At 68.6% G+C, this 50329-nt stretch carries 30 protein-coding genes (1 of these 30 running past the window's edge); 12 read left to right on the top strand and 18 right to left on the bottom strand.

The genetic code is table 11. The annotated features are described in order from the left end of the window. Positions 1–83: 83 nt before the first annotated feature. Positions 84–2216 carry a S46 family peptidase gene (locus tag AX708_RS14495; protein WP_066525384.1) on the bottom strand — a complete coding sequence of 711 codons (2133 nt, stop codon included), beginning with the start codon at positions 2214–2216 and terminating at the stop codon, positions 84–86. 257 nt (positions 2217–2473) lie between these two features. On the opposite strand from AX708_RS14495, the gene AX708_RS14490 reads away from it, so the two are divergent. The 10 genes from AX708_RS14490 to AX708_RS14445 all read left to right on the top strand — a co-directional run bounded on the left by AX708_RS14490 (position 2474) and on the right by AX708_RS14445 (position 27931). After that, positions 2474–3343, top strand: coding sequence for a hypothetical protein (locus tag AX708_RS14490; protein WP_066525382.1), 870 nt, complete (start codon positions 2474–2476; stop codon positions 3341–3343). Between the two features lie 303 nt (positions 3344–3646). Next, positions 3647–5443: a ShlB/FhaC/HecB family hemolysin secretion/activation protein gene (locus AX708_RS14485; protein WP_197425851.1), complete on the top strand. Its 1797-nt coding sequence runs from the start codon at positions 3647–3649 to the stop codon at positions 5441–5443. A gap of 1 nt (position 5444) precedes the next feature. Then, positions 5445–12518 (top strand): MBG domain-containing protein, encoded by a 7074-nt coding sequence (locus AX708_RS20560; protein ID WP_067490290.1) that lies wholly within the window; start codon positions 5445–5447, stop codon positions 12516–12518. A gap of 1 nt (position 12519) precedes the next feature. Beyond that, on the top strand, positions 12520–15597 hold the full coding sequence (locus tag AX708_RS14475; RefSeq protein WP_066525380.1) for a CHAT domain-containing tetratricopeptide repeat protein: 3078 nt from the start codon (positions 12520–12522) through the stop codon (positions 15595–15597). 23 nt (positions 15598–15620) lie between these two features. Next, positions 15621–17684 carry an adenylate/guanylate cyclase domain-containing protein gene (locus AX708_RS14470; RefSeq protein WP_066525377.1) on the top strand — a complete coding sequence of 688 codons (2064 nt, stop codon included), beginning with the start codon at positions 15621–15623 and terminating at the stop codon, positions 17682–17684. Then, positions 17671–18417 carry a hypothetical protein gene (locus AX708_RS14465; RefSeq protein ID WP_066525373.1) on the top strand — a complete coding sequence of 249 codons (747 nt, stop codon included), beginning with the start codon at positions 17671–17673 and terminating at the stop codon, positions 18415–18417. The genes AX708_RS14470 and AX708_RS14465 overlap by 14 nt, the downstream gene beginning before the upstream one ends. A gap of 213 nt (positions 18418–18630) precedes the next feature. Then, entirely contained in the window at positions 18631–20028 is a 1398-nt protein-coding gene (locus tag AX708_RS14460) for a multiheme c-type cytochrome (RefSeq protein ID WP_197425850.1), read from the top strand. A gap of 2 nt (positions 20029–20030) precedes the next feature. Continuing rightward, positions 20031–21983 (top strand): heme-binding protein, encoded by a 1953-nt coding sequence (locus tag AX708_RS14455; RefSeq protein WP_066525372.1) that lies wholly within the window; start codon positions 20031–20033, stop codon positions 21981–21983. Between the two features lie 3 nt (positions 21984–21986). Continuing rightward, positions 21987–23834 carry a hypothetical protein gene (locus tag AX708_RS14450; RefSeq protein ID WP_066525368.1) on the top strand — a complete coding sequence of 616 codons (1848 nt, stop codon included), beginning with the start codon at positions 21987–21989 and terminating at the stop codon, positions 23832–23834. Continuing rightward, positions 23834–27931 carry an LVIVD repeat-containing protein gene (locus AX708_RS14445; RefSeq protein ID WP_066525366.1) on the top strand — a complete coding sequence of 1366 codons (4098 nt, stop codon included), beginning with the start codon at positions 23834–23836 and terminating at the stop codon, positions 27929–27931. The genes AX708_RS14450 and AX708_RS14445 overlap by 1 nt, the downstream gene beginning before the upstream one ends. A 125-nt stretch (positions 27932–28056) precedes the next feature. On the opposite strand, the gene AX708_RS14440 is transcribed toward AX708_RS14445, so the two are convergent. The 4 genes from AX708_RS14440 to AX708_RS14425 are packed head-to-tail and all read right to left on the bottom strand — an operon-like array spanning position 28057 to position 34163. Then, entirely contained in the window at positions 28057–28944 is an 888-nt protein-coding gene (locus AX708_RS14440) for a phosphodiesterase (RefSeq protein ID WP_197425849.1), read from the bottom strand. A 2-nt stretch (positions 28945–28946) separates the two neighbouring features. After that, complete coding sequence (locus AX708_RS14435) at positions 28947–30737, bottom strand: cytochrome c3 family protein (protein ID WP_066525365.1); 1791 nt, start codon at positions 30735–30737, stop codon at positions 28947–28949. A gap of 10 nt (positions 30738–30747) precedes the next feature. Then, a complete protein-coding gene (locus AX708_RS14430; RefSeq protein WP_066525363.1) occupies positions 30748–31626 on the bottom strand; it encodes a hypothetical protein in 879 nt (292 codons plus the stop codon). Continuing rightward, positions 31626–34163: a cyclic nucleotide-binding domain-containing protein gene (locus AX708_RS14425; RefSeq protein WP_066525354.1), complete on the bottom strand. Its 2538-nt coding sequence runs from the start codon at positions 34161–34163 to the stop codon at positions 31626–31628. The genes AX708_RS14430 and AX708_RS14425 overlap by 1 nt, the downstream gene beginning before the upstream one ends. A 110-nt stretch (positions 34164–34273) precedes the next feature. Between AX708_RS14425 and AX708_RS14420 the strand changes: the two genes are divergently transcribed. After that, the gene (locus AX708_RS14420; RefSeq protein WP_066525347.1) at positions 34274–35224 is read left to right on the top strand and encodes a tetratricopeptide repeat protein; all 951 of its coding nucleotides are present in this window, start codon (positions 34274–34276) and stop codon (positions 35222–35224) included. A 7-nt stretch (positions 35225–35231) separates the two neighbouring features. On the opposite strand, the gene AX708_RS14415 is transcribed toward AX708_RS14420, so the two are convergent. From AX708_RS14415 to AX708_RS14405, 3 genes are read right to left on the bottom strand one after another with little or no spacing between them, the layout of a single operon-like run. Beyond that, on the bottom strand, positions 35232–36143 hold the full coding sequence (locus tag AX708_RS14415) for a tyrosine-protein phosphatase (protein WP_066525345.1): 912 nt from the start codon (positions 36141–36143) through the stop codon (positions 35232–35234). Positions 36144–36146: 3 nt separating this feature from the next. After that, entirely contained in the window at positions 36147–37154 is a 1008-nt protein-coding gene (locus AX708_RS14410; protein WP_066525343.1) for a 5'/3'-nucleotidase SurE, read from the bottom strand. Between the two features lie 19 nt (positions 37155–37173). Continuing rightward, positions 37174–39765: a TonB-dependent receptor gene (locus AX708_RS14405; RefSeq protein ID WP_066525340.1), complete on the bottom strand. Its 2592-nt coding sequence runs from the start codon at positions 39763–39765 to the stop codon at positions 37174–37176. Between the two features lie 230 nt (positions 39766–39995). Between AX708_RS14405 and AX708_RS14400 the strand changes: the two genes are divergently transcribed. Further along, complete coding sequence (locus AX708_RS14400) at positions 39996–41108, top strand: TetR family transcriptional regulator (protein WP_197425847.1); 1113 nt, start codon at positions 39996–39998, stop codon at positions 41106–41108. Between the two features lie 52 nt (positions 41109–41160). On the opposite strand, the gene gdhA is transcribed toward AX708_RS14400, so the two are convergent. The 10 genes from gdhA to ccoO all read right to left on the bottom strand — a co-directional run. Further along, positions 41161–42516 (bottom strand): NADP-specific glutamate dehydrogenase, encoded by a 1356-nt coding sequence (gene gdhA / locus AX708_RS14395; protein ID WP_066525337.1) that lies wholly within the window; start codon positions 42514–42516, stop codon positions 41161–41163. A gap of 121 nt (positions 42517–42637) precedes the next feature. Continuing rightward, entirely contained in the window at positions 42638–43948 is a 1311-nt protein-coding gene (locus tag AX708_RS14390; protein ID WP_066525335.1) for a radical SAM protein, read from the bottom strand. A 44-nt stretch (positions 43949–43992) separates the two neighbouring features. Then, positions 43993–44220 carry a hypothetical protein gene (locus tag AX708_RS14385; RefSeq protein ID WP_197425846.1) on the bottom strand — a complete coding sequence of 76 codons (228 nt, stop codon included), beginning with the start codon at positions 44218–44220 and terminating at the stop codon, positions 43993–43995. Further along, positions 44217–44366: a cbb3-type cytochrome oxidase assembly protein CcoS gene (ccoS, locus tag AX708_RS14380; protein WP_066525333.1), complete on the bottom strand. Its 150-nt coding sequence runs from the start codon at positions 44364–44366 to the stop codon at positions 44217–44219. The genes AX708_RS14385 and ccoS overlap by 4 nt, the downstream gene beginning before the upstream one ends. Then, on the bottom strand, positions 44363–46516 hold the full coding sequence (locus AX708_RS14375) for a heavy metal translocating P-type ATPase (RefSeq protein ID WP_066525331.1): 2154 nt from the start codon (positions 46514–46516) through the stop codon (positions 44363–44365). Before AX708_RS14375 ends, ccoS begins: the two co-directional genes overlap by 4 nt. Continuing rightward, the gene (locus tag AX708_RS14370) at positions 46513–46968 is read right to left on the bottom strand and encodes a FixH family protein (RefSeq protein WP_066525328.1); all 456 of its coding nucleotides are present in this window, start codon (positions 46966–46968) and stop codon (positions 46513–46515) included. The genes AX708_RS14375 and AX708_RS14370 overlap by 4 nt, the downstream gene beginning before the upstream one ends. Beyond that, on the bottom strand, positions 46968–48422 hold the full coding sequence (gene ccoG / locus AX708_RS14365; RefSeq protein WP_066525386.1) for a cytochrome c oxidase accessory protein CcoG: 1455 nt from the start codon (positions 48420–48422) through the stop codon (positions 46968–46970). Before ccoG ends, AX708_RS14370 begins: the two co-directional genes overlap by 1 nt. A gap of 139 nt (positions 48423–48561) precedes the next feature. Next, the gene (gene ccoP / locus AX708_RS14360; RefSeq protein ID WP_066525325.1) at positions 48562–49464 is read right to left on the bottom strand and encodes a cytochrome-c oxidase, cbb3-type subunit III; all 903 of its coding nucleotides are present in this window, start codon (positions 49462–49464) and stop codon (positions 48562–48564) included. After that, positions 49457–49618, bottom strand: coding sequence for a CcoQ/FixQ family Cbb3-type cytochrome c oxidase assembly chaperone (locus tag AX708_RS14355; RefSeq protein ID WP_066525322.1), 162 nt, complete (start codon positions 49616–49618; stop codon positions 49457–49459). Before AX708_RS14355 ends, ccoP begins: the two co-directional genes overlap by 8 nt. Further along, positions 49615–50329 carry the 3' portion of a cytochrome-c oxidase, cbb3-type subunit II gene (ccoO, locus tag AX708_RS14350; RefSeq protein WP_066525319.1) on the bottom strand. 56 nt of this gene lie beyond the right edge of the window, so only the last 715 of its 771 coding nucleotides appear in the window; its start codon lies off the right edge, out of view; the stop codon is at positions 49615–49617. Before ccoO ends, AX708_RS14355 begins: the two co-directional genes overlap by 4 nt.

Raw genomic sequence — 50329 nt, 5'->3', positions numbered from 1 at the left:
GGGCATAATGGCGCGGGTGGGGGCTCCCCCGCCAGCGGCCACGTGCGCGAGGCCTTCCAGGCCTCGCGCGCCGGCTTGTCCGCCTACTTGACGCCCATCTCGGCAAGCAGACGGTCCGCGCCGTCGACCTTGTCCATGGTCCACAGCATGAAGCGGCTGTCGACGTGGATCGTGCGGTTGATCTTGGGATCGTACATCCAGTCGCTCACCACGCCCTCGATCGTGCCGTCGAAGGCAAGGCCGACGAACTCGCCGCGTGCGTTCAGCGTCGAGGAGCCCGAATTGCCGTTGGTGATGTCGACCGTCGACATAAAGTCGACCGGCAGCGTGCCGAGCGAAGGCGCGACATACTGGCCGTAGTCCTTGGCCTTGATCAATTCGATCATCTTGTCGGGCGCGTCGAACTCGCCGCGGCCGGTGTGCTTGGCGACGATGCCCTCGGCGGTGGTGAAGGGCGTCCACACCTGCCCGTCGACCGCCTTGCCGGTCACCTTGCCGTAGGTGAAGCGCAGCGAGCCGTTGGCGTCGGGGTAGAGCGTCTTGCCGAGCGAGGCGGCGTAGGCAAGGCGCGCTTCCATGACCTTGGACCGGGCCTTCTGCACGCGGCCCGAACGCTCCTTGTCGGCGGCTTCGGCGGCCATCGCCTCGTCATAGGTGGCAACCGCGAGCTGGATGAAGGGATCGCTCGAGGCCTTGAAGTCGGCGGGCGTCTTGCCCATCCATTCGAGCCGCTTGGCCGCCGTGCCAAGCTCGGTGCCGGCGTAGAACGAGCCAAGGTCCTTGCCGTCCATGAAGGCATCGAAGCTCTTGTTGCGCTGATCGGCGGGCAGAGTGCGGTATTCGGCGATGCCGTCCGCCCACAGCTGCTGGTCGATCGCCTGCACGTAGCGACGCTCGATCACCTGCATGCGCTGGGTCATGAAGGCCTTGTCGCGCGCCTGGAAGCCGGGCTCGCGGTCCTTGTCGGCCTTGGCCTGCTCGTTCGCCCAGCGATAGAGCGTGCGCGCCGCGCCATAGAGCTGGCCACGCCCGAGCATCCCGCGCTTGACCTCGGCGAGCGAGACGGCGTTGGCTTCGGCCACCAGCGTGTCGAGCTCGGCGAGCGCCGCGCCATATTGCGCCTCGCGGGCAGGATCGGCCTTGATCCAGGCGCGGAACTGCGCCTCTTCGGCCTGTTTCCTGGCGACCAGCGAGATCGCCTCCGCTCCGGCCAGCTGCCCGGCGATCTTCTTCTCGTAATTCTCGGTGCCCTGCAGGGTTGCGGCATAGGCGATCACGGCGGCCTGGTTGCCCGCGGTCAGCTCGTCGATGCGGTTGCCGTAATCGGTCAGCATCTTCTGCTGGTAGGGGTAGAGCTCCTCGTAATAGAAGCGCGCCTCGTCAGCGGTGCGCAGGCGCTCGGTGGTGCCGGGGAAGCCTGCGACCATCACGAAATCGCCTTCCTTGACGCCTTCCTTGGCGATTGGGAGCCAGGCCTTGGGCTTGAAGGGGACATTGTCCTTGCTGAACGGCGCCGAGGAGCCGTCCGGCGCCACGTAAGCGCGGTAGAAGGAGAAGTCTCCGGTGTGGCGCGGCCACATCCAGTTGTCCTTCTCGCCGCCGAAATTGCCGACCCCGCCTGCGGGTGCATAGACGAGGCGCACGTCCTGGATTTCGAGCTGCTGCTGGAGCCAGTATTGCGCGCCGCCGAAATAGGCGCGCACGTCGCAGCGGCGGTTGGCCTGCTTCTCGCACGCCGTGATCAGCGCGGCGCGGTTGGCCTGAAGCCGATCATACCGCGCGCGGCCATCGAGCTTGTCGGCGCCCTTGAGCATGTCGGCGGTGACGTTGCGCAGGTCCTCGATCACGTAGATGCGGCTGCCGGGCGCGGCGGGCAGTTCGTCGGCGAGGGTCTTCGCGAGGAAGCCGTTGGTGAGGTAGTCGTTCTCCGGCGAGGAATTGTACTGGAGCGATCCGGCGACGCAGTGGTGGTTGGTCGCGACCAGACCCTCGGGCGAAAGAAAGGCGGCCGAACAGCCGCCCAGCGAGGCGATGGCGGTGAGCGGCGGGCGCTGGAGATCGCCCAGAGTCTTGGCGTCAAGCTCGAGCCCTGCGGCCTTCATCTCCTCGGCGATGGCGCCGGTCTGGCTCGGCAGCCACATTCCTTCATCGGCGAGCGCCGCGGCGGGAAGGGCAAGCATCAGCGCGCTGGCACCGGCCAGCAGGATATTCTTCATGTTCGGCAAACCTCTCTCACGAAATGGGTGGCGCCCGCGCGGGCGCGAAGGCAGGCGTGTTAGGGCAAAGCGCGCGAGGGTGAAAAGGGGCATTGTGCTCCATCGACGAACCGCCATCCGCGCTCGGCGAGCGACATTGCGCGCCGCGGGGGGCTCGTCCTGGCGCGGATTACCGGCAAAACAGCTCTTGCGAATGATTATCATTCAAGCCATGAGGCGGGTCCGAATTCAGCTTTCCCGAAGGACGCATCCCCGCCATGAACAGCACGCTCAAACTCTGGACCCAGCTCGGCCTCGGCACGGCACTTGCCGGCGGGCTCCTGGCCGCGTGCGGGGGCGAGGCGGGCGGCGAGGGCGCCACCGGCGAGGCGGGGGCTGCCCAGTCGGCCGCAACTGCAGGCGAGGGTGAAGGCGGTGCGGGCGAGGGCGAGGGTGGCGGCGGCGCTGCCGCGACCCCTTCGGGCGGCGAGGGCGAAGGAGGCGTCGCGGTCGCCGATGCGGCCACGGACCCCGTCGCCTACGGGATCGCGCTCGCGGTCGCGGAAGCCCACGTCGCCGCCGCGCGCGATGCCTATGCGGCCGGGCAAAAGCAGGCCGCGGGCGAGCTGTTCGCCCATCCGGTGGGCGAGGTGCTGCTCGACATGGATCCGGTCTTCGCCAAGCTCGGGGTCAAGGACATGAAGCCGCTGTTCACCGCCGCTTCGGATGCCGCGCTCGCGGGAAAGCCGGTGGCCGAAGTGAACAAGGCCTATGACGCGATCATCGCCGCGCTGCGCGCCGCGGCGGGCAAGGCGCCGAAGTCGGACGCCAGCGCCGCGCGGGTCTCCGTGCTGGTGATCGCCGACATGATCGAACGCTCGGCGGTCATGTACCGCCAGCTCGCGACCAACAAGGCCGACGAACCCTATCTCGACGGCTACGGCTTCAGCCGTGTCGCGATGGGCGCCTTTGCCGCCTCGGGCGCCGGCATCAAGGCCGAGAACCCGGCGCTCCATGCCGGCATCTCCGAGGCGCTCGCGCTGCTCAAGCAGGCCTATCCCGGCGCGGCCCGTCCGGCCAAGCTCCCGGCCGAACCCGGTGCGCTGTCGGGCGCGTCTGCCAAGGTGATGCTCGCCGCCGGAGGCTGAGTCCGCCCGTCCGCTCCGCCCCTTGGAGCGGTGCAAACGCTTTTATCGTTGTCCAAACGCGACAATCGTGCAGCCACACCCCGCGATACGGGGCTGCGTGCTTGCCTTTGCTGTAAGCCGGAGTAGTTTTGCAGATAACGAGGGGTCGCCGGTTGCGGGTGTGACACGCGAGGGGTGTCGGGCCACGATTGCCTGTTGAGGGTCCGGATTTCGCGCAAGGTCGCCGCGCAGGCGAGCCGCGGGGAAAAGGGGCCGCAAATCTTGGGGGGGACCTTGCTGCAATCTCACACGAGCCGGACGCGCGTGCACCTGCGTTCCTGTGCCAGCCTTGCCGCATTGGCGGCCGCTGCGCTCGGCATGCTGCCTGCGCCCGCGCTGGCGCAGGCCGGCCCCGCAGCCGGCATCACGCCGCCCAACCGAAGCGATCTCGTTCCCCCAGCGCCAAACCCTGCCCAGCGCACAACGACGCTCACGGTCGACGGCGATTTCGAGCGCGCCCCCTGCGCGCTCGACCGGCCCGAATTTGCCGGGATCACCTTCACCGTGAAAGGGGCCGCCTTCGACGGTCTCGGCCGCGTCCCCGGCCTCTCGCTCGAGCGTGCCTATGCCGACTATGTCGGGCGCGAGCTGCCGGTTTCGGTGCTGTGCGACATCCGCGCCGAGGCCAACGCCATCCTGCGGCGCGACGGCTATCTCGCCACGGTCGAAATCCCCGAGCAGAGCCTTGCCGACGGCACCCCGGATTTCAAGGTCGTGTTCGGCCGCCTCACCTCGGTTCGCGTTCGGGGCGAGGCGGGGGCTTCCGAGCAGCTGGTGGCAAGCTACCTCGAAAAGCTCACCGCCGAGGACGTGTTCAACATCAACCGGGCCGAGCGCTACCTGCTGCTCGCCGACGACCTGCCCGGGCTGGATGTGCGCCTGTCGCTGCGCCCGGCGGCGGGCGGCGCGCCCGGCGATCTGGTCGGCGAGGTTGCGGTGCTGCGCCAGCGGGCGATGGTCGATCTCAACGTCCAGAACCTCGCCAGCCGCGCGATCGGCCGCTACGGCGGGGTGCTGCGGGCCGAGATCTACGACGTCACCGGGATGGGTGACCGCACCGCGCTGGCTGTGTTCTCGACGCTCGATTTCGAAGAGCAGCAGACGGTGCAGGTCGGCCACGATTTCCGGATCGGCGGCGAGGGGCTGCGCCTGGGCGGCCAGTTCACCTGGAGCACCACCAACCCGGCCACCGGCATCGCCGGGTTCAGCGTCGATTCCGAGACGATCTTCGCCAGCGCCTTTGCCAGCTACCCGTTGGTGCGCACCCGCGCGAGCAGCCTCTATGCCGATGCCGGGTTCGATTTTGTCGACCAGGACGTGTCCCTCAACGGCTTCGGGCTGACCCGTGACCGCGTGCGGATGGCCTATGTGCGGCTGTCGGGCGAAATGACCGACCAGGGCTCGCTCCAGCGCTCGGCCGGCTATTCGCCGTTCGAACCGCGGCTGCGCCTACGCTACGGGGCGGAGCTGCGGCAGGGCCTCGACGTGTTTTCGGCAAGCCCCGATTGCCGCCCCAACCTGCTGGCCTGCCTTGCCGGGGGTGCCGCCGCGCCGAGCCGGATCGAGGCCGATCCCACCCCGCTGCTGCTGCGCCTCGATGCCGATCTCGAATTCCGCCCGGCCCCGCAGTGGACCTTCGCCATCGGCACGCAGGCACAGATCACCGGCGATGCGCTGCCCGCCTTCGAGGAACTGGCCGCCGGCTCCTTCTCGATCGGGCGCGGCTATGATCCGGGTGCGGTGCTCGGCGATAGCGGCGTGCTGAGTTCCTTGGAGCTGCGCTACGGATCACTGAGCCCGGATACCGAGGGCGCCGTTGCCTGGCAGCCCTACGTCTTCACCGATGTCGCCTTCGTCTGGAACGAGGATCCCAGCCGCGTCGCCGGCAATCCCGACAAGCTGTGGTCGGCAGGCGGCGGCCTGCGCCTGTCGTGGGGCCGCGGGATCCAGAGCGATCTGTTCATCGCCGTCCCCCTCGAAACGCCCGATCTTGCCCAGCAAAGGGGCGATGTCCGGTTCCTGTTCTCGCTCACCGCCCGCCTGTTCCCGTGGAGATATTGAGATGAGCCAAGCCGTCGCAAAGCGCACATCCCTTTTGGTCGGCTGCGGCAGCGCGGCGCTGGCACTCGGCCTGCTGCTGGGCGGCGCGCCGGCGCAGGCGCAGGGCATCCAGGCGGGCGGCAACGTCACCTTCGGCGACGCCACCATCAATCAGGCGGTACCGGGCCAGACGAGGGTCAGGGTCAGGACGCCGACCACGGTGATCGACTGGACCCCGCAGGAAGATGCGGCGGGCAATGCGCTCGATTTCCTGCCCGCCAACGCCTTTGCCTATTACGAGAACGATTCCAGCGCCTCGTTCGTGGCCAATTTCGCGGTGCTGAACCGCATCCTGCCGGCCACCAACGGCAATGTCGCCGTGATCAACGGCAGCGTCATCTCGCGGATTGTCCAGTTCAGCGGCAGTTCTGCGCCCGGCGGGTTCGTCGCCTTCTATTCGCCCACCGGCATTCTGGTCGGCGGCAATGCCTTCTTCGATGTCGGGCAGCTGATGCTGACCACGCTCGATACGACGCCGGCCAGCTTCGACCAGTTCGCGCAGAACGGTTTCGGGCTCCAGCTGCAGGGCGCGCAAGGATCGACCGCAAGGATCCGGATCCAGCCCGGTGCACGGATCCAGGCGCTGCCGGAGAACGCCTTCTTCGCGGTCGTCGCCGCCGATGTCGAAATGCGCGGGATCGCCCGGGTCAACGGCAGCCACGCCTATGTCGCGGGCGAGGCGGTGAACCTCAGCCTGGACAATGGCTTGTTCACGATCCAGGTGCCGGTCGGCACCGCAGCAGCGGGCGAAGTCCTGACGCTAGACGGCACCATCGGCGGCCCTTCGAGCCAGGGCATCGGCGACAACCACCTGATCTACGCCGTCGCGCGCGCAGCGCAGGACCCGATCAGCATGCTGTTCCGGGGCAATCTCGGCTTCGATCCGGCGCAGAGCGCGGGCGTGATCAATGGCGAGATCATCATCTCGGCCAATCATAACGTGTTCGGCAGGACGGTCGACGGCGGTTCGATCAGCTTTGGCGCCGGCGCCGTTTTCGGCGCCAATTCGGCGCTGTCGGGCGTGCGCGCCGACATCGACATCACCGATGCGAACGTCACGGGCAGCATGCTCGCGATCGGCACGCACCGGGTGACTGCAGCGGCGGTCGGCGCCAACAGCAGTTTTCTCGGCAACCTGCTGTTGGTCGGCCGCGAGAGCGCCAACCTCGTCGCATCAGGCGGCAATAACATCACCATCGCGGGCGACGTGCTGGTTGACGCGCAGGATTACGGGGTGAGCGGTTCGGGCCTGCAATCGCTCGACGTCCTCAATGCGACCGCCGGCACCGCGCTGATCGAGGCCAATACCGGCAGCACGATTGCCGTGGCCGGTTCGGCCCTCGTCCTCGCCAATGCTTTCGCAGGGACCGAGACCATCGGCCGCATCACGGGCTCTGCCCGGGGCGGCAACGCGGCGATCAGCGGCAATGGCGGTCTCGTCGACATTGACGGGGCGGCGCTCATCAGCGCGCGGGCCCTTGGCAGCCCGTTCTTCGATATCAGCACCGGTGCGGAAGCCCGCGCTGGCACGGCCGAAGCCCGGGCGCGGGCGGGCGGGACCGTCTCCATCGGGCTGGGGCTCGATGTCCTCGCCGATGCCGTGGCGGCGCAGGGCTCGCTCGTGAACCCCGCGACCGTTTCGAATGCCTTTGGCGGCAATGCCCGTATCGCGGTGCTTGACGGCGGCGGGACGATCACGGTCGGCGCGGGCACGCTGCTCAATGCGAGTGCGTCCGGCGGATCGGCGAATGCGACGGGTGCGGGATCAATCGGCGATGCGGGCGAGGCGACGGTTTCGATCCTCGATAGCGGGCAGATCACGTTGGGCGGCGGACTGCAGCTTGCCGCGGTGGGCCTCGGCGGGGCCAATGCGGGCGGCACCGGCGGGCAGGGGTTCGGCGGCAGGGCGACTGTTGTCACCCAGAACGGCGGCACGATCGAGATCACCGGCGATTTCTCGGCCGATGCCTCGGGCGCGGGCGGCGCAGGGCAGACCGGGGGCAACGGCTTGGCGGGCCTTGCCGGAGCGCATGCACGCATCGGGCGCATCGGCATCGGCGGGAATGTGAACATCCTCGCGAACGGCCAGGGCGGGTCGGCCGAATTCGGCTTTGGCGGTGACGGCGGCGTCGGGCGCGGGGGCCGTATCTTCCTCCAGGCCGAAGGCTCGGCGACGCAGACGGCCACGCTCGCGATAACCGGTTCGGCGACCCTGTTCGCCGACGGGTTCGGCGGCACGGGCGGCGGCAGCGACGGTCAGGCGTTCGGGCCCGGGCGCGGCGGGAACGGGTTTGGCGCCGAGGGGGGCGCGCCCAACCAGGCCGATCCTAACCTCAATGACGGCATCTACGTACTGGCGGGCGGTGACAACGGCACACTGACCGTGAACGGGGTGACGGCCTCCGCCACCGGCACCGGCGGCCGCGGCGGCAGCGGTGCCGGCCTCTTCACGGGCGGCGCCGGCGGCAACGGGCTGGGCGGGCTGGCCGGGATCGGCCTTTCCCTGTTCGGACAGACCGGCGCGCTTGGGAACGGGCAGGCGAGCCTCGGCGCGGTCAACGTGACGGCCAACGGCGTTGGCGGACGCAGCGGCACCGATGGCAACGACAGATCAAACGGCATCGGCGGGAACGGCATCGGCGGTAATGTCGCGCTGACCCTGCGCGCGGGCGATGTCACCGCCACCACGATCAACCTGAATGCCAACGGCATCGGCGGCGAGGGCGCGGCCGCCGGGAACGGCACGGGCGGCGAGGCCGCCGTGCTCGGCAGTCTGGGTGGGGCGCTGGTCGCCAATGCCTTGACGATCAGTGCCAACGGCCTCGGCGGACAGGCCGACATCGGCACCGGCGGCGCCGGGACCGGCGGCCTCGGCAAGGTGGAAGTCGATGGCGCCCGGATTACCATCAACGGCGATCTCCTTATTGAGGCCAGTGGGACCGGGGGCCGTTCGGCCGATGGCGCAGCGGGCAACGGCCGTGGCGGCGAGGCCTTTATCGGACAGGTCCAGTCCGGCAGCGCGGGCGTTCTCAACGTCACCGGGCACACGGCGCTGTTCGCCAATGGCCGCGGCGGTGACAGCTTGACCGGCTTTGCCGCGGGCAACGGGCAGGGCGGACATGCGTGGATCCGTTCGGCTGCGGGCAGCAACAAGCGTTTCGGTTCGGTCCAGCTGCTCGCGATCGGTCGCGGCGGAGAGGCGAACACGCACCGGGGCGGCGAGGGTATCGGCGGGCTCGTCGAACTGATCTCCACCGGTGCCAACAGCCGCCTGACGGTGCTGCGCAACGTGCCGGCGGCTGCGGCGGCGAACTCGCCCGGCGGCTTCGCGATGCTCAACGCCGACGGGATCGGCGCGAGCGCCAATGGCGGCAACGGCATGGGCGGGCGCGGGCAGGGCGGGACGGTGCTCGTTTCGGCCGCGCAGCGCGGCACCGTGAACCTGCCGGTCAATATCCTCGCCGATCCCCTGCGCGCGGCGGATTCGCTGTTCATGACCGCGCGCGGCACGGGCGGCGACAGCAACGTGGATGGCGGCACCGGCGGTACGGCGCTTGGCGGCGCGGTCAACATGCTGGTCGATGGCGGAACGCTGGTCGCTGGCGCGGCGACGCTCATCGCCTTTGCACAAGGCGGCAACTCCGCCGACCCCGCGCTCGACGTCACCGGCGGCAGTGCCACCGGCGGCGCGCGCAGCATCCGCGTCGTCAACGGCGGAACGCTCACGCTCGACAACACCGGCGGCGGCGCGGGCGCGCAAGGCGGCAATGGTTCGGGCACCGGCGATGGCGGCAATGCCACCGGCGGCAATGTGCTGTTCGAGGTGCTCGGTTCGACCGCGAACCTTGCGGGGACCTTCGGCCTGTTCAACACCGCGAGCGGCGGCACGGGCCAGCGCGGCGGCAATGCCAATGGCGGCACGATCACCGTCAATGCCGCCAATGCCACCATCGCGCTTTCGACCAGCCCGACGGCCGGGCCCGCCTTCATGGTGCTCGACAGCGCGATGACCGGCGGCGAGGGCGCCGTGGCGGGCGGCGATGCGACAGGCAACACCGTCAACGTGACGCTCAACACCACAAGCCTCACCGGCGGCACGTTTTCGGTGGTGCAGACCACGGCGGGCGGCCGGGCGACTACGGCGAACGGCACCGGGGGCAACGCAACCGCACGCCAGGTCCAGGTCACCGCGGACGGATCGACCCTGTCGCTGGTCGGTCCGCTGACCGTCAGCGCATCGGCACAGGGCGGCGACGGCGGGGCAAATGCCGCCGGCGGCACGGCGCAAGGCGGAGAGGCGACGCTGTCGCTGACGAACACCGGACTCACGCTCACTGCCGGGGCGCAGGGCGCGCCCGCCAACATCGCGGTCCGCGCCGACGGCGATGGCGGCTTCGGCGGCACGGTCGGGGATGGCAGAGGCGGAGCGGCCTCGTTCGCCGCCAACGGCGGATCGGTCACCACCGGGCAATTGCTGGTCAGCGCGCAAGGCAGCGCGCTCGGCCTTCAGGGGCAGACCGGCGGCGCGGCGGCAGGCGGCCTCGCGTCGCTCAAGCTCGGAGGTGCGGCCACGCTGGGCGCGAGCACGATCACCCTCACCGGCAGCGCCAGCACCGGGATCGGCGGCACCACCAGCGGCGGAATCGCGCGGTTCGATGTCGACCCGGGCGCCAATGTCACCGTCAACGCCGCGACCCTGCTGATGTTCGGCGATGCGTTCGGGGCCGACCCTGCCGCTCTGGCGAACCGCTCGGGCGCGTTCATCATCAATATCGGCGGCGGCAACGTCAATCTCGGGCGGCTCGATGCGACCGCGATCGGCGACCGGCTGAGCCCCGACCCGGTGGCCTCGCAGATCGTCGCCGATGGCGGCAATCTCAATGTGACCGGTCAGCTCACCGGCTTTGCGTTCGGCGACATCGTGGTGCGCCACGGCGCGGACGGGATCATCGGCAGCACCGGCACGGGGCAGACCGCCACGCAGGTGCAGCTCGATTCGCGCAGGAACCTGACGATCGAGGGCGATGGCGGCGCGACCGGCGGGCTGGGCGGGCGCAATGTGCTGGCCAATGCCGGACGCTCGATCCTTGTCAGTGGCAGGATCAACGCGACCAATGTGGTCTCGCTGGTCGCCAACACCGGCGGCGGGCAGCCTCTTGCCCAGCCCGCGCCATCGGTCATCTCGATGGCTTCGGGCGGCAGCATCAATGCCGCTGGCGGTCTGGTGGCAATCTCGCTCAACAACGGCGGCAGCGATCCGCAGCGGCAGACCGGCGCGATCACGCTGGCGAACATCACCGCCCGCGAGATCCAGGTCAACCAGCGCGGATCGAGCGCGGGCAGCGACATCGTGATCCTGAGCGACGGCGTGCTGACCGCCTCGGGCACGGGCCGCGCGATCGATCTTGCCTCGTTCAATGGCGAGGTCATAAACAACCACGGCGATGCCGGGCTGATCCTGACCGGCGGCGGGCATTACGGCATCTGGGCCGCGACCCCCACCGGATCGACGATCGGCAGCTTCGCCAATTACGCGCGGCGCTACAACGTCCAGACCGAGCTCGCCTATGACGCGCTCAACCCCGGCGGCAACTTCGCGGCCTTCCGGATCACGCCGGTGCTGACCGTCACCGCCGACAACGTCGCCCGCTTCTACGGCAGCGCCAACCCCAACTTCACCGCCAGCTTCTCCGGCTTCCAGCCGGGCGACAGTATCGCCGATCTGACCGGAGCGCTCCAGTTCCTGACCGGCGCGACCGGCACCTCGCCGGTCGGGCAATATGCGCTCAATGTCGCGCAGGGCACGCTGGCGAGCGCACAGGGCTACCAGTTCGCCTTCGCGCCGGGCATTCTCAACGTGACCCCGCGCCCGATCACGATCACCGCGAGCAATCTCTCGCGGGTCTACGGCAACGCCAACCCGGCGCTGACCTTCACGGTCGGCGGGCAGGGCCTCGTCAACGGCGACCAGCTGACCGGCGCGCTGACGACCACGGCCGGGCTCACCACCGGGATCGGCAATTACGCGATCACGCAAGGCTCGTTGGCGGCGAGCAACAACTACGCGGTCACCTTCGTCGCCGGGCAGCTGACGATCACCCCGCGGCCGATCACGATCACCGCCGAGAGCTTCTCGCGCATCTACGGCAACGCCAACCCGGCGCTCACCTTCACCCTCGGCGGGCTCGGCCTCGTCAATGGCGACCAACTGACCGGCGCGCTGGCGACCTCCGCCGGGGTGACGACGGGGGTCGGCACAGCCGCGATCACTCAGGGGACGCTGACGGCGGGCGCGAATTACGCGGTGACCTTCAATCCGGGCGTGCTCACCATCACCCCGCGCCCGCTTTCGATCACCGCAGCCAGCCTCTCGCGGGTCTACGGCAACGCCAATCCGACGCTGACCTTCACCCTCGGCGGGCAGGGCCTCGTCAATGGCGACCAGCTCACCGGCGCACTGGCGGCGGCTGGGGTAACCGCGGGCGTGGGCACCTCGCCGATCACCATCGGCACGCTTACCGTAGGCGCCAATTACGCGGTGACCTTCACCCCCGGCGTCCTCACCATCACCCCGCGCCCGCTGACGGTGGCGGCCAACAACCTGTCGAAGACGCTGGGGCTGGCCGATCCGCTGCTGACCTTCCTCATCACCAGCGGCGATCTCGTCAACGGCGACCAGCTGAGCGGCAGCCTCTTGCGCGATCCGGGCGAGACCATCGCCAGCTTCGTGATCCGGCAGGGCACGCTGTCGGCGGGCGACAACTACGCGCTCACCTTCGTGCCGGGCACCTTCACCATCAACCCGCCCCCGGTCTCGCCGGACCTCTACAACCCGACCACCTTCGAGCCCGCGCTGGTGATCGGCGACACCCTGCCGCCGGTCGCGGGCGAGGTGCAGGACCGCTTCGGCATCGACTTCCCCGAACGGCCCGAAGCGGCGCTGATCAGCGAGGATCCGCTGCTCGACGATCCGGTGGCGAGCGGCGGCGACAGTTCGGTCTATGGCGGGGCTGCGAACCCTGCGGGAGGCAAGTGAGATGAGCGCGCTTCGTCAGAACCCGCTGCACATCGCTTTCTCGCTCGCCGCGATCGCGGCGCTCGGGGCGGGGCTTGCCACCGGACCGGAGCCTGCCCGCGCAGAACCGCGCAACAGCCTCGCCCTGCGGGACACCTTCCCGATCGGCTCCAACGGGCTGTGCGAGGCGCAGATCCTGCCGCCCGAGCCCGGCGCGGGGCTGTTCGACCGGCGCTATTCGGTGATCTGCCGCGATGCCGCCGCGCCCGTCGGCACGCTGTGGGTGGTCAAGCCCAAGGCCGGCGAGGCGCCCGGCCCGGCCCGCTTCGCCGGCGCCGATGCCGATTGCCGCAGCGACGCCGCCAAGCCCGCCGAAGCGCTCCCCGGCCTTGCCGCAGTCGAGCGGCTCGGGTGCAAGAGCGCGGGCAGCATCCTAGCGACCAACCTTCTGATCGGCAACCGCTCGGGCCGCACCTATGCCGCAGCCGGCCTCACCGCCTACGCCAAGGCGCTGGAACTGGGCCTCGCATCGCTGGCGAGCGACGCGGTCGTGCCCGGCACGGTCGAAATCCCACTCACCAGCACCACCGATGCCGCCGCCTTCGCGCGCCAGCAGGCCGAAGCGATCGCCGCCGATCAGGCGCTGGTCGAGGCCTATCGCCGCAGCAATGCGGGCGATTTCGCCGAAGCGGCGGAATTCTTCGCGGTCTCGGCCGTGGCGCTGTCGGGCCCCGGCGCGGCCGAGGCGCAGCTCAACTCCGCGCTCCAGCAATCCAACCTCGGCAGCTATACCGAGGCGCGCCGCCTGTTCACCGCCGCCCGTGCAGGCAGTGCGGGCAGCCCGGTGCTTGCCCGGATGCTGCGCAATTACGAGGCGATGGACGCCCTGAACCAGCGCCAGCCCGCGCGCGCGCTGGCGCTGCTGGACGCTCCGCTCGCCACCGAATTCGGCGGCGCCGACGAGGTCCGCGCGCTCACCATCGGCGCGCCGCTGGCGGGCCAGCTGGCGAGCGAGAGCGGGCGGATCACCGGTGAATATTCGACCAGCCTTACCCCGCTCGAACGCGCGCGGCTGCTGGATGGACAGCACGATTATCTCAAGGCCGCCGCGCTGCGCCAGCTGGGCCGCACCGGCGAGGCGCCGGGCTTGCTCGCCAGTGCCGAGCGCGCCTTTGCCGAGGTGCGCGGGGGCCGGGTGGTCTCGGTCGCGTGGCTGCGCGCGCAGGTGCTGGGCGAGCTCGCCGAGAACGCCGAACGCGCCGGTCGCGGCGCCGAGGCCGAGGGGCTGCACAAGCAGGCCATCGCGCTGCTCGAGGTGGTCTATCCCGATTCCCCCGCGCTCGGCAGCGCGCGGGGGCAGTTGGCCGGGCTCTATGCCCGCAGCAACCGGCAGGGCGAAGCGCTGACGATTTACCGCGATATCATCAGCGATGCGAAGGGGCGCCCGGTGCCTTCGCTGCGCTCGGTGATGACCCCCTATTTTGCGCTGCTGACCGACAAGGATGCAGGCAGCGACACGGCTGCGGCAGCGCCTGCCGACGTGTTTGTCGCCAGCCAGCTGCTCCAGCGCCCGGGCCTTGCCCAGACCCAGGCCGCGCTCGCCCGCGAGCTGTCCGAGGGATCGGACGAGGCCGCCCAGCTGTTCCGCACCGCCACCAATCTCGGCCGCGGGATCGAGCAGAGCCGGGTCTCGCTGCTCGAGCTCGAAAGCGTGCCCGAAGCGAACACCCGCTTCGCCGACCAGATCGCCGAACGGCGCGCGCGGCTCGAACTGCTCGAGCAGCAGCAGGCCGAGGTGCTCGGGCGGCTCGCCGCCTACCCCCGCTACCGCGCGGTCGCGGGCGATGCGATCGCGCTTGCCGATCTTCAGGCGGCGCTCGGAGAGGGCGAGGCCTATGTGAAGCTGGTGACGCTCGATAGCGATGCCTATGTGCTCTACGCGACCCGGAATAGCGCCAAGGTGTGGCGCGCGGATGCGACGCCGCGCCAGCTCGACACGCTCGTCACCCAGATCCGCGAGAGCATCGCGGTGGTCGAAGGCGGGCAGGTGCTGACCTATCCCTTCGACCTAGCGGCAGCACGCAAGCTCTATGTGCAGCTGTTCGCTCCCGTTGCCGACGACCTGCCGAAGCTCAGGCATCTGGTGTTCGAACCCGATGGCGCGCTGCTGAAGCTGCCGATCAACCTGCTCGTCACCGACGATGCGAGTGTTGCCGCCTATCAGGCGCGAACGAATGCCAAGGACGGGGACGAATACGACTTCCGCGGCACAAGGTGGCTCGGGCGGGGGACGCAGATCAGCACCTCGGTCGGCCCCTCGGCGTTCCGCGACGTGCGTGCGGCGCGGCCTTCGGACGGCAAGCGCGCCTATCTCGGGCTTGGCGAGAACACGCCGATCGGCACCGCCAGCCCCGGCGCGGCCCGCACCCGCGCGGCGCTGGAAGCCGGGGATCGCTGCACCTGGTCGCCGAACATCTGGGCGAACCCGGTCAAGGCCAAGGAGCTGCGCGAGGCGGCCGCCAGGTTCGGCGGCACCGCCGAAGTGCTGACCGGCGCGCAGTTCACCGACACCGGCGTTGCCGCGCTGCCCGAGCTGGCCGAATTCCGGATCCTCCACTTTGCCACCCACGGCCTCGTCACCGCCCCCCAGCCCGGCTGCCCGCCGCGCCCGGCGCTGCTCACCAGCTTCGCCGACGCCGCTGCCTCCGACGGGCTGCTGAGCTTCGCCGAGATCTTCGATCTTCGCATCGATGCCGATCTGGTGATCCTATCGGCCTGCGACACCGCGGGCAGCGCCACCATTGGCGCAGCGCGCGAGGCGGGGGTGAGGAGCGGCGGCGAATTCGCGCTCGATGGCCTCGTGCGCGCCTTCGTGGGCGCGGGCGGGCGCACGGTGCTCGCCAGCCACTGGCCGGTGCCCGACGATTTCGACGCCACCGGGCGGCTCGTCGGCGGCCTGTTCGCCGAGGACGGGCGCAGCACGGCCGAGGCACTGCGCATGTCGCAGCTCGCGCTCATGGACGATGCCCAGACCTCGCACCCGTTCTACTGGTCGGCCTTCGCGGTCGTCGGCGACGGCGCGGCACGTTTGTCGCGCTGAGGACCGGCGGGGCGGGGGCAACCATGAAAACGCCTACGCAATCGGGTTCCGCACCGCCGCGCTCGGCCCGGCTGGCGCGGATCTGGCGCAATCTGCGCGAGGCGGGCGGGATGCAGCTCGGCCTCACCCTCATGCTGATGTGCGTCGCGATATTCATCGCCCGCTACAGCTGGGTTTTGCCCATCGGCGGCGTGCCCACTCCGCTGACCGGCGAGGCCGAGCGCGCGCTCTATGACCTCAGGGCCTATTATGCCGCCGATCTGGTCGAGGAGGACAAGCGGGTCGTGCTGGTGGTCTACACCGACCAGACCCTGATCGCCGCGCGCAAGCGCTCGCCGCTCGACCGGGGCCTCCTGGCCAAGACCCTGCGGACGCTCGACACCTTCGAGCCCAAGGCGATCGGGATCGACATTCTCTTCGATCAGCCGCAGGACGAGGACGAGGAACTGATCGCCACGCTGCGGGCGATGAAGACCCCGGTCGCGGTCGCCTATGCCGCCAAGGCGACCAATCCGGACGACATCGAATACGAACAGCAGCAATATCTCGAAGCCTTCATGGCGCGACTGAAGGGCAGCAAGGCGCAGCCGGCGAGCATCCGGCTCGACAACACCTTCGGCGCGACCCGGCTGTGGCCCACCATCCGCGAAGGCCTGCCACCGCTGCTCGGGCGCGTGATGCTGGCCGAGGCGGGTGAGGCGGTCCCGGCCTTTGCCGCTTACGAGGGCGCGATCGATTACCGGCGGCCCAAATACGTGGATTCGGTGCTGTTCCCGCCGGCCCAGATCGACCTCTTCGTCGATCCCGATCCGGAAATCCTGCCCTTTCTCAAGGAGCAGTATTCGGGCAAATACATCCTGATCGGCGGGGACATCGTCGACTATGACCGGGTCGAGACGACCTTCACCTCGATCAATGGCGAAGTTCCCGCGGGGATCTCCGTCCATGCCGAAATCATTTCCCAGATGCTCGACAAGCGCGTGCTCACCCCGCTTCCGGAATGGGTGATCTGGGTCATGGCGGTGGTGGCGATCCTCGCCGGGGTGGTGACCGCCTTGCTCGAATGGCCGGCACGGTGGCTGGCGCTGTTCGGCACCACGCAGCTGGTGTTCTTTCAGGGCACGCCCTTTCTGCTGCAGACCCAGAATATCGATACCTACGGCTTGCCCGCCGTGGGCGGCCTCGTCGGGTGGATCATCGTCTTCGGCGCCGTCACCTCGACCGCGCGCGCATCGGGCGCGGCGCAGCGCAATTTCGCCACCGGGGCGCTGGGCAAATACATCCCGCGCGACATTGCCCAGGCGATCATCGACAGGCCCGAACTGCTCAACCTCGGCGGCGAGAAGCGCGAAATCTTCGTGCTGTTCAGCGATCTTGAAGGCTTCACCAAGATGAGCCACGCGATCCCGCCGGAAATGGTCGCGAAGCTCTTGAACCGCTATCTCGACCTGCTCAGCCAGGTGGTGCTCGACCACGGCGGGGTGATCGACAAGTTCGTGGGTGATGCGGTGGTCGCCTTCTGGGGCGCGCCGATCAGCCGCCCGGACGACGGCGCCCGCGCGGCGCGGGCGGGCTATGCGATCTGGCAGGCGGGCGAGGCGTTCCGCGCCGAGGTCGCGGCGATGGACCCCGCGCTCCCGCCGATCGGCAAGACCCGCGTGGGCCTGCACTTCGGCGAGGCGGTAATCGGCAATTTCGGCGGGGCAACCCGAATCCAGTACACCGCGCTCGGGGATTCGATGAACACCGCCGCGCGGCTGGAGGCGGCCAACAAGGCGCTGGGTTCCAGCGTCATGGCGAGCCGTGAATTCGCCGAGGCCTCAGGCCTCGACTGGTGGCGGCCGATGGGCCGGGTGCAACTGCGCGGCCGGGCGACGCCGGTCGACCTGTTCGAGCCCGCGCCCGATTTTCCGGCCGATGACCGCGCGCAGCTTGCCAAGGCGAGCGCGCTGGCAGCGAGCGATCCGGCGGCGGCCCTCGCGCTGGCACAGGCGATCGCGGCTCGCCACCCGAATGATTCAGCGCTAGGCAATCTTGCCCGGCGCATGGAAGCGACAGGCGAGGGAGGGACGTATGTTCTCGGTTAGCATCAAGCAGCGTTGGGGTGCTCTGGCACTGGCAGGAGCCGCGCTGGCGCTGCCGGCGGCGGCGCTGGCAGGGGTTGTGGTCAAGTCCACCGGTCCCTCGGCGACCCGCTATCCGGTCGGCACCAAGGTCGACGACAATGCCACGATCACCCTCAAGGCGGGCGATGTCATCACCGTGCTGACTGCAAACGGCACGCGCGTCATCAAGGGCGCCGGCACCTTCCGCGTCGGCGACCGCCCGCAGGTCGCCGCCGACCGCTTCGCCTCGCTCACCCGCAAGCGCGCCGCCACCCGCGTGCGCACCGGGGCGGTGCGCGGCGAGCCCGAGGGCAACCCCACCAACCCCAGCCTGTGGTATGTCGATGTCACCCGCTCGGGCACGGTGTGTCTCTATGATCTGACGACTGTCCGCCTGTGGCGGCCCGGATCACCCGGCACTAGCACCTACCGGATGTTCAATCGCGATAACGGCGCGGCGGTCGATGTGACGTTCGACGACACGGTGACAGTCGCTGCGCTCGATCCGGCGCGCCTGCCGATCGTGGAGGGCGCGTCCTACACCATCACCGGGCCCGACAATGCGACCAGCGCGCAGGTCAGTTTCGTGCTGCTCGAAGGCGATTTTGAAGCGCCCGATGCGCTGGGCGAGGCCTTGCTCGCCAAGGGCTGCACGGTGCAGCTCGAAGCGCTCGCCGCGAGTCTCGCGGACGAGGGCGAGGCGAGCGGGGGCTGAGCAGCAGGCAGGCCGCTCCGGCGCGCCCCGATGATTGCCTGTTGCATCGCGGCTCCAAGCTTGGGACAAGAGCAAGGGGTCGGCCTGACGGGGGAATCGGCACGCGGCGCGTTACGGGCCTTGCAATGAAACGGCGGTCACGGCGCGGGGGCGCCAGGGGCGCGGTGCAAGGCTTCAGGCGGACCGGGTAACGGGCATCTCGGGGGGGATGGGATGGAACATTTTTTGGGCAACGGGATCGCGGGTCGGGTGTTCGGCCGGACGCTGCGCCCTGCTGTTGTGCGCATCGCCGCCGTGCTGGCGCTTGTGGCGCTCTACCCCGTCTCCACTGCGCTTGGCGGCGGCACCTTCGAAGGCGTGGCGACCTGTGCGGGCTCCACCTGTCACGGCCGCGCGGAGGGCAATGGCGCAGTTGTGCGGCAGGACGAGATCGCGACCTGGCAGGAGCCGTCCTCGCCCTCGGGCGCCCACTCCCGCGCCTATGCCGTGCTTGGAGGACGACGCGGTCAGCAGATCGCCGCGAGCCTCGGGCTCGGCAATGCGCAGTCCGCTCCGGCCTGCCTCGGCTGTCATGCCACCAACGCACCCGCCGGCCAGCGCGGGGCGAAGTTCACGCTCACCGACGGGGTCGGATGCGAGAGCTGTCACGGCGCGTCCGGCGGCACCTGGCTTGCCGAACACTATGCACTGCCCGCCACCCACGCCTCGAACATCGCGGCCGGGCTCACCCCGCTAGACAACCCGCAGGCGCGTGCGGGGGTGTGCCTCGATTGCCACTACGGATCGAGCAAGCCCGGCCAGTTCGTCACTCACGCGATGATGGCCGCGGGCCACCCGCGCGTCTCCTTCGAGCTCGACCTGTTCAGCGCGCTTCAGCAGCACCACCAGATCGATGGCGATTATGTCGCGCGCAAGGGCTCGCCGAGTTCGGTGCGGTTCTGGGCGGTGGGGCAGGCCGAGGCGGTGCGGCGTTCGACCGGCCTCTTTGCCCAACCCAAGCTGGGTTACGAAGGCGCCTTCCCGCAGTTCTACTTCCTCGATTGCCATTCGTGCCACCGCACGATTGCCGATGGCCCGCAGAGGAAGCTCACCTTCGAGACCAACCCCGGTCGCCCGATCCCCTTCGGCAACCCGCCGTTCAACGACGAGAACATGATCCTGCTCGCGGCGGTCGCGAGCGCGCTGGTGCCGGGTGAGGCGGCGAAGTTCCAGACTGCCGCGCGCGACTTCCACAAGGCGTTTGGTGCAGGCCCCACCGAGGCGCGCACCGCAGCGCAGGCGCTGGCCGCGCGCGCCGGGGCGCTGTCGGACGCGCTTGCGGGCCGGGGCTATGCTGATGCCGATGCCTTCAAGGTCGTCGCGATCATCGCCGGGGAGGCGACCGCGCCGCGCTTCACCGACTATGCCGGATCGGTGCAGGCGGTGATGGCGATCGACACGCTCTTGAACGCGCTGGTGCGCGAGGGCCGGGTGACACAGGGCGCGGCCGCGGGCATCCGCGGCGATATCGCGCGCGCCTACAAGGCGGTCGAGGAGCCCAACGCATACCGCCCGGCCGATTTCCGCGCCGCGTTGAAGGCGGCGGCCGGTGCGATCGGGCGCCTGCAATAGCGATGCGCGGGGGGATCACCACTTTCTGGCTGGCCGCGAGTGCGCTGGTGCTCGCCTCCTGCGGGGGCGATGGTCCGCCCACCAATGGCGGCGCCACCGGCGGCGGGCCTGCGCCCACGCCGACGCCGCCTCCGGCAGGGCAGGTGTTCGGCGTCCCCGCCGCAGAGAGCCTCTCCAGTGCCGAGGTCGGCACGATCATCGCTCAGGCCGCCGCAGAAGCGCGGGGGCGGGGCGCTGCGGCGACCATCGCCGTGACCGACCGGGTGGGCAATGTCCTTGCCGTCTTCGCCATGCCCGGCGCCGCCGCGACCGCGCGCATTCCGGCGGCGCCGGACGGGACCAGCCGCGACGCGCAGGGGCTCACCATCCCCTCGGCGGGCGCCGCGATCGCCAAGGCGATCACCGGCGCTTACCTGTCGAGCGGCGGCAACGCCTTTTCGAGCCGCACCGCAAGTTTCATCGTCCAGGAGCACTTCCCGCCCGCGCCGACCACGGCGGGGCTGGAGAGCGGTCCACTGTTCGGGGTGCAGTTCAGCCAGCTGCCCTGCTCGGACCTCGCCGCGCGCGCCAGCGACGGGCTGATCGGCCCCAAGCGCTCGCCGCTGGGTCTGGCAGCGGACCCGGGGGGCTTCCCGCTCTACCAGAACGGCGTCGTCGTCGGCGGGATCGGGGTGATCGCCGACGGGACTTATGGCTTCGACCCCAACGTGCTCGACCGCGACACCGATGTCGACGAGGCGATCGCGCTGGCGGGCACGGTTGGCTTCGAGGCTCCGGTCGCCATCCGCGCTGACCGCATCACCGCCGACGGCACGAGCCTGCGTTACACCGATGTCGAGTATCCGCAGCTGGGCAACGTCGCGGGGGCGAGCTTCGCCTCCACCGCCGGGGCACTTGTGCCGGTCACGGGCTACTATACCGGCGCCGGTCTGCTCGCTGGCGCAACCTACGGCACCGAGTCTTCGGGCATCCGCGCCTCGACCACGAGCGAATTCGCCAACCGCGATGCCTTCGTGCTCTCCAACGGGGCGGGGGCGAACCGCTACCCTGTCCGGGGTGGCACCGACGCGGGCGATATCGCTGCGCCCCTGACCGCCGCTGAGGCGCGGGTGATCCTCGAGGAAGCCTTCGCCGTCATGAGCCGCGCGCGCGCGCAGATCCGACAGCCCTTGGACAGCCGCGCGCAGGTGACGATCAGCCTCGTCGACACGCGCGGGGCCGTGCTCGGCCTCGTGCGCTCGCCCGATGCGCCCATCTTCGGGATCGACGTGAGCCTGCAAAAGGCGCGCACCGCCAATTTCTTCTCCGCGCCCTTCGCGGCCGCCGAATTGTCGGCTGCTCCGGGCGAGGTGCCGCAATTCGTCACAAGACTGCGCACCTTCCTCGGCGATCCCGCCGCGCTGACCGGCAACTTCGCCTTCTCCGACCGCGCGCACGGCAATCTTTCACGCCCCTATTTCCCCGATGGCGAGGTGGGCCAGCCGAACGGGCCTTTCTCGCGCCCGATCCAGCAATTCAGCCCCTTCTCGACCGGGCTGCAATCGGCGCTGGTGGTGGGCAACCTCGCGCAGCATCTGGGCTTCGTCACCGGCGCGAGCGCGCAGGATACGCCGCGCGCCTGCACGGGTCTGCCCAACACCGCAGGCGGCACGCCGCGGCTGGCCAACGGCATCCAGATCTTCCCCGGCTCGGTCCCGGTCTACCGCGGCAATGCGCTGGTGGGCGGCATCGGGGTATCGGGCGACGGGATCGACCAGGACGACATGATCAGCTTCCTCGGCCTCCACAATGGCGCCGCGCGCGCAGGGAGCGGCCTCGGCAATGCGCCCGCCGCGATCCGCGCCGACCGGATAGTGGTGCAGGTCGGCAGCCGCCAGGTGCGGCTGCGCTACGTCAATTGCCCGTTTGCGCCGTTCATCGGCAGCAGCGAGCAGAACGTGTGTCAGGGGCTCTAGCCAATGACGCCGCTGCTCCCCGCCATGCTGCTGCTCCAGGCCGCCCCGCCCGAAGAGGTGCAGCCGCCCGCCGCTCCGCCAGGTGAACAGGCGCAGGACTGGGAGCAGGGCGTGCCCCCCGTCGACCCGCAGATCATCGAAGGCCGTGAGCGCCCCGGCTACACCGCACCGCTGCCCGACAAGATCGAGCAGAAGAATGAAGGCGCCGTCCGCGCGCCGCCCCCGCAGGCCTTCCCGACCGAGCAGGTGCCGATCCCCGATCGCTGGCGGCTTATCCAGAGCCTTGGCCTCGTCAAGGAGAACGTGCTCGATCCCTACAACCAGAATACCCTCAAGGGCGACCGGCCGATCGACCGGAAGAAAGTGCCGTGGCTGCCGATCAAGGAGGACGACTGGTTCTTCGTCGCCAACCTCATCTCCGACACGGTTTACGAACCGCGCAGCTTCCCCATCCCCGTCGGCGTCCAGACCACCGAGGACCCGGACCGCAACGACGTGTTCGGCAATGCCTTCAGCCAGGTCTTCAGCCAGACCTTCATCGCCGGTGTCGCGCTCCTGAAAGGCTCGACCACCTTCAAGCCGCCGACGATAGAATACCGCGTCACGCTCGCCTACAACGTCAACTATGTCGACGTGCCCGAGCGGCGGGTGCTGTTCGTGGAACCCTCGCGGCCCTCGCACCGCCTGGACGATTTCCTCGGGGTGCAGGAAGCCTTCGTCGATTACCACTTCGGCCAGTTCGACAATGACCGGTTCGATTTCATTTCGATCCGTGCGGGCATCCAGCCGTTCCAGTCGGACTTCCGCGGCTTCCTGTTCAACGACCAGCAATTGGGCGTGCGGCTGTTCGGATCGCGCGACAACAACCGCTTCCAGTTCAATCTCGGCGCGTTCTGGCGGCTGGAGAAGGACACCAACTCGGGCCTCAACGATGTGACGCAGAGCCCGCGCGACGATTTTGTGTTCGTCGCCAATGCCTACCGGCAGGATTTCCTGATTCCCGCCCTCACCAGCCAGATCACCGTCGTCTACAACCGCAACCGCGAGAGCGACGATATCGAGATCGACGACAACGGCTTCCCCGTGCGCCCGGCGCTGCTGGGCACCTTGCGGGGGCGCGAATACGACGCCTTCTATCTCGGCTACAACGTCGATGGCCGCATCGGCCGGGTGAACCTGACGGGGAGCTTCTACTGGGCGCTGGGCGAGGATCGGAACTCCTTCCTCACCGACCGCCCGGCGGACATCAACGCGCAATTCGCCGCACTGGAAGCCAGCTACGACAGAGACTGGATGCGCTTCCGCCTCTCGGCCGCCTATGCCAGCGGCGACAGCGATCCCTATGACGACACCGAAGGCGGGTTCGACGCGATCTTCGAGAACCCGGTATTTGCGGGGGCGGACACCTCCTATTGGATCCGGCAGACGATCCCCTTCGCGGGCGGCGGGCGCGTCATCAGCGTCAACGGCAGAAACGGCCTCCTCAACTCGCTGCGAAGCTCGAAGGAGCAGGGGCAGAGCAATTTCAACAATCCCGGCCTGATGCTGCTGGGCGCGGGCGCGGATTTCGATCTGACGCCGGAATTCCGCCTGACCGCCAATGCCAACCACCTGTGGTTCGAGAACACCGCGGTGCTTGAAGTGCTGCGGAACGAAGGCTCGATCCCCAAGGAGATCGGCTTCGACCTCTCCGCCTCGGCGATCTGGCGGCCCAAGGCCAACCAGAACCTCGTCTTCCGCCTGTCCGCCGCGACGCTGCTCGCCGGCGACGGCTTCCGCGACCTGTTCACTTCCCGCGGGGGTGGAAAGGAATTCGTCTCGATCCTCGCCAACGTGGTGCTGACCTACTGATGCGCGCGCTCACCCAGCCTTTCGCCCGCCACCTTGCGCTGATTGCCGCGGCGCTGGTGCTGGCCGTGTCCCTGTTTGCGGGGCAACCGATGGCCTCCGACAAGGAGAAGCCGGTCAAGCGCGACTACAGCCTCGTCATCGCGCCCCCTGCGCCGCAGCGGCAGTCAGTGGCGGAAATGGACGCCAAGTCCGAAGGTTGCCTCACCTGCCACGTCAAGACCGACGCACCGACGATGCACGTCTCGCCCGCGGTGCGATTGGGCTGCACCGATTGCCACGGAGGCAATGTCAGCATTCGCGGCAATTCCGAACTGCCGCACGATCACCCCGATTACGTTGCCGCTCGCGATGCGGCGCATGTGCTGCCGAAGTACCCCAAGTCGTGGCACTTTCCCTCCTCGGCGAACCCCAAGCGCTCCTACGCGCTGCTCAACCAGGAATCGCCGGAGTTCGTGAAGTTCATCAACCCCTCGGACTACCGCGTCGCGCGCGATGCCTGCGGGGCGTGCCACATCCAGGCGATCGAGAGCGCCGAGCGCTCGATCATGGCGACCGGCGCGATGCTGTGGGGCGGGGCGAGCTACAATAACGGGATCCTGCCGTTCAAGAACTACCTCCTCGGCGAGGCCTATACCCGCGAGGGCGATCCGGCGAAGATTACCACGCCGGGCGCGGGGCCGGGGGGCAAGCTTTCCGAGGATCAGGTCGCGCGCGGCGTGCTCGCCGAGATGTATCCGCTGCCGACCTGGCACGTCATCCCGCCGGGCGACGTGTTCCGCGTTTTCGAGCGCGGGGGGCGCACGATCAACTCGCAGTTCCCGGAAATCGGCCTGCCCAACCCGACCGGCTCGATCCAGCGGCTGGAAGAGCCCGGGCGGCCCGACCTCAAGCAGTCGAACCGCGGCCCCGGCACGGGTCTGCGGGTGGCGATCCCGGCGCTCAACATCCACAAGACGCGCCTCAACGATCCCTTCACCTGGTTCATGGGCACCAACGACCAGCCGGGCGACTACCGCCATTCGGGCTGCGCGAGCTGCCACGTGGTCTATGCCAATGACCGCGAGCCGCGCCATTCGCTCACCTATGCGCAATACGGGCGCGACGGGCAGAGCATCACCGCCGATCCGACCATTGCCGAGAAGATCGCCCACGCGGCGGGCTATGAAGAGAAGAAAGGCGGCCACGGCGCGGTCAAGCAGCCGGGGCATGACGATCACGCCGATGACGGCGCGCTGCGCACTGCCAAGGGCGAGGTCAAGGAAAGCGGCCACCCGCTCCAGCACGTCTTCACCCGCGCGATCCCGACCAGCCAGTGCATGAACTGCCACATGCACCAGCCCAATATCTTCCTGAATTCCCTCCTCGGCTACACCATGTGGGACTACGAAAGCGACGCGCCCTTCATGTGGCCGAAGGAGCAGAAATACCCCACCGCCGCCGAGGTCCGCGCCGTCACCGACCGGAACCCCGAAGGCGCCGCGCCCAAGGGCAACTGGGCCGACCTCGATTTCCTGCGCAATGTCTATGACCTCAACCCGCAGCTGAAGGACACCCAGTTCGCCGACTACCACGGCCACGGCTGGAACTTCCGCGCGATCTTCAAGCGCGACCGCGAGGGCAACCTGCTCGATGCGGAAGGGCATATCGTCGACCCCGACGATCCCGAGAAGTGGCGCCGCGAGGGCGAGGGCAAGTTCGTGCCCGCCGGCGTCAACCCGGGCAAGGCGGTCCACCTCATGGACATCCACGCCGAAAAGGGCATGCAATGCGCCGATTGCCACTTCGAGCAGGACAGCCACGGCAACGGGCTGATCTACGGCGAGGTCGCCAACGCGATCGAGATCACCTGCAAGGACTGCCACGGCACCGCCGATGCCTACCCGACGCTGCGCACCAGCGGCCCCGCCGCCCCGCCCGAGGGCCACAACCTCGCCCTGCTGCGCAACCCCGACGGCAAACGCCGCTTCGAATGGCTTGAGGGGCCCGACGGCAGGCAACGCCTGATTCAGCGCTCGATCGTCGATCCCAGCCTCGAATGGGAAATGAGCCTCGTCAAGGACTCGGTCGATCCCGCCACCCCGGTGTTCAACGCCAAGGCCGCGCGCGCCAAGCTCGTCAGCCGCTACGGGGCGGAGACCGGCAATTTCGAATTCGGCACCGGCATCGCCGAGCCCGACCGCGCGCACCGCGAGCCGGAGATGGCGTGCTTTACCTGCCACCTCTCATGGACCACAAGCTGCGGCGGGTGCCACCTCCCCATCGAGGCCAACTGGAAGACCAAGATCCACCGCTACGAGGGCGGCGAGACGCGGAACTTTGCGACCTACAACCCGCAGGTTGCGCGCGACGAGATGTTCCAATTGGGCAAGCACATGACCACCAAGGGCAATCAGGTCGCGCCGGTCAGGTCGTCCTCGGCCCTTGTGCTCTCGTCCACCAACATCAACCGCGAGCGGATCTATGTGCAGCAGCCGCCGATCAGCGCCATCGGCTTCTCCTCGCAGGCCTTCGCGCCGCACTTCCCGCACACCGTGCGCCTGACCGAGACCAAGACCTGCACCGATTGCCACCTCTCCGCCAAGGAGGACAACAATGCGATCATGGCGCAGCTCTTCCTGCTGGGCACCAATTACGTCAACTTCGTCGGCCTCAACGCGTGGAGCGGTCTGGAAGGCGGCTTCCAGGCGACCCGCGTGACCGAATATGACGAGCCACAGGCGGTGATCGGCTCCTACCTCCAGCGCTATGCCTATCCCGATTACTGGAAGCTCCATGTCGAGCAGAACGGGCGCGAGCTGAAGAACTGGACGCGCGGCAAGACCTTCGACGAGAAGCTCAGCGGCGAGACCCATCCCTTCGAGGAATTCGTCAACATCCACGAAGGCACGCCGGGCCGCGTTGGCTGCCTCCAGCTGCGCGGCGAATACATGTTCGTGGCCGAGGGCAAGGGCGGGTTCGTCGCCTATGACGTCGCCAGCATCGCCAACAAGGGCACCTCGGAGCGGATCCTCAAGGGGCCGTTCTCGGCGCTGGGGCATGACACGCAGGTCAAGACCACCAACGCGACCTGCATGGCGCTCGCCACCAACCAGCCGATCGCGCCCAGCCGCAACACCGAGGCGATGCGCGCGGCGAACCAGGAACAGGCGTTCAAGCCGATCTACAACTACGCCGCCGTCACCGATGCGGTCGAGGGGCTTATCCTCGTCAACGTCAACACGCTGGCGGACGGGGAATTCCGCAACAACCAGCTGCGCCGCAAGGTCTATGCCGACGGCTCGACCGCGTGGAACCCCGGCGGGGTGCTCAGCGGCGCGCGGCACATCGTGCTGGCGGGCGAGATCGCCTATATCACCGCCGACAAGGGCCTCGTGGTGGTCGACCTCTCCGATCCCGACACGCCCAGGCTCGCCGCGGTGCGCGAGCTTCGCGATGCGCGGGCGAGCGCGGTGCAGTTCCGCTACCTGTGGGTGACCGACGCCGAGGGCGTGAAGCTGTTCGACATCACCCGCCTGCGCAACCCCGTGGCCGTGCCCGAGGCGACCGTGCCGCTCGCCGACGCGCGGCGGATGTATATCGCGCGCACCTATGCCTATGTCGCGGCGAAGCAGGACGGGCTGGTCATCCTCAACGTGACCAACCCGCGCAGTCCCAAGATCTACCAGAAGGTGACGCTGGACGGCGCGCTCAACGATGCTGAGGACGTGATCGTCGGCACCACCAACGCCTCGCTGTTCGCCTATGTCGCGGACGGGAAGAACGGGGTGAAGGTGCTGCAACTCACCAGCCCCGAAAGCCAGCGCGGTTTCTATGGCTTCTCGCCGGCGCCCAAGCCCGAGCTGATCGCCTGGGCCAGGACGCCGACGCCCGCGATCGCCATGTCCAAGGGCCTAGACCGCGACCGTGCGGTGGACGAGACCGGCGGGCAGATGGCGGTGTTCGGCCGCCTCGGCTCGCGCCCCTTCACCCGCGAGGAGATGGAGCGGATGTTCATGACCCGCTCGGGCGTGCCGTGGAAGGTTTCGGATGAGGTCGATATGCAGCGCTGGGTGGGGCTGGCCCCGGTGGGCGCACAAACGGCGAGCGCGCGGAAGTAAAGTTTCACCTCGTCATTGCGAGGAGCCGAAGGCGACGCGGCAATCCATCGACCGCCGTTTCGTCTTGGCGCGCCATCAGTCCATGGATTGCTTCGCTTCGCTCGCAATGACGGGGTAGTGCAATCCTACTCCCGCTCCGCGAACATGCCCTCGATCATCGGCTGGAGGCCTGCGTGGAAACGCGCCAGCACCTGCCAGTCGCCGACGCGCTCGTAGTGCGACACCAGCGCCTCGCCGTCCCAGCGGTGGAGCGCATAGGTCGGCGGTTCGGTGGTGATGAGCTCGCGGTCGTCGGGCACATCCTTGTCGATCGGATTGAGATCCATCGCCACCAGCGGCGCAACCGAGGGGGTCACGCCGAGCGGGATCCCGGCAAAGCGCGTGACGATCTGGCGGTGGAGGTGCCCGCAATGGATCGCCTGCACCTGCGACTGGCCCTCCAGCACCGCGCGCAGCCGGGTGATCCAGCCCTCGTCCGGCGCGGGGTCCATCCAGTCGATCCCGGCGACGACCGGCGGGTGGTGCATGAAGATCAGCGTCGGCGTATCGGGTGCCTCGGCGAGCCGCGCCGCCAGCCAGCGGGCGCGGGCTTCGCAGAACGCCCCGCCGTGGCGCCCGTCCTCGAGCGTGTCGAGGCAGATGATCCTGAGCCCCAGCCCGGTATCGACGACATAGTGAAGGAATCCGCCCTCGGCCGGCATCACCTGCGGGAAGGCTGCCAGAAGCTCTTCGCGGGTGTCATGGTTGCCGACCATCGGCAGGACCGGAACGGGGCAATCGGCGAGCAGCTCGGCGGTCTTGGCGAAGCTTTCCCGGTCGCCGTGATCGGTGATGTCGCCGGAAAGCACGAGAAAGTCCGGGCGGTTGGGCCCCTCGACCAGCCGCTGCAGGGTCGCGCGGAAGCGGGTGAGGTTGAGCTCTTCGGGCTGTTCGTCGGGGGCGAAGCCGACGTGAATGTCGGTCATCTGTGCGATCAGCACCGCCTGGCCCGTCGAAGAAGCGCCCCCGCCCATTGCTATGGTCTAGCCTGTGCGATCTTGGTGGCAACCTTAGATTTGTCAGGCGGCGGCTTGTAGTGCGGGGCGGGACCCTTGGGCGACCATTGGCCCGAAGGCACGTGATAGGCGTGGCACATCGCGCAGTCGCTCGGCACGATCTTCGCGGTCTTCACCGCGGTCGCGCCCAGATGGCAGTCGCGGCAGCTCTTGAGGTCGGGCATCAGGAGGTCGCTCGCCGCCTTCGAGGTGTCGGCCGCGTGGCAATCGCTGCACTTTTGCTTGCTGTGCGCGGCGTGGCTGAAATAGCCGCTGGTGAGGAAGCGCTCGGGAAAATTGACCGGCATGAGATCGGCCTGCCCCGTCGGCCCTCGGGTGGGCAGGTGGCATTCGGTGCACACCCCCCCGACCGAGAGCGCGTTGGAAATCCCGATATAGGCCCGCACTGGCCGGCCGAAATCGGCGCGATAGGGTGATGCGCTTCCCAGTTGCCCCGGACGCTGGCGGCCGGGCGCGAGCGCGGGGCGGGGACCGGTGCTGATCCGCGCGAGATCCTCGGCAAGGTTCTTGACGCTGCCGTGGCGCAGCTTGCCGAAACCGCCGCCCGGCGTGCGGCCCGAGACGAGGCTGTGGCACGCCTCGCACGCCTGCTCCATCTCGACCGGCTTGAAGGTGACCTTGTCGGGCGTGGCGACGTGGCAGTCCTTGCATTCAAGGGGCGCGCGATACTGCGCAAGGCTGACCGCCATCCGCGCCGCGCCGCCGCGCGGGTTCATGTGGACATCGTGCGGGAAGACGAGGCCCGAACGCTCGACCGGTGTCGATCCCGCCGCCGCCCGCACCGGCTTGGCCGCCCCGAAGCTGGCGAAATAGAGCGGGCGGAACTGCGGGTGGGTCTTGCCGAAATCATGCGCGTCGGTGAGCTGCGTGTCGGTGAGGCGCGTGCCCAGGTCCTTGTGGCAATCGCCGCAGAAGGCCTCGCTCCCCGCTTGCGTACGCACCGGGCCCTCGTGCTCGGAGTGGCAGGCGACGCAGCCCAAGGGCCCTTCCTTGCCGAGGCCCTCGGCGATCTTCCATTGGAGCGCATCGCCCTCGGAGAGCGGCGCCATGCCTTTGGCGAGGCGCGGCTTTTTCGCGTGGTCGCCGATGTCCTTGTGGCACGAGAGGCAGGTCTCGTCCTGTACGCTTTCAAAGGCGGCGACGTGGCAGCTTTCGCAATTGTTCTCGAGGCTGTGATGCTTGAGCGACAATTCGCCGCTCGACCACGCGCTGTCCATTAGCACAACGCCCGGGGTCTTACCCGTCGGATCGGGCTTGGCGGGCGTGCGCAGCAGGTGCGAGGCGACCGGCAGGGCGAGCAGCAGCAGGATGATCGCACTGGCGAAGATCCAGCTCATTGCGCGCTTGGACGGCAACTTGGAGGCGAGCGCGAAGCCGCGCAGGGCGTCGATCTTGCCCTCGTCGGCCACGGCCTGGCGGATGGTGATGGCGATCGTGCCGTCCCCCTCGCGCGCTACGGCGAGCCGCGCCGCGCCCAGCGCGATCTCGCCTCCGGTGCGCGGGTCAATAGTGGCCTCATTGACCACCCGCCCGTCGAGCCCGAAGCCCAGCGTGCCGAGCGACGTGACCGCCAGTGTGCCATCGGCGGCAAGGTCGATCCCGATATGGCGCTGCTCCACCGCAAGGTCGGGCAGGTGGATGTCGCACTCTGCCGCGCGGCCCACGGTGAGGCGGGTCTGGTCGAGCACGCGGTCGCGGATGATCTCGCGGCCCGCAGCGGTGAAGTCGATGGTGCGGATCAGGAATGCCATCGCTGCCCCCTCACCAGTAGTAGAACACGCTGATCACGTGCGCAGTGAGCGCGGCGATGAGGGCGATGGTGAGCGGAATGTGGACGAACAGCCAGATTTCCAGCATTGCGCGGATGCGCAGCGCGCCGCGGATCTGGGCGAGCTGCTCGCGGCGTTTCTCGAGCAGCGCGGTCACGCGCACTTCGGCCTCGGTAGCCGAGCCCATGCCCCGCAGCGCGTGCACGGTCTTGCAGCCGGGGTAGCTCCCGGTCAGCCGCGCCAGTGCGCCGCCGTAGAACACGTCCTGGCCGAGCGCCGCGATCACGAGATCAGCCTCGGCCCGCCCGAGCGGCTGCGCCGCGCTTTCGAGCTGCCGGTCGATCGCGGTCAGCGCGTCGAGCATCTGCGCGCGGGTCATTTCCTTGCGGTTGGCGCTGAGGCTGGCGGGGAGGGTGGCATAGACGATCACCCCGTAGATGCCGGTCGCGATCACCAGCAGCATCAGCACATAGGCGAGCGTGTGGACGTTCCACCCGATCTGGAACCCGGTGTGGAGCGTGCCGATAACAATCAGCGCAAGGCCGAGATAGACGTGTGCCGAGGTCCACGCCTTGAGACTCCACGCGCCGGGATTGATCCGCCGCTTCCTCACGCCCAGCAGCGAGAGCCACAGGATCAGGCCGAAGCCGATGGTGCCCAGCGTATAGCCGTACCACGTGCCCCCGTTGGGGCGGGGGTCGTGGTCGATCATCAGATATCCGGCAATGCTCGCGCCCGAAAGCAGCAGCGCGATCCACAGCCAGCGGAAGCGCTTGTGCTTCAGGAAGCTGACATGGTCGCTGTTGCGCCGCTGCTCGTCCTGCGAGAAGCGGCCCGTGCCGCCGGTCTTGGCCCCCGCTTTCGTCGCCATCATTCGACGTCCTCGGTGAGCTTGGCGAAGGTCAGGAACTTGTCAGGGGACACGCGGATTGCCGCGCCCGTGGGGCAGGCGCGCACGCAGGCCGGGCCGCCGTCGATGCCGGAGCACATGTCGCACTTGATCGCCTGCTTGGCCTTCTGCCCGCCCTCTTTCTCCGCCGCCTTCTTGCGCCACGAATAGGACGCCTCGCCCGGGCCGGGGCCGGAGCCGAACAGCATCCATTGCAGCAGGCTCGGCTTCTTCGGCGGCTTGGCGTCCATGCGAATCACGCCGTAGGGGCAGTTCCTCTGGCAATTGCCGCAGCCGATGCAGGTCTCGTCGATGAACACCTCGCCGTCGGGCCCGCGCTTGATCGCGTTGGGCGGGCAATCGGCCATGCAATGCGGGTGCTCGCAGTGGCGGCACGAGGTCGGCACATGGAGGTGGGCGTAGGTCTTGCCCGCCTCGCGGTCCAGGCGCGAGAGGCCGTCATGGCTGTCGGCGCAGGCCTTCTCGCAATTGTCGCAGCCGATGCACAGCTTCTCGTCGATCAGCAGCACGTCGGTCGCCTCGCCGATGCCGTTGTCGACGAGGAACTGCGCGGTCTGCGAATAGAGATCGACCGCGCCCGAGAATTCGTCCTTGCGGCTCTCGATGAAGGCATTGGTCGCCCGGCGCCCCGCCATGTCCTTCAGTGCGCGTTCGCGCAGGGCGGGGTTCTTTTCGAGCAGCGCGAGAAAGCCTTCGCCCGGCAGGCGGATCACTTCCGACTTGATCGCCGCCTTGACCGTAGCGGTACGGGCCGAGCCGTCGATCACCGCCATCTCGCCGAAATAGCTGCCTGCGGGAAGGTAGGAGAGGAACACCGGCTTTTCGCCGAGCTGCTTCTCGACGATCATCGATCCGCGGCGGATGATGAAGATGTCCTTGTCGTCCGCGCCTTCGGTCACGACCACCTCGCCCGCGCGCTTTTCCTCGACGCGGGCCGCTTCCACCAGCGGGGCGATGTCCTTGGGGGTGAGGCCGGAGCCGAACATCTGGAGCAGCTGCCGCTCGATCGAGATGCGCTGGATCGCCGTCTTGGCGGAGGGCACCTGCGATTGCAGCTTCAAGGCCGCAAGGCGCGAGATTTCGACGACGATGGTGTCTTCGGCCGCACGGATCGTCGCCCCGCGGCGGCGGCCGGAAATGAGGCCGACCTCGCCGAAGATCGATCCGGCCCCGATTGGGATGGTGATCGAGGGATCGGCGGGGTTCACCTCGACCGCGACCGAACCGCTGGCGATCCCGAACAGTGATGACCCGGGCGCGTTGCGCTCGAAGATCACCTCGCCGGGCCCATAGAACTTGGCCTCGCTGTCGAGCATGAACTCGCGCATCTGGAGCGGGTTCATGCCATTGAGGATCGACACATTGGCGCGCAGGAATTCGAGCCATTCCTCGGTCGAGCGATTCCCCGGCAGATTCGCGAACTTGGCCGCGATGATCGGCTCGTCGGCGGGCTTCAGCGCCGTGTTGCCGTTGATGAACTCGATGACATCGTGGCCCTGGTTCATGCAATGCTTGATCAGCGGATAGCCCGCCAGCGCGCCGATCACGAAGATGCCGGGGGCGGTCGATTCGAACACCGGGCTGAGGCGCGGGAAGGCGCCGCGGTCCTCGCTGGTGAACTCGATCCCGCATTCCTCGACGAACGCTCGCGGCGGGGCCGAGCCGATGCGCGCGATGATCCGGTCGCAGGGGATGCGGATTTCCCCGTCGCGGGTGGTCAGCGTGATCCAGCCGGGCTCGATCGCCTTGGTCTCGCTCTCGGTGCGGATCGTGAGCTTGCCCGCCTCGTGATCGGCCATCAGCGCGCTGACGTTGGCGGCCTTGGCGGTCGGGAATTCGGTGCCGCGGTTGAGGATCGAGACGGTGTTCCTCTGCGCCGGGTCCTCGGCCAGGCCGCGCGCGTTCTCGATCCCTGCATCGCCGGTGCCGACAATGACGATATGCTCGTCGACATATTCGGTCGGGTCGTCGAGCTGGTACTGCACATGCGGCAGGTCCGCGCCGGGGCAGCGCATCAGGTTGGGATTGCCCTGCGTGCCGATGGCTAGGACGACGTTCTCGGCCATCACCGTCTCGCCGCTGGTCAGCTCGATGGCGTAGGGCCCGGCATGGCGCTGGAGTTCGCGCACGCTCTTGGTGCCATCGCGCGCGCGGGTGACGATCTGCTGGACCGAGCCGGGGATCGGATCGCCTGTACCGCGGATCGCCTTGGCTTCGGCGTGGTACTTCACGTTGACCTTGTGGCCTTCGATCTGCTCGTCCCAGATTCCCAGAATGGCTTCGCGCTTGCCCGCCTCGAAATCGATGTCCGAGCGCAGCACCAGGTTGGAGGGCGTCGCCATGACGTGCTTGCCCTTCTGGTACTTGTAGATCGTGTCCGAGAGATGGTCGGTCTTCTCGAGCAGCACATGGGGCAGCCCGAGCGCAGCGGCGCGCGCAGCAGCGCTCAGCCCTGCCGGGCCTGAACCGATGATGGCGACTTTGAAAATTTCGCCCACCTATCCTCCCCCTCGCGGATAGATCGCCCCCTGCACCGCACCATACCCAAAAGCGCCCCCGATGCCAGAGCGAATTGCCCCGTCTGCCGCAGGGTGCTAGCCATGCGCACATGGGACAGGGCGAAACGCTGCCTCAGGGCGGATCATCGAAGGCGGGCTGGATCTTGCTCGGGGCAGCCCTGCTGCTGGCGGCGGGCTCGATCGGGTTCAACATCTATCAGGGTTCGCGCGGCGCGGGCGAGCCTGCGGCGGCGACGGGCGGCGATGGCTCGATCGAGGCGCTGCGCGCCGCGGCCGAGGCATCGAGCGGGGATGCCGCCCCATGGGGCGATCTTGCCTTCGCCTATTTCAACCGGGGCCAGTACGAGGAGGCCGCCGCCGCCTATCGCCGCGCGCTCGCCATCGCGCCGGACGAGGCGGTCCTGTGGTCAGCGCTCGGCGAAACGCTGGTGCTGGCAAGCAAGCGCGACCCGCTCCCGCCGGAAGCCTTGCAGGCCTTCGAAAAGGCGCTGGCTCTCGATGCCGAGGACCCGCGCGCGCGCTATTTCCTCGCCGCCAAGAAGGACCTGGACAAGGACCACGAGGGCGCGATCGCCGCGTGGCTCGATCTGCTGGGTGACAGCCCGCAGGGCGCGCCGTGGGAAGCGGACCTCGTGCGGACCATCGAACAGGTCGGGCAGATCAACAAGATCGAGGTCGCGGGCCGGATCGCCGCGGCGCAGAAGCAGCGCAAGCCCGCGCTGATCGCGCCGGGATCGGGCGCGGCGGCGGGCGATCAGGCCTCGGCCTCCCTGCGCGGGCCCACGGCAGCGGACATCGCCGCGGCTGGCGCGATGAAGCCCAGCGAGCAGCGCCAGATGGCCCAAGGCATGGTCGAACAGCTCGAGGCGCGTCTGGCGAAGGAGCCGAAGAACTTCGATGGCTGGGTGATGCTGATCCGCAGCCGCATGACGCTGGGCGAACCGGCCAAGGCGAAGGCAGCGCTCGATGCCGCGGTGAAGGCGAACCCGGGTGATGCGGCACGTCTGCGCGAGGCGGCGGCGCAGCTGGGGGTCAGGTAGCGGGCCCTCAGGCCGGGTCCGTGAGGTTGGCGATGATCGCCTGCTTCATCGCCGGTGTGACACCCAGTTCTTCGACGATGTATGCATCGACCGAACCGTGCTTGGCCGCCATGGCGTCAAGCGCAGCCTCGATATAGGCGGGATCCGAGGCCATAAGCGGGGCGACCACCTCGCGCGGCAGACGGGCGAGCGCCGCGTAGGGGCCGTCCTTCGGGCCCTCGGACAGCTTCGCCATGTAATCGACCAGATCGTCCGACAGCGCGTAATCGGCCTTCACCGTCTCGCGCGGCACGCCGAGCAGGGTCAGCACCAGCGCCGCGGCCGTGCCGGTGCGGTCCTTGCCGGCCGAGCAATTGAAAGCGAGCGGCACCTTGCCCTCGGCGAGGTAGGCAAACATCTGGCGGAAGGCGGGGGCCTGCTGTTCGGGCAGCGTGCGGTAAAGGCCGATCATCGCCGCGCGTGATTTTTCCGCGCTCGCATCGGGCCCGCCCAGCACCTTCATGAGATCGCCCGCATCGGCGGCATAGTCGCGCGTCCAGTAGGTGACGTCGCCGTTGGCGGCGACAAAGGGATTGGGTTCGGCCTTGCGTTCTTCGGTGGCGCGCAGGTCGCACACGGTGCGGATGCCGCGGCGGGCGAGTTCGGCCTGGTCCTTGGCCGTCAGGCCCGCAGGGGATCCGGCGCGGTAAAGCACCTCCCACTTGGTCACCCGGCCATCAGCGGTCATGTAGCCGCCGAGGTCGCGGAAATTGACCCCGCCCTCGAGCGGCAGCACCCGGCGCGGGTCCTTTATCGCGGCCGCGTTGACGGCAATCGGATCGCGGCTTGCAGTGATCGCTGTGTCAGGCGTGCCGGCTTCCTTGCAGCCCGGCAGAAGCGCGAAGGCGGCAAGCGGCAGCAGCAAGGCGGGCGCGCGCATCGTCTATTCTCCCGGCTTCGGCAGCAGAGCGGCCAGCTGCTCGCTGGTCAGCACCCCGGTCCCGGCCGGATAGGCATAGCCCGCCTGCATCGGGCTCACGGCGATCGCCTTGCGGTAGACGACGCTCTCATCGTCCATCTGCTCAGGGGAAGGCGCGGCGGTGTTGATGTCGAAGCTCACGCCGGGAAACGGCGGAAGCTCTCCCCCGCGCGATTTCGCCATCATCTGCATCACCGGCGAGGCACTGGTGGCCATGTTGGCGACAAAGCCGACCTTGTAGGCGTTGTAGGTGCCGATCTCGGACAGCTGCCAGCGCGCGCCCTCCAGCCGGTCAGGGAAGTTGACGTTGAGCGCAAGGCCGGCGGGCAGCAGCGCCCCGCCCTTGGCGCGCGTCTCGAGATGGGCGACCAGCTCGACCGAGCGGCGGGCGACCTCATCGGACTGCGGATTGTCGAGGCTTGCCGCCTCGGTGCCCGCCCCGGCACTCAGCGCGATCGCCGGAATGCCGATCACCGCGGCCACCTGCGCCGCGCTGACCGTGCCCGATGACAGGATGATCGCGCCCACGTTCTGCCCTTCATTGGGGCCCGAGAGCACCAGATCGGGCGCCTTGCCCCAGCGCGCCATGGCAACCACCTCGACCCCGTGGAGCAGCGAGGCGACCGGCGTGCCGTCGACATAGTAGAAGTCGCGGCCCTCTCCCGGCAACCCCTTGCGGGTCATCGGTCCCGCGCCCGGTGCCCCGGCCTCGGCGGCATCGTTGAGGCAGGGGGCCGTGAGCGGCGCGATCGGCCGCGCGATCCCCAGCGCCGCGCCCTGTCCGGACTGGTTCTGGCACGGCACCGACACCACCACGTCATGCCCCGCCGCCTTCAGCGCCTCGTAAAGCGCGACGACATTGCTGGTGAGCCCATCGTCGTTGGTGAGGACGATGTTGCGTGCCTCGGCCGCGGTGGCGGCACCGAGCGCAAGGCACGCGGCGGCAGCAAGCAGGGTGGTCCGGATGGCCATGGCTGGTCCTCTCGAATGGTCAGAAGTTGAAGCGCACGCCGAACAGATAGCGCTCGCCGATCCGTTCGACTTCCGATGGCGTCGCGGGCGAGCCTTCGTAGGCGACATAGGTCTCGTCGGTCAGGTTGGCGAGATCGGCGAACAGGGTGATGTTCGGCGTTATCGCATAGCGCGCGGTGACATCGAGGTTCTCGAAGCCCTGCCGGAACTCGCCCGCGCCAAGCCCGCCCAGGGTGTCGAGGAAGTCCGAACGCTTCTGGTAGGCGACCCGCAGCGACAGGCCGGCATATTCGTAGAACACCGAGGCGTTGAGCACCGTGTCCGACAGGCCCTGGAACGCGAAGGTCTCGATCTGGCCGGCCGCATTGCGCGCATCGAAATCGCCGCCGAGCAGCGTGAGGTTGCCTTGCACCCCGAACCCTGCAAGCGCGCCGGGGAGGAAATCGAACTGGGTCTCGATGTTGAATTCGACCCCGTAGAGCTTGCCGCTCTCGCCGTTGAACGTCGACCCGAGCAGGTAGTTGGACCGGTCGATGCCATTGCTGTCGTAAAGGTCCGAACCGACCCGCTGCTGGCTCTGGTAGAGCACATCCTCGACCCAGCGATGGAAGCCCGTGACCGAAGCGATGCCGTTGCTGGCGAAGTAATATTCGGCCGACACGTCCAGACCCCAGGTGTATTCGGGGGTGAGGAAGGGGTTGCCGCCGCTGATCGTCGCGGCGGTGTCGCTGATCGAGGCGCCGACGCGGATCGCGGCATAGGCCGGGCGCGAGACACCGCGCTGTCCGCCGAGGCGCAGCACCAGCTTGTCGGTCGCCTCGTAGCGGATGTTGAGGCTGGGGAAGAGGTCGAAGAAATCCTGCGAGACTGCGAGCGGCGTCCGGACCGCGCCGACCAGCACGGTCCCGGCATTGTCGATCTCGTACTGTTCGGCGCGCACCCCGGCGACCACCTGCAGCGGGCCCGAATTCCACTGCGCCATCACGTAGCCGGCGTAGATGCGCTCTTCCTGATCGTAGAACGAGGTCGGCAGCACGAAATTGGCCGGGTTGATATTGTTGCGCGCGAGCGCTTCCTGCAGCGAGCGGTTCATCGCCTTCGTATCGACGTAGTTGATGCTCACGCCGAGCGGGAACTGGGTGTCCCATGCCCGGTCGGTGGCAAAGCCGTTGGGGTTGAACCCGGTCGCCGCGAGCGACACCACGCCGCCGATGCCGATGTTGTTGCCGCTGATGTCGCGCTTGGTCGCATAGAGCCCGCCCGAAAGCTTGACGTCGCCAAGCTGCTTCCAGCCATCGAGCCGGCCCGAATAGGCATCCGACGTCACGCCCTGGACGATCGGGATCAGCACGGTGCGCGGCAGGTTCTGCTCGGTGATCGGGATCGCGGTCAGCTCCGCCCCGCGCGAGAACACGCCGGCGGTGTTGACGGTGCGGAACAGCCGCACGACCGGGAAGCGCGCGTCGGCGGTGCGGTCATAGTCGACGCTGACCCCGCGGATCGAGGACTGGATCAGCGGCAGATCGGTGGTGTTCTCGGTGCGGGTGTAGCCGATGATGCCCTTGAGGCCCGCCTCGTCGGTCTGCCAGTCGAACCCGGCCGAACCGATGTAGTTCTGGTTGATGTAGAGACCGTCATTGTAGTTGGTGGTGATCGAGACGTTGTCGAGGCTGCCGGTCAGCAACCCGCGGGTGCCGCGCGCGGCGGCCTCGCCGATCTCGATCTCGTAGGCGTGGCGTTCCTCGCGGTCGCGGAATTCGGTGAAGATGCCGGTCACGAAGAACTTGAGATCGTTCGACGGGCGGAACTCGAAGGCGCCGAACAGGCCGTTGTTCTGACGGCGCAGCTCGTAGTTGCGGATGTCGATATCGATCGGAATGCCGTTGGCGTCGTAGCCCGCCTCGCGGTTGTCGGTGACCTGATCGCGCAGGTAGTGCGAGCCGCCCAGCGCGAAGCCGACGCGGTCATTGGTCCACGACACGCGCAGCGAGCCCGAGCGCTGCTGGCCTTCGCCGAGGCTCATCAGCCCGTAGCCCGCATCGCCGGTGACGCCGAAGCCGGCCTTGCCGTCATCGATCGGCGAGAAGGTCTGGAGATCGACCAGCGCGGTGATCGCCTCGGCCGTGATGTCGGGGGTGAGGGTCTTGTTGACCACCAGCTGCTGGAGCAGAACGGCGGGCACCGCATCGAAGCGGAAGGCGCGCTCGCCGCCGCCTTCGTCGGTGCCGGTCTGGGGCAGGCCGTCGATGCTCACCGAAGTCCAGCGGTTCGGCGCACCGCGCACCTGGATGTAGCGCGCCTGGCCCTGGTCGAGCTGCACTGCGACACCCGGCAGGCGGGCGAGGGCGGCGGCGACGTTTTCATCCGGGAAGCGGCCGACCGAGTCGGCGGTGGCGACATCGACGAGGTTCACCGCCTGGCGCTTGGTCTCGGTCGCGTTCTCGAGCGAGCCGCGGATCGAGCCGGTGACGATGATCTCGTTGACGTCCTCGGCTGCGAGCTCTTCGGCGGCATTGTCCTGGGCCTGCAAGGGCGCGGCGATGGCGAGCGCGGTCAGGCCTGCGCCGGCGAGCCAGAAATTGCGCGTGAAACGAATGGTATCGGTGAACATCGACAATCGCCCCCTTGATCGGATTCGGGGTGGGGTTAGAACGCTTGTAAGTAAGCGATGTGACAAAGGCCCGGCAGCGGCCCGATGCATGCCGAGATGAGCGAAGGTGTTGCGTTTCCATGGGGAAGACACAGGAAATTGTCGCGATACGGTTAGATTGCAGACGTGAAACTGCCGCGAAACCGACAGAATTACGCCTGATTGACGCATTGCTCGGAATGTGGGCCGCGATGCCGATCGACCAGATCTCCGTCCGCGCGCTGGTCCACGAGGCGCGCTCGGCGCAGGCCGCGATCCACTATCACTTTGGTGATATGGAACGTTTGTACGCTGCTGCCTCGGCCACTGCCCTCACCCAGGCGGAGGGATGGATGGCAGGGCGGCTGGCAGTGCTCGCGCCACTTGCGCAGGTGACGGTCACACCCGCCTTGCAGGCCGCCGTCATCACCGCCACCATCGCCGACTGGGCCGCGCTCCAGCGCCCGCTCGCCATGGCCGCGCGTCATGCGCCGGGGCCGGAATGGGAGCGCAGCCACCGCGAGTTCTGGACCCGGCTCGCCGCGCTGATCGGCCTCGGCGATCATGCCGATGCGGTCGCCTGCTACGCGCATGGCGAGGGCGCGCGGCACCTTCTCGTCTGGAACCCGGTGATCGACCGCGCCTTGCTCGAGGAGACCACCACCGCGCTCGTGGCCTGGCTCGGCGCGCGGCGTCTCGGGGATGAGGGCGTGCGCACCGCGCACCGCGCAGTCGCGCGCGCCGAATACCGCGAGCCGGTCAAGCCGGGTGCGGGCGAGCGCGCGGGGCTTGCCGAGGCGGCCGCCGATCTGCTGGCCGCACAGGGCCACGCCGGGGTCACCTTCCGCGCCGTGGCCGCACGCGCGGGCGTGACGCTCGGCAAGGTCGTCCACCTGGTCGGAACCAAGAGCCAGCTGCTCGCGCTCGCGCTCCACCGGCTGTACGAGCGCGAGGCGCTGGGCGGAGATCCCGAGCAGTTCCAGGCCCAGCGCTTCGCGCCCGAAGAGATGCTCACGATCATGCTCGACGCGGTGCTTGCGGGGAGCCAGCCGGTGCTGGCCGCCTATGACGAGATCGAGCGGGCGATCTACAACGGCGCCGACCATGCGCCTTTGCGCGGCGTGGTACGATCGATGGAGGACCCGAGCGGCACCTGGGCGCTCACGCAGCTCCTCGGCGGCGAGGTGCCGCCCGCCTCGCTGGTCGCGGCCTTCTCGGCGATCCTGAGGGGCATCGGCCACCGCGCGGCCCACGCCGCCGATCCTCCCGAAGCCCAGCGCGCTGCGGCCGAGGCCGCGCTGCGCTCGTTCCTTCCCAGAACGTGACAAGGGCTCCGCGCGCAGGCCGCGCGGAGCCCGCTTCCTTGCGGCCTGATGGCTACACCACCCCGAAGGCCAGCATCGCGTCGGCGACCTTCTTGAAGCCGGCGATATTCGCGCCCTTCACATAGTCGATATAGCCGCCGCCCTGATCGCCATACCTGATGCAGGAATCGTGGATGCCCGACATGATGTCCTTGAGCATCTGCTGGAGCTCGTCCTCCTTCCACGAACGGCGTTCGGAATTCTGGCTCATCTCGAGGCCCGAGACCGCGACGCCGCCCGCGTTCGAGGCCTTGCCCGGGGCGTAGAGGATCTTGGCGTGCTTGAAGGTGTGCACCCCGTCGAGATCGGTCGGCATGTTCGCGCCTTCGCTCACCGCGCGGCAGCCGTTCGCCACCAGCGTCTTCGCGTCCTCGCCGAGCAGCTCGTTCTGCGTCGCGCAGGGCAGCGCAACGTCGCAGGGCACGCCCCACGGGGTCTTGCCCGCATGGAAGGTCGCGCTGGGGAAGGCCTCGACATATTCTTCGATCCGGCCGCGGCGGTGGGTCTTGTGCTCCTTGACCCAGTTGATCTTCTCTTGGGTGATCCCGTCAGGGTCATGGATGAAGCCGCCGCTGTCCGACAGGGTCAGCACCTTGCCGCCGAGCTGGACGATCTTCTCCGCCGCGTGCGTGGCGACGTTGCCCGAGCCCGAGATCACCGCGGTCTTGCCGACGAGGTCCTCGTCCTTGGTCGCCAGCATGTTGGCGAGGAAATAGACCGCGCCGTATCCGGTCGCCTCGGTGCGGATCAGAGACCCGCCCCATTCCAGCCCCTTGCCGGTCAAAACGCCGGTGAAGTTGTTGGTGATGCGCTTGTACTGGCCGAACATGAAGCCGATTTCGCGCCCGCCCACGCCGATATCGCCCGCGGGCACATCGATGTCGGCGCCGATGTGGCGGTAGAGCTCGGTCATGAAGCTCTGGCAGAAGCGCATGATCTCGCGCACGCTCTTGCCCTTGGGATTGAAGTTGCTGCCGCCCTTGCCGCCGCCCATCGGCAGGCCGGTCAGTGCGTTCTTGAAGGTCTGCTCGAAGGCGAGGAACTTCAGGACCGACTCGGTCACGCTCGGGTGGAAGCGGATCCCGCCCTTGTAGGGGCCGATCGCGTTGTTGTTCTGGACGCGCCAGCCGCGCTGGACGCGGATGTTGCCGGCATCGTCTTCCCAGCACACCCGGAAGGACACCACGCGGTCGGGCTCGGCGATGCGGCGGAGGATCTGCTGGGAGTGATATTCCTCCTTGTCCTCCATGAATTCAAAGATGTCCTCGGCCACTTCCTGGACCGCCTGGACGAATTCGGGCTGGTGCGGATTGCGCTTCTTGACGCCCTCCATGAAGCCATTGAGGTCGACGTGATCGGTAACTGCCATGATGATTCCCCCCTGATCGTGACTATACGCGCCCCGTGTGCTCCTCGCTTGTCGATTTGCGGCATCACCATCTGCCGAAATCATGGCGCTTCCATGGCAGACCGTCAGGGGGGAGAGGCGCTCAGATCGCCGAGGAGAACTTGCGCGGGGCGGCGGCGCGGTAGGCGTCGAACAGCGCGGCGATTACGCGGGCGTAGGGCAGGCCGGCGGGCGCGATGGCAAGGTGGCGGCCGCGCAGGCTGGCCAGGCCCTCGTCGGTGAAGCGGGCAAGCCGGTCGGCGACCCCGGCAAGCAGGTCATCGGGCAGGACCGCCTCGCCCCGGCACAGCAGCGCCTCGATCACCGCACCGCGGCGCTGGTCCTCGGTCGAGCGGACAATGCCGTGCCCGGCCGACAGCCGCCCTGCCTCGCTCATCTGGCGATAGGTCGCGGTGTGCTTCTCGTTCTGGGCAAGGAGGCCGGGGAAGCCATGAATCGCGCTCGCGCCCATGCCGATCAGCACCTCGGAAGGGTCATCGGTGAAGCCCTGGAAATTGCGCCGCAGCCTGCCGGTCTGCGCCGCGCGCGCCATCGGATCGTGGGGGAGGGCGAAGTGATCGAAACCGATCGCCTGATAGCCGCCCGCGGTGAGGATGCGGTGCGCCTCGCTCGCCATGGTGAAGCGCGCCGCGGCGCCCGGCAGGTCGCCTTCGCGGATCATCGTCTGGCGCGGGACGAGGTGGGGGACATGGGCATAGCCGAACACCGCGATCCGGTCCGCGCCCAATTTGCGGGTCATCTCGAGGCTGTCCTCGAGATCGGCCTCGCTCTGGTGGGGGAGGCCGTACATGAGGTCGAAATTGAGCGAGGTGACCCCGCCCTTCCTCAGCCAGTCGGTGCTGCGGCAGATCATGGTGAGCGATTGCTCGCGCCCGATCGCTTTCTGGCAATGGGCGGCGAAGGTCTGCACGCCCATGCTCGCCCGGGTGATGCCGGTGGTGCCGAGCACCGCGCTCCATTCGGCGGTGAGGCTGCGCGGGTCGAGCTCGATCGACCATTCGGGGGCGGCGAGCGGAAGGTGGGCGTGGAGCGCCTCGACCAGGCCAAGAAACTCGCCGGTCAGGATCGCGTTGGGGCTGCCCCCGCCCAAGGCGATGCGCCGCACCCGCGCGCCTTGGGGGAGCAGGCTGCCGATGGTCGCGATTTCCTGATGCAGCGCGGCGAGATAGGCCTCGACCCGCGCGCGCTTGCCCGAGACCGCGGTGTTGCAGCCGCAGTAGAAGCAGATCTTCTCGCAGAAGGGGATGTGGAGATAGAGCGAGATGTCCCCGCTCGCCCCCGCGATGGCGCGCTCGATGACGCCGTGTTCCAGCGGGCCGAAGTCCGCCGCGGTCGGGTAGCTGGTGTAGCGCGGCACGGGGGTCGCGAGCAGCTCGGGAATGTATGTCCACATGAGGCGCTTAGAGCGTTCCCGCCGCACCCCGTCTTTGCGCGAGATCAAATAGTCCGTTTGGGAAGTTTTGTTTGGTCTCTCTCGCGGCAGGTGCCCGCGTGGCAGCCCTTGGGGTGACAGTCGCCCTTCTGCGCCGGCCCGCCGTCGTCCAGCGGGATCGTGATCGTGCCGCCGTTGCACAGGTGCATGGTGAGTGTCTTGCCCGGCTCGGCAGGCAGGGGGCCGACCATCACCGGCACCAGCGCCGCGAGCGCGAGGGGGAGGAGGTTCACGGGGCATCCTCCTCGTCGATCAGGATGCGGCTGGCCGCCCCTTCCATGTCGTCATATTGCCCCTCGCGCATCGACCACAGGAAGGCGGCAAGGCCGAGCAGGCCCATGCCGAGCGCGATGGGGATCAGGAAGGCAAGCCCGGTCATGTCGGCAGAGGCTCCTTGGCGGCTCCGGCCAGCCGCAGCGAGTTGGCAATCACCACCAGCGAGGACACCGACATGGCAATCGCGGCGACCAGCGGCGTCACCTGCCCGGTCAGCGCGAGCGGCACCGCGAGCGCGTTGTAGGCGATGGAAAAGCCGAAATTCTGCCGCACGATCCGCATCGTCGCCTTTGCCACCCTGACCGCCATCGCGACCGGCATCAGCGCCTCGCCGATGAACACCGCGTCGGCGGCCTGCTGGCTGGCGTCGGACGCAGTGCCGGGCGCGATCGAGGCGTGGGCAGCGGTGAGCGCGGGGCCGTCGTTGAGGCCGTCGCCGACCATCAGCGGGCGGTGCCCGGCGGTCTTGAGCGCCTCGAGCGCGGCGAGCTTGCCGCGGGGGTCGGCCTCCGCATCGGCGGGAATGCCGAGCGCGGCGGCGATGGCGGCGACGGGCCCGGCGCGGTCGCCCGAGAGGATGCGGGCGGGCAGGCCCTCGGCCGCGAGCGCGGCGAGGGCGGCGGCGGCATCGGGGCGCAGGGGATCGGCAAAGGGAATGACCTGCCGGATCTCGCTGATCCTGAGCGAGGTGGCGAGGGAGCCCTCGGCTTCGCCTTCGGGCTTCTCGAGCGCCACCGCCAGACCTTGCCAGCGACCCTGGAGGCCCGCACCGCTGACCTCGCTCACATCCTCCACCGCGGCCGGGGTCACGCCCTCGCGCAGCAGCGCGGCGGCAAGGCCGCGGCTCAGCGGGTGGCGGCTCGTCTGGGCGAGGGCGAGGGCGACGGCGCGGGCCTCGGCATCGAGCTTGCTCACGTCGGCGCGCGGGGTGCCGAGGGTCAGCGTGCCGGTCTTGTCCAGCACCGCCAGATCGCATTCGGCGAGGCGCTCGAGGGCGCTCCCGTCCTTCACCAGCAGGCCCCGCCGCATCAGCGCCCCGCTCGCCACGACCTGCGCGGCGGGGACCGCGAGGCCCATTGCGCAGGGGCAGGTGATGATGAGCACGGCAATCGCGATGGTCAGCGATGCGTGCCAGCCTGCCCCGGCGATCATCCACCCCGCAAAGGCGAGCAGCGCGAGCGCGTGCACCACCGGCGCATAGAGCCGAGAAGCGCGGTCGGCGATACGGACATAGGCCGAGCGCGATTGCCCGGCCTCGTCCATCAGGCGGGCGATTTCGGCAAGCGCGGTGTCTTCGGCTACATGGGTCAGGCGCATCCTGAAAGGGGCCGAGAGGTTGATCGCGCCCGCGTGGACGACCGATCCGGGCCCGACCCTTTCGGGCGCGCTCTCGCCGGTCAGCATGGCATTGTCGAGCGTGCTGCTGCCCTCCACGACTTCGCCGTCCGCCGCCAGCGCCTCTCCGGCCGCGACCAGCACCAGCATGCCGGGGGTGAGGTCTTCTGCCGCCACCCGGCGCGCGGTGCCGTCGGGGCCGATCACGCTGGCGCTTTTGCCCATGCGGCCGAGCAAGGCGCCGATCCCGGCCCGCGTGCGGGTGCGCATCTCGGCATCGAGGGCGCGTCCGGCGAGGAGGAAGAAGAGCAGCATCACGGCGCTGTCGAAGAAGGCGTGCGCCCCGCCGGTGACCGTCTCGTAGAGCGACATCGCCGTCGCGAGGATCACGCCGATCGAAATCGGCACGTCCATGTTGGTGCGCCGGTGCCGCAGCGCCATCCATGCGCTATCAAAGAAGGGCCGCCCGGCATAGGCGACGACCGGCAGGGCGATGGCGGCCGAGAGCCAGTGGAACAGCGCCCGCGTCGCCCCGTCCGCGCCCGACCAGACGCTGACCGAGAGCAGCATGATGTTCATCATCCCGAACCCCGCGACCCCGAGCGCGCGGGTCAGGCGCTTGCGTTCGGCATCGTCACTGGCGAGCGGGTTGTCGGCGACCGGCTGGGATTCGAACCCGAGCGAGAGCAGCGCCGCTGCCAGCGCCCCCTCGTCCAGCGCTGGATCATGGCTGATCGCGACCCGCTTCGCCGAGAGGTTCGCGCGGGCGGCGGCGATGCCGGGGGTCTTGGCGAGCTCGCGCTCGATCTTGCCGATGCAGCCGGCGCATTTCATGCCGGGCACAGTCAGCCGGGTTGTGGCGAGGGGGCGCTCGGCTGCGCCTTCGCGAAAGGCAAGGGGGAGAGCAGGCGCGTTCACCGGAGTTCGGCCTCCCCTGCCCAGGCTTCGTCCCCGGCGCGGATCGCGAGGCGTAACCGCCAGCGGCCCGGCGCGATGGTCTGGTTCGAGACCCAGCTGCCCTTGCCGAGCGGGGCAAACGTCAGCGGCGTATCGGCGCGCAGGCCCAGCGGATGTTCCGCCGTGCCGGTGATCTGCGCGCCTGCGGGGACGGCGAGGGTTTCGACCACCACGCGGCCATCATTGCGGCGATGCGGCACCGCCTGCCAGCCCAGCGCCTTCGAGGCGGCGGCCTGCTTGAGCCAGCCGTTGTAGTTCTGACTCGCGACATAGGAGTTGTCGACCACGGTGCCGTGGAAGCTCCCGACCGCGATGCTCGCCATCAGCAGGTTCACCGCGATGACGATGGCGAAGCCGCCAACGAAGATCGCGGCCATGTGCTTGCCGGTGAAGCGGGAAATCGGGCGAGCCATCAATTGTCCTCCGGCGACGTTGAGGTAGGTTGGGCAAAGGTGGTTTGCTGCGCATCGCTTTCGCGTTGTTCGTCGCGGCTGGTGAGGCGGAAGGTGAAGGGCAGGCCGTCATCGTCGCCCGCGGTCCCCGGGGGGAGCATCACATAGGCGCGCAGCACCTTCGTGGCGTTGGCATCGACGGAGACGGTCTGCGTCTTCGCGGCGTTCTCGAGGCTCACCGCATCGGTCCACATTACTGCACCGGCGGGCAGGCCTTCGAGCGCGAGCACCATCTCGCGCGGGCGGGCCTCCATGTTCCTGAGGCGCAGCGTGTAAGCGTTTCTGACCGATCCGTCCTTCATCAGCATGAAAGGCGGGTTGCGATCGGGCGCCACGGTGAGGTCGGTATGGGTGCGGGTGCCGAGCGCGAAGAGGAGCCCCGCGCCGATCGCGGCCCAGACGCCGAAATAGACGAACACGCGCGGCCGCAGCAGCGCCTTCCATGCGGGGCGCGCGGGGGCGCCGGCGCGTTCGGCGTCGCATTGTTCGAGGGTCGCGTAGTCGATCAGCCCGCGGGGCCGTCCGGTCTCCTTCATCACCCGGTCGCAGGCGTCGATGCACAGCCCGCAGGTGATGCAGCCGATCTGCTGGCCCTCGCGGATGTCGACCCCGGTCGGGCACACCGCGACGCACAGCTGGCAATCGATACAGTCGCCGTAGGCGCCGGGATTCTTCGCCGCCTTCTTGAGGCTGCCGCGCTGCTCGCCGCGCCAGTCCTTGTAGGTGACGATCAGGCTCTTCTCGTCGAGCATCGCGGTCTGGATGCGCGGCCAGGGGCACATGTAGATGCACACCTGCTCGCGCATGAACCCGCCGAGCCAGAAGGTGGTGCCGGTGAGCACCGCGACCGTGGCGTAGGCGATAGGGTCGGCCGTGCCAGTCCAGAAGTCGCGGGTGAGCGTCGGCGCGTCGGCGAAATACATGATCCACGCGCCGCCGGTCCAGAAGGCGATGGCGAGATAGACCGCCCACTTGGCGAGGCGCCGTGTGGTCTTGGCCGCGCCCCAGGGCGCCTTGTCGAGCCGCGCGCGGGCGTTGCGGTCGCCGTCGAAGAAGCGGTCGACGTGCTGGAAGAGGTCGGTCCACACGGTCTGGGGACAGGCATAGCCGCACCAGGCGCGGCCCACGGCGCTCGTCACCAGGAACAGGCCGATGCCCGCCATGATGAGCAGGCCTGCGACGAAGTAGAACTCGTGCGGCCAGATCTCGATATCGAACATGTAGAAGCGGCGGTTCGCCAGATCGACCAGCACCGCCTGATCGGGGGCGTATGGCCCGCGGTCCCACCTGATCCACGGCGTCGCATAGTAGATCGTGAGGGTGATCGCCATGATCGCCCACTTGAAGCGCCGGAAAGGCCCGTCGATCCGCTTGTTGTGGACGGTGCGCCCCGCCTCGTAGAGCGCGGTTCCCATGAAGCCCGCGCTCTCCTCGACCGTGGGCGCGGGAGCCTTGGCCCCCTCCGCCCCGAGCGCCCCGGCCCAGTCGCGCTTCGGCTTTTGCGCTTGGGGCGCGGGGCGATCCAACTCGTCGGCTTGCGCCATGACCGGTGTCCTACTTGGCGGCGACTTGCGGCGCATGCGGTGTGGGGACAGCGGGTGCGGGATCCTGCCCGCCGCCGCGCGAATGCACGTAGGCTGCAAGCATCTTGATCGTCATCGGATCGAGCCGCCCTTGCCACGCCGGCATCACGCCGTGGCGGGGGGCGAGGATCTGCTTGCCGACCGCCGTTGCGCTGCCGCCGTAAAGCCAGATCGCATCGTTCAGCGCCGGGCCGCCGACCGCAGGCAGCCCCTCGCCGCCCGCCCCGTGGCAGGCCGCGCAGTTGTCGGCGAACATCTGCGCGCCGACCGGGTTCGGCTTGCCCTTGCCGGAAAGCGACAGGACGTGACCGGCAAGCGCATTCACCTGCCCGGCATCGAAGCTGCCCTCGAACGCGGGCATGAAGTTGCTCCGCGTCTCGGCCGCCGCATCCCAGCGGATGCCGTGGTTGAGGGTGTATTCGATCTCGGTGAGGGTGCCGCCCCAGATCCAGTCGTCATCATTGAGGTTGGGGTAGCCCGGCGATCCCGCCGCGCCCGCGCCGTGGCACTGGACGCAATTGACCCTGAACGCCGCCGCCCCGCCGGACACGGCCGCCTGCATCAGCTGCGGATCATTGGGCAGAGCCTCGATCGGGGTCGCGGCGATCTTCGCCACCACCCCGGCGCGCGCGGCATCGGCGGCACGCATCTCGGCGGCGAGATCGCCCCGGCTCGACCAGCCCAATGTGCCCGCCGTCGCCCGGTCGAGCAGCGGCCAGGCCGGGTAGAGCACGACGTAGACAATCGCGAACAGGATCGTCGCGTAGAAGGTGTATAGCCACCAGCGGGGAAGGGGCGTGTTGAGCTCCTCGATCCCGTCCCATTCGTGGCCGACGAATTCGGTGCCGGTGGGCTCGTCGATGCGTTTAGTCATGGTCGTCATCCCTGAAAATCGAGTGCTTGGCATCTGCCACGAAGCGCCGCGCGCCCGGACGGAAGTGCCACAGGCACAGGGTCAGATAGAGCGCGCAGATCACCGCCAGGCCGTAGCTGTCCGCGAAGTGGCGCAAGGCGGTGTAGAGGCTCATCGGCCCGCCTCCGCCTTGGTGAGTTCTTCTTGCGCGGCGGCTGAGTTCACGTCGACCAGCGTGCCGAGCATCTGGAGGTAGGCGACCAGCGCATCCATCTCGGTCACGCGGCTCGGATCGCCGTCGAAGTCGCGGATCTGCGCCTTGGGGTAGCGCTTGGCGAGGTCGCCCGCATCGGCCTCGGGGTTGGCTTGCGCTTCCAGATCGGCCTCGGCGCGCGCGATGTCCTTGTCCGAATAGGGCACGCCCACCGCCCGGAGCGAGGCGAGGTTCGCGGCCGGATCGGCGACGTGGAGCTCGTTCTCGGCAAGGAAGGCGTAGCTCGGCATGATGCTCTCGGGCACCACCTCGCGCGGGGCTTTGAGGTGCTGGACATGCCAGGCATCCGAATAGCGCCCGCCGACCCGCGCCAGATCGGGCCCGGTGCGTTTCGAGCCCCACTGGAAGGGGTGGTCGTACATCGATTCCGCGGCGAGGCTGTAGTGGCCGTAGCGCTCGACCTCGTCCCTGAAGGGCCGGATCATCTGGCTGTGGCAGACGTAGCAGCCCTCGCGGATGTAGATGTCGCGGCCCGCCTGCTCGAGCGGGGTGTAGGGGCGCATCCCCTCGACCTTCTCGATCGTGTTGTCGATCCAGAAGAGGGGTGCGATCTCGACGATCCCGCCGATCGCCACCACGCCAAGGGTAAGCGCGGCGAGCAGGGTGACGTTG

The sequence above is a fragment of the Erythrobacter sp. CCH5-A1 genome (assembly GCF_001557115.1).
Taxonomy (GTDB): domain Bacteria; phylum Pseudomonadota; class Alphaproteobacteria; order Sphingomonadales; family Sphingomonadaceae; genus Erythrobacter.
Note: the sequence above shows the minus strand (reverse complement) of the source record. Positions and strands in the feature narration are given on the sequence as shown.

Excerpts from the sequence above, each read along its gene's own strand:
- ccoS (WP_066525333.1), bottom strand. The coding sequence starts at position 44,366 with ATGACCGGGCTTGCCTTCCTGATCCCCATCGCGCTCGGCATGGGCCTG.
- AX708_RS14455 (WP_066525372.1), top strand. The coding sequence starts at position 20,031 with ATGCGCGGGGGGATCACCACTTTCTGGCTGGCCGCGAGTGCGCTGGTG.
- AX708_RS14435 (WP_066525365.1), bottom strand. The coding sequence starts at position 30,737 with ATGGCATTCCTGATCCGCACCATCGACTTCACCGCTGCGGGCCGCGAG.
- AX708_RS14490 (WP_066525382.1), top strand. The coding sequence starts at position 2,474 with ATGAACAGCACGCTCAAACTCTGGACCCAGCTCGGCCTCGGCACGGCA.
- ccoP (WP_066525325.1), bottom strand. The coding sequence starts at position 49,464 with ATGACTAAACGCATCGACGAGCCCACCGGCACCGAATTCGTCGGCCAC.
- AX708_RS14390 (WP_066525335.1), bottom strand. The coding sequence starts at position 43,948 with ATGTGGACATACATTCCCGAGCTGCTCGCGACCCCCGTGCCGCGCTAC.
- AX708_RS14495 (WP_066525384.1), bottom strand. The coding sequence starts at position 2,216 with ATGAAGAATATCCTGCTGGCCGGTGCCAGCGCGCTGATGCTTGCCCTT.
- AX708_RS14420 (WP_066525347.1), top strand. The coding sequence starts at position 34,274 with ATGGGACAGGGCGAAACGCTGCCTCAGGGCGGATCATCGAAGGCGGGC.
- AX708_RS14440 (WP_197425849.1), bottom strand. The coding sequence starts at position 28,944 with ATGGGCGGGGGCGCTTCTTCGACGGGCCAGGCGGTGCTGATCGCACAG.
- AX708_RS14400 (WP_197425847.1), top strand. The coding sequence starts at position 39,996 with ATGCCGATCGACCAGATCTCCGTCCGCGCGCTGGTCCACGAGGCGCGC.
- AX708_RS14355 (WP_066525322.1), bottom strand. The coding sequence starts at position 49,618 with ATGAGCCTCTACACCGCCTTGCGCCACTTCGCGGACAGCTACGGCCTG.
- ccoG (WP_066525386.1), bottom strand. The coding sequence starts at position 48,422 with ATGGGAACCGCGCTCTACGAGGCGGGGCGCACCGTCCACAACAAGCGG.
- AX708_RS14460 (WP_197425850.1), top strand. The coding sequence starts at position 18,631 with ATGGAACATTTTTTGGGCAACGGGATCGCGGGTCGGGTGTTCGGCCGG.
- AX708_RS14450 (WP_066525368.1), top strand. The coding sequence starts at position 21,987 with ATGACGCCGCTGCTCCCCGCCATGCTGCTGCTCCAGGCCGCCCCGCCC.
- gdhA (WP_066525337.1), bottom strand. The coding sequence starts at position 42,516 with ATGGCAGTTACCGATCACGTCGACCTCAATGGCTTCATGGAGGGCGTC.
- AX708_RS14405 (WP_066525340.1), bottom strand. The coding sequence starts at position 39,765 with ATGTTCACCGATACCATTCGTTTCACGCGCAATTTCTGGCTCGCCGGC.
- AX708_RS14370 (WP_066525328.1), bottom strand. The coding sequence starts at position 46,968 with ATGGCTCGCCCGATTTCCCGCTTCACCGGCAAGCACATGGCCGCGATC.
- AX708_RS20560 (WP_067490290.1), top strand. The coding sequence starts at position 5,445 with ATGAGCCAAGCCGTCGCAAAGCGCACATCCCTTTTGGTCGGCTGCGGC.
- AX708_RS14410 (WP_066525343.1), bottom strand. The coding sequence starts at position 37,154 with ATGGCCATCCGGACCACCCTGCTTGCTGCCGCCGCGTGCCTTGCGCTC.
- AX708_RS14445 (WP_066525366.1), top strand. The coding sequence starts at position 23,834 with ATGCGCGCGCTCACCCAGCCTTTCGCCCGCCACCTTGCGCTGATTGCC.
- AX708_RS14475 (WP_066525380.1), top strand. The coding sequence starts at position 12,520 with ATGAGCGCGCTTCGTCAGAACCCGCTGCACATCGCTTTCTCGCTCGCC.
- AX708_RS14415 (WP_066525345.1), bottom strand. The coding sequence starts at position 36,143 with ATGCGCGCGCCCGCCTTGCTGCTGCCGCTTGCCGCCTTCGCGCTTCTG.
- AX708_RS14465 (WP_066525373.1), top strand. The coding sequence starts at position 17,671 with ATGTTCTCGGTTAGCATCAAGCAGCGTTGGGGTGCTCTGGCACTGGCA.
- AX708_RS14470 (WP_066525377.1), top strand. The coding sequence starts at position 15,621 with ATGAAAACGCCTACGCAATCGGGTTCCGCACCGCCGCGCTCGGCCCGG.
- AX708_RS14430 (WP_066525363.1), bottom strand. The coding sequence starts at position 31,626 with ATGGCGACGAAAGCGGGGGCCAAGACCGGCGGCACGGGCCGCTTCTCG.